52 protein-coding genes (1 of these 52 running past the window's edge) are annotated in these 57,671 nt (G+C 71.1%); 15 read left to right on the forward strand and 37 right to left on the reverse strand.

What is annotated here, in order from left to right:
- Window positions 1-215: 215 nt before the first annotated feature.
- From bdeA to hisD, 9 genes are all read right to left on the reverse strand, one after another.
- On the reverse strand, window positions 216-1,100 hold the full coding sequence (bdeA, locus tag ACZ592_RS35425; protein ID WP_471585828.1) for a bis(hydroxyethyl) terephthalate hydrolase: 885 nt from the start codon (window positions 1,098-1,100) through the stop codon (window positions 216-218).
- A gap of 164 nt (window positions 1,101-1,264) precedes the next feature.
- Window positions 1,265-2,020: an imidazole glycerol phosphate synthase subunit HisF gene (gene hisF, locus ACZ592_RS35430; protein WP_471585829.1), complete on the reverse strand. Its 756-nt coding sequence runs from the start codon at window positions 2,018-2,020 to the stop codon at window positions 1,265-1,267.
- Complete coding sequence (locus ACZ592_RS35435; protein ID WP_471585830.1) at window positions 2,017-2,412, reverse strand: Rid family hydrolase; 396 nt, start codon at window positions 2,410-2,412, stop codon at window positions 2,017-2,019. The genes hisF and ACZ592_RS35435 overlap by 4 nt, the downstream gene beginning before the upstream one ends.
- Complete coding sequence (gene priA, locus ACZ592_RS35440) at window positions 2,409-3,134, reverse strand: bifunctional 1-(5-phosphoribosyl)-5-((5-phosphoribosylamino)methylideneamino)imidazole-4-carboxamide isomerase/phosphoribosylanthranilate isomerase PriA (protein WP_471585831.1); 726 nt, start codon at window positions 3,132-3,134, stop codon at window positions 2,409-2,411. Before priA ends, ACZ592_RS35435 begins: the two co-directional genes overlap by 4 nt.
- Window positions 3,131-3,775, reverse strand: coding sequence for an imidazole glycerol phosphate synthase subunit HisH (hisH, locus tag ACZ592_RS35445; protein ID WP_471585832.1), 645 nt, complete (start codon window positions 3,773-3,775; stop codon window positions 3,131-3,133). Before hisH ends, priA begins: the two co-directional genes overlap by 4 nt.
- 17 nt (window positions 3,776-3,792) lie before the next feature.
- Complete coding sequence (locus ACZ592_RS35450) at window positions 3,793-3,957, reverse strand: hypothetical protein (RefSeq protein ID WP_055550328.1); 165 nt, start codon at window positions 3,955-3,957, stop codon at window positions 3,793-3,795.
- 3 nt (window positions 3,958-3,960) lie between these two features.
- Window positions 3,961-4,554, reverse strand: coding sequence for an imidazoleglycerol-phosphate dehydratase HisB (gene hisB, locus ACZ592_RS35455; RefSeq protein ID WP_471585833.1), 594 nt, complete (start codon window positions 4,552-4,554; stop codon window positions 3,961-3,963).
- Window positions 4,551-5,696 (reverse strand): histidinol-phosphate transaminase, encoded by a 1,146-nt coding sequence (locus ACZ592_RS35460; RefSeq protein ID WP_471585834.1) that lies wholly within the window; start codon window positions 5,694-5,696, stop codon window positions 4,551-4,553. Before ACZ592_RS35460 ends, hisB begins: the two co-directional genes overlap by 4 nt.
- On the reverse strand, window positions 5,672-7,015 hold the full coding sequence (hisD, locus tag ACZ592_RS35465) for a histidinol dehydrogenase (protein WP_471585835.1): 1,344 nt from the start codon (window positions 7,013-7,015) through the stop codon (window positions 5,672-5,674). The genes ACZ592_RS35460 and hisD overlap by 25 nt, the downstream gene beginning before the upstream one ends.
- A gap of 221 nt (window positions 7,016-7,236) precedes the next feature.
- Between hisD and ACZ592_RS35470 the strand changes: the two genes are divergently transcribed.
- From ACZ592_RS35470 to ybaK, 4 genes are all read left to right on the forward strand, one after another.
- Window positions 7,237-8,751 (forward strand): oxidoreductase, encoded by a 1,515-nt coding sequence (locus tag ACZ592_RS35470; RefSeq protein WP_471585929.1) that lies wholly within the window; start codon window positions 7,237-7,239, stop codon window positions 8,749-8,751.
- A 205-nt stretch (window positions 8,752-8,956) separates the two neighbouring features.
- Window positions 8,957-9,928, forward strand: coding sequence for a hypothetical protein (locus tag ACZ592_RS35475; protein WP_471585930.1), 972 nt, complete (start codon window positions 8,957-8,959; stop codon window positions 9,926-9,928).
- 2 nt (window positions 9,929-9,930) lie between these two features.
- Window positions 9,931-10,677 carry an LON peptidase substrate-binding domain-containing protein gene (locus ACZ592_RS35480; protein ID WP_471585836.1) on the forward strand — a complete coding sequence of 249 codons (747 nt, stop codon included), beginning with the start codon at window positions 9,931-9,933 and terminating at the stop codon, window positions 10,675-10,677.
- A gap of 15 nt (window positions 10,678-10,692) precedes the next feature.
- Window positions 10,693-11,196: a Cys-tRNA(Pro) deacylase gene (gene ybaK, locus ACZ592_RS35485; RefSeq protein WP_471585837.1), complete on the forward strand. Its 504-nt coding sequence runs from the start codon at window positions 10,693-10,695 to the stop codon at window positions 11,194-11,196.
- 189 nt (window positions 11,197-11,385) lie between these two features.
- On the opposite strand, the gene ACZ592_RS35490 is transcribed toward ybaK, so the two are convergent.
- From ACZ592_RS35490 to ACZ592_RS35505, 4 genes are all read right to left on the reverse strand, one after another.
- The gene (locus ACZ592_RS35490; protein ID WP_471585838.1) at window positions 11,386-12,096 is read right to left on the reverse strand and encodes a DUF2567 domain-containing protein; all 711 of its coding nucleotides are present in this window, start codon (window positions 12,094-12,096) and stop codon (window positions 11,386-11,388) included.
- Window positions 12,097-12,130: 34 nt separating this feature from the next.
- Complete coding sequence (locus tag ACZ592_RS35495; RefSeq protein ID WP_471585839.1) at window positions 12,131-12,955, reverse strand: ABC transporter permease; 825 nt, start codon at window positions 12,953-12,955, stop codon at window positions 12,131-12,133.
- A 163-nt stretch (window positions 12,956-13,118) separates the two neighbouring features.
- Complete coding sequence (locus ACZ592_RS35500; protein ID WP_471585840.1) at window positions 13,119-14,153, reverse strand: ABC transporter ATP-binding protein; 1,035 nt, start codon at window positions 14,151-14,153, stop codon at window positions 13,119-13,121.
- Window positions 14,154-14,216: 63 nt separating this feature from the next.
- A complete protein-coding gene (locus tag ACZ592_RS35505; protein ID WP_471585841.1) occupies window positions 14,217-15,461 on the reverse strand; it encodes an NYN domain-containing protein in 1,245 nt (414 codons plus the stop codon).
- Between the two features lie 329 nt (window positions 15,462-15,790).
- Here ACZ592_RS35505 and ACZ592_RS35510 point away from each other — a divergent pair, with 329 nt between their 5' ends.
- Window positions 15,791-15,970 (forward strand): hypothetical protein, encoded by a 180-nt coding sequence (locus tag ACZ592_RS35510; RefSeq protein WP_471585842.1) that lies wholly within the window; start codon window positions 15,791-15,793, stop codon window positions 15,968-15,970.
- Between the two features lie 91 nt (window positions 15,971-16,061).
- On the opposite strand, the gene ACZ592_RS35515 is transcribed toward ACZ592_RS35510, so the two are convergent.
- Together ACZ592_RS35515 and dnaE are read right to left on the reverse strand one after the other, a co-directional pair.
- Window positions 16,062-16,307: a hypothetical protein gene (locus tag ACZ592_RS35515; RefSeq protein ID WP_471585843.1), complete on the reverse strand. Its 246-nt coding sequence runs from the start codon at window positions 16,305-16,307 to the stop codon at window positions 16,062-16,064.
- A gap of 87 nt (window positions 16,308-16,394) precedes the next feature.
- Window positions 16,395-19,937, reverse strand: a complete 3,543-nt coding sequence (gene dnaE / locus ACZ592_RS35520) for a DNA polymerase III subunit alpha (RefSeq protein WP_471585844.1) — start codon at window positions 19,935-19,937, stop codon at window positions 16,395-16,397.
- Window positions 19,938-20,163: 226 nt separating this feature from the next.
- Here dnaE and ACZ592_RS35525 point away from each other — a divergent pair, with 226 nt between their 5' ends.
- From ACZ592_RS35525 to ACZ592_RS35540, 4 genes are all read left to right on the forward strand, one after another.
- Complete coding sequence (locus tag ACZ592_RS35525; RefSeq protein WP_471585845.1) at window positions 20,164-21,492, forward strand: DUF2252 domain-containing protein; 1,329 nt, start codon at window positions 20,164-20,166, stop codon at window positions 21,490-21,492.
- 98 nt (window positions 21,493-21,590) lie between these two features.
- A complete protein-coding gene (locus ACZ592_RS35530; RefSeq protein ID WP_471585846.1) occupies window positions 21,591-22,277 on the forward strand; it encodes a hypothetical protein in 687 nt (228 codons plus the stop codon).
- Window positions 22,278-22,318: 41 nt separating this feature from the next.
- The gene (locus ACZ592_RS35535) at window positions 22,319-23,137 is read left to right on the forward strand and encodes a thioredoxin domain-containing protein (RefSeq protein WP_471585847.1); all 819 of its coding nucleotides are present in this window, start codon (window positions 22,319-22,321) and stop codon (window positions 23,135-23,137) included.
- Window positions 23,138-23,242: 105 nt separating this feature from the next.
- Window positions 23,243-24,901: an alkaline phosphatase D family protein gene (locus tag ACZ592_RS35540; protein ID WP_471585848.1), complete on the forward strand. Its 1,659-nt coding sequence runs from the start codon at window positions 23,243-23,245 to the stop codon at window positions 24,899-24,901.
- Between the two features lie 66 nt (window positions 24,902-24,967).
- Here ACZ592_RS35540 and ACZ592_RS35545 read toward each other — a convergent pair whose 3' ends face one another.
- Window positions 24,968-25,537 (reverse strand): dienelactone hydrolase family protein, encoded by a 570-nt coding sequence (locus ACZ592_RS35545; RefSeq protein ID WP_471585849.1) that lies wholly within the window; start codon window positions 25,535-25,537, stop codon window positions 24,968-24,970.
- A 43-nt stretch (window positions 25,538-25,580) separates the two neighbouring features.
- Between ACZ592_RS35545 and ACZ592_RS35550 the strand changes: the two genes are divergently transcribed.
- On the forward strand, window positions 25,581-26,684 hold the full coding sequence (locus ACZ592_RS35550) for a mechanosensitive ion channel family protein (RefSeq protein ID WP_471585850.1): 1,104 nt from the start codon (window positions 25,581-25,583) through the stop codon (window positions 26,682-26,684).
- A gap of 36 nt (window positions 26,685-26,720) precedes the next feature.
- Here ACZ592_RS35550 and ACZ592_RS35555 read toward each other — a convergent pair whose 3' ends face one another.
- From ACZ592_RS35555 to ACZ592_RS35575, 5 genes are all read right to left on the reverse strand, one after another.
- A complete protein-coding gene (locus ACZ592_RS35555) occupies window positions 26,721-28,307 on the reverse strand; it encodes a Na+/H+ antiporter (protein WP_471585931.1) in 1,587 nt (528 codons plus the stop codon).
- Between the two features lie 162 nt (window positions 28,308-28,469).
- The gene (locus ACZ592_RS35560) at window positions 28,470-28,940 is read right to left on the reverse strand and encodes a GNAT family N-acetyltransferase (protein WP_471585851.1); all 471 of its coding nucleotides are present in this window, start codon (window positions 28,938-28,940) and stop codon (window positions 28,470-28,472) included.
- Window positions 28,937-29,878, reverse strand: a complete 942-nt coding sequence (locus ACZ592_RS35565; protein ID WP_471585852.1) for an RluA family pseudouridine synthase — start codon at window positions 29,876-29,878, stop codon at window positions 28,937-28,939. The genes ACZ592_RS35560 and ACZ592_RS35565 overlap by 4 nt, the downstream gene beginning before the upstream one ends.
- Window positions 29,879-29,958: 80 nt before the next feature.
- Window positions 29,959-30,666 carry a signal peptidase II gene (gene lspA / locus ACZ592_RS35570; protein ID WP_471585853.1) on the reverse strand — a complete coding sequence of 236 codons (708 nt, stop codon included), beginning with the start codon at window positions 30,664-30,666 and terminating at the stop codon, window positions 29,959-29,961.
- Between the two features lie 78 nt (window positions 30,667-30,744).
- Window positions 30,745-31,782, reverse strand: a complete 1,038-nt coding sequence (locus ACZ592_RS35575) for a TraR/DksA family transcriptional regulator (protein WP_471585854.1) — start codon at window positions 31,780-31,782, stop codon at window positions 30,745-30,747.
- A gap of 596 nt (window positions 31,783-32,378) precedes the next feature.
- On the opposite strand from ACZ592_RS35575, the gene ileS reads away from it, so the two are divergent.
- On the forward strand, window positions 32,379-35,525 hold the full coding sequence (gene ileS, locus ACZ592_RS35580; protein WP_471585855.1) for an isoleucine--tRNA ligase: 3,147 nt from the start codon (window positions 32,379-32,381) through the stop codon (window positions 35,523-35,525).
- A gap of 225 nt (window positions 35,526-35,750) precedes the next feature.
- Here the strand turns inward: ileS and ACZ592_RS35585 are convergent, their stop codons facing one another.
- From ACZ592_RS35585 to rsmH, 16 genes are all read right to left on the reverse strand, one after another.
- Window positions 35,751-36,863: a DivIVA domain-containing protein gene (locus ACZ592_RS35585; protein ID WP_471585856.1), complete on the reverse strand. Its 1,113-nt coding sequence runs from the start codon at window positions 36,861-36,863 to the stop codon at window positions 35,751-35,753.
- 46 nt (window positions 36,864-36,909) lie between these two features.
- Window positions 36,910-37,194, reverse strand: coding sequence for a YggT family protein (locus ACZ592_RS35590; protein WP_471585857.1), 285 nt, complete (start codon window positions 37,192-37,194; stop codon window positions 36,910-36,912).
- An 81-nt stretch (window positions 37,195-37,275) separates the two neighbouring features.
- On the reverse strand, window positions 37,276-37,911 hold the full coding sequence (locus ACZ592_RS35595; RefSeq protein ID WP_355813545.1) for a cell division protein SepF: 636 nt from the start codon (window positions 37,909-37,911) through the stop codon (window positions 37,276-37,278).
- 124 nt (window positions 37,912-38,035) lie between these two features.
- Window positions 38,036-38,755, reverse strand: coding sequence for a YggS family pyridoxal phosphate-dependent enzyme (locus tag ACZ592_RS35600; protein ID WP_471585858.1), 720 nt, complete (start codon window positions 38,753-38,755; stop codon window positions 38,036-38,038).
- 6 nt (window positions 38,756-38,761) lie between these two features.
- Window positions 38,762-39,493: a peptidoglycan editing factor PgeF gene (gene pgeF / locus ACZ592_RS35605; RefSeq protein ID WP_471585859.1), complete on the reverse strand. Its 732-nt coding sequence runs from the start codon at window positions 39,491-39,493 to the stop codon at window positions 38,762-38,764.
- Window positions 39,490-40,725: a cell division protein FtsZ gene (ftsZ, locus tag ACZ592_RS35610; protein WP_471585860.1), complete on the reverse strand. Its 1,236-nt coding sequence runs from the start codon at window positions 40,723-40,725 to the stop codon at window positions 39,490-39,492. Before ftsZ ends, pgeF begins: the two co-directional genes overlap by 4 nt.
- 275 nt (window positions 40,726-41,000) lie before the next feature.
- The gene (locus ACZ592_RS35615; RefSeq protein WP_471585861.1) at window positions 41,001-41,807 is read right to left on the reverse strand and encodes a cell division protein FtsQ/DivIB; all 807 of its coding nucleotides are present in this window, start codon (window positions 41,805-41,807) and stop codon (window positions 41,001-41,003) included.
- 14 nt (window positions 41,808-41,821) lie between these two features.
- Window positions 41,822-42,916, reverse strand: coding sequence for an undecaprenyldiphospho-muramoylpentapeptide beta-N-acetylglucosaminyltransferase (murG, locus tag ACZ592_RS35620; protein WP_471585862.1), 1,095 nt, complete (start codon window positions 42,914-42,916; stop codon window positions 41,822-41,824).
- Window positions 42,917-42,922: 6 nt separating this feature from the next.
- Window positions 42,923-44,233, reverse strand: coding sequence for a putative lipid II flippase FtsW (ftsW, locus tag ACZ592_RS35625; protein WP_471585863.1), 1,311 nt, complete (start codon window positions 44,231-44,233; stop codon window positions 42,923-42,925).
- 49 nt (window positions 44,234-44,282) lie between these two features.
- Window positions 44,283-45,713, reverse strand: coding sequence for a UDP-N-acetylmuramoyl-L-alanine--D-glutamate ligase (gene murD / locus ACZ592_RS35630; RefSeq protein WP_471585864.1), 1,431 nt, complete (start codon window positions 45,711-45,713; stop codon window positions 44,283-44,285).
- Entirely contained in the window at window positions 45,695-46,765 is a 1,071-nt protein-coding gene (gene mraY, locus ACZ592_RS35635; protein WP_471585865.1) for a phospho-N-acetylmuramoyl-pentapeptide-transferase, read from the reverse strand. The genes murD and mraY overlap by 19 nt, the downstream gene beginning before the upstream one ends.
- Window positions 46,762-48,177 carry a UDP-N-acetylmuramoyl-tripeptide--D-alanyl-D-alanine ligase gene (locus ACZ592_RS35640; RefSeq protein WP_471585866.1) on the reverse strand — a complete coding sequence of 472 codons (1,416 nt, stop codon included), beginning with the start codon at window positions 48,175-48,177 and terminating at the stop codon, window positions 46,762-46,764. Before ACZ592_RS35640 ends, mraY begins: the two co-directional genes overlap by 4 nt.
- A gap of 4 nt (window positions 48,178-48,181) precedes the next feature.
- Entirely contained in the window at window positions 48,182-49,843 is a 1,662-nt protein-coding gene (locus tag ACZ592_RS35645; RefSeq protein ID WP_471585867.1) for a UDP-N-acetylmuramoyl-L-alanyl-D-glutamate--2,6-diaminopimelate ligase, read from the reverse strand.
- Window positions 49,844-49,862: 19 nt separating this feature from the next.
- Entirely contained in the window at window positions 49,863-51,827 is a 1,965-nt protein-coding gene (locus ACZ592_RS35650; protein WP_471585868.1) for a peptidoglycan D,D-transpeptidase FtsI family protein, read from the reverse strand.
- Window positions 51,828-51,832: 5 nt separating this feature from the next.
- Window positions 51,833-52,393 (reverse strand): cell division protein FtsL, encoded by a 561-nt coding sequence (ftsL, locus tag ACZ592_RS35655; protein WP_471585869.1) that lies wholly within the window; start codon window positions 52,391-52,393, stop codon window positions 51,833-51,835.
- 69 nt (window positions 52,394-52,462) lie between these two features.
- Window positions 52,463-53,422 (reverse strand): 16S rRNA (cytosine(1402)-N(4))-methyltransferase RsmH, encoded by a 960-nt coding sequence (rsmH, locus tag ACZ592_RS35660; protein WP_471585870.1) that lies wholly within the window; start codon window positions 53,420-53,422, stop codon window positions 52,463-52,465.
- 358 nt (window positions 53,423-53,780) lie between these two features.
- Here rsmH and ACZ592_RS35665 point away from each other — a divergent pair, with 358 nt between their 5' ends.
- The 4 genes from ACZ592_RS35665 to ACZ592_RS35680 form a co-directional block, all read left to right on the forward strand.
- Window positions 53,781-54,401, forward strand: a complete 621-nt coding sequence (locus tag ACZ592_RS35665) for a beta-class carbonic anhydrase (RefSeq protein ID WP_471585871.1) — start codon at window positions 53,781-53,783, stop codon at window positions 54,399-54,401.
- Between the two features lie 222 nt (window positions 54,402-54,623).
- Complete coding sequence (locus ACZ592_RS35670) at window positions 54,624-55,646, forward strand: AAA family ATPase (protein WP_471585872.1); 1,023 nt, start codon at window positions 54,624-54,626, stop codon at window positions 55,644-55,646.
- The gene (locus ACZ592_RS35675; RefSeq protein WP_471585873.1) at window positions 55,646-57,013 is read left to right on the forward strand and encodes a DUF58 domain-containing protein; all 1,368 of its coding nucleotides are present in this window, start codon (window positions 55,646-55,648) and stop codon (window positions 57,011-57,013) included. The genes ACZ592_RS35670 and ACZ592_RS35675 overlap by 1 nt, the downstream gene beginning before the upstream one ends.
- On the forward strand, window positions 57,010-57,671 hold the 5' portion of the coding sequence (locus ACZ592_RS35680; RefSeq protein WP_471585874.1) for a transglutaminase TgpA family protein. It continues 1,783 nt past the right edge of the window; 662 of the gene's 2,445 nt are visible here — the first part of the coding sequence; it begins with the start codon at window positions 57,010-57,012; its stop codon lies beyond the right edge, outside the window. The genes ACZ592_RS35675 and ACZ592_RS35680 overlap by 4 nt, the downstream gene beginning before the upstream one ends.

Consider the following 57,671-nt stretch of genomic DNA (forward strand, 5'->3'; position numbering starts at 1 on the left):
CCTTGGGTTCTTTGTCAAAGGGGGAGGTGAGCAACCCAGAGGACTCCCCCCCTGTCCCCCCACTCCAGGGAAGGGACAAACCCCGCGGGGGGTGGTGCCGGTTGGGCAGGAACCCAACCGGCACCACGGGACACTGTGCGACCGCCCAGCGCCGCGGCATCACGGCGTCACGGCCTCACAACGTCACGGCCTCACGACGTCACGGCCTCACGACGTCACGACGTGTGGGGGCAGTTGCCCCGGTACTCCTCGATGGTGAGGCTCGGCCGCGGCAACGGGCACAGGAACTGCTCGTAGCGGGTGTCGTTGTCGATGAAGCGCTTCAGCCACGAGAGGCTGTACTTCGCGATCGTCGTGTTGGACGAGTTCGGCGTGAAGTGCGTGGCGCCGTTCAGCTCCAGGTACGCCTTGTCGAGCGAGCCCGGCAGGCTCTCGTAGAACGGCTCGGAGTGCGAGGCGACCGGCGCGACGGTGTCGCCGTCGGCGCCCACCACGAGGGTCGGCGTCTGCACCTCCGGCCAGCTCTTGTCGAGGTTCCAGCCGGTGAGGGGGATCGCGGCCTGGAGCGAGGGCCTGCTCTTGGCGGCTTCGAGGGTGCCGCCACCGCCCATGGAGTGACCCATGACGCCGAGCCGGCCGGCGTCGATGCGGCCGCGCACGGAGCTCCGCTGCGTCAAGTAGTCGAGTGCGGCCAGGAGTTGGCGGCCCCGGCTGTCGGGCTGGTCGAGCGTCGTGTTGGTGTCGATGGTGAAGACGACGAAGCCCTGGGAGGCGAGGCGCGGGCCGAGCCAGGCGATGGACGACTGGTAGGCCGTGTAGCCGGGGGATATCGCGACCGCGCCGAACGTGCCGTCGGCCGTCGACGTCGGGTAGTAGATGGTGCCGCCGCCGAACCCGCTCACGCCGAGGGCGGACACGGAGGTCTGGGAGACCGCGTACGAGCCGCGTGACGCCTCGATGCTCGACTCGGTGGGGGCGGGGCCGCGCTCGTAGGGGTTGTCGGCGGCCGCGTGGGCGGTGAGGCTCTGCGACGTGACGAGGCCACCGATGGCGAGGAGGGCGGCAAGTCCCGTGCGGATGAGGCGGGTTCGGGTTCGCATCCTGTGCACGATGCGGTTCCTCTCAACGGGGCGGGCGCCCGTCCCGGAGCGCCGCCGCTGTCATGGACAGCGACAACGTCCCGCACCGCCCGCCCCCACCGCATCGGCGAAATCACCGGCCACGACGGAACCCGCACCCGGCGACAGCCCCGCTCCCCGCGGCGTCACCGAACCGGATGCCCCGCGGAGCGCAACGCTCCCTTGACGTCCCCGATCCGCAGATCACCGAAGTGGAAGACGGACGCGGCGAGCACCGCGTCCGCGCCCGCCGCGACGGCCGGTGCGAAGTGCTCCGTCCGCCCCGCGCCACCGGACGCGATCACCGGCACGGACACGTGCTTGCGGACCGCCTCGATCATCTCGATGTCGTAGCCGTCCTTGGTCCCGTCCGCGTCCATCGAGTTGAGCAGGATCTCGCCCGCGCCCAGCTCGGCGGCCCGGTGGGCCCACTCGACGGCGTCGATCCCGGCGGACGTGCGGCCGCCGTGGGTCGTGACCTCGAACGAGCCCGTCCCGGTGCGCCGTGCGTCGACGGACAGCACGAGCACCTGGCGCCCGAAGCGCTCCGCGATCTCCCGGATCAGGTCCGGGCGGGCGATCGCCGCGGTGTTCACGCCGACCTTGTCCGCGCCCGCGCGCAGCAGCTTGTCGACGTCCTCGGCGGTGCGCACGCCGCCGCCCACCGTGAGCGGGATGAAGACCTGCTCGGCGGTGCGGCGGACCACGTCGTAGGTGGTCTCGCGGTTGCCGGACGAGGCGGTGATGTCCAGGAACGTCAGCTCGTCGGCGCCCTCGGCGTCGTACACCTTGGCCATCTCGACGGGGTCGCCCGCGTCGCGCAGGTTCTGGAAGTTGACGCCCTTGACGACGCGGCCGTTGTCCACGTCGAGGCAGGGGATGACCCGTACGGCGAGCGTCATGCCGTGTCTCCTCGGAAGGCTTCCAGTTCGACCTCGACCAGGATGCGCGGGTCGACGAAGCCGGAGACGACCGCGATGGTCGTCACCGGGCGCACGGAGCCGAAGACCTCCTTGTGCGCCCTGCCCACCTCGTCGACGTCCCGCGCGTGGGTCAGGAAGATCCGCGTGCGGATCACGGACTCGGCCCCGAGTCCGAGCTCGCCGATCGCCGCCAGCGCGTTGGCCATGGCGGCGCGCGCCTGTTCGTAGGGGTCGCCCTCGCCGTGCAGGACCGGGCCCTTGAAGGCGGTGGTCCCGCCGACCACGACCCGGTCGCCCGCCGCCACGGCGCGGGAGAAGCCGAAGGACTCCTCCCAGGGGCTGCCGCTCTGCACCCGTCGTACCTCTGTCATCGCGCCACGGCCTCCAGGGCTTCCTCCAGCGTGAACGCCTTGGCGTACAGCGCCTTGCCGACGATCGAGCCCTCGACGCCCTGCGGGACCAGTTCCGCGATGGCGCGCAGGTCGTCGAGGGAGGAGACGCCGCCGGAGGCGACGACGGGGCGGTCGGTGACCGCGCAGACGTTCTTCAGGAGCTCCAGGTTGGGGCCCTGCAGCGTGCCGTCCTTGGCGATGTCGGTGACGACGTAGCGTGCGCAGCCCTCGGCGTTCAGGCGCTCCAGGGTCTCGTAGAGGTCGCCGCCGTCGCGGGTCCAGCCGCGGCCGCGCAGCGTGGTGCCGCGGACGTCGAGGCCGACGGCGATCTGGTCGCCGTGCTCGGCGATGACCTTGGCGACCCACTCGGGGGTCTCCAGGGCCGCGGTGCCGAGGTTGACGCGGGTGCAGCCGGTGGCGAGGGCGGCGGCCAGCGAGGCGTCGTCGCGGATGCCGCCGGACAGCTCGACCTTGATGTCCATGGCCCTGGTGACCTCGGCGATGAGGTCGCGGTTGTCGCCGGTGCCGAACGCGGCGTCCAGGTCGACCAGGTGCAGCCACTCGGCGCCCGACCGCTGCCAGGCGAGGGCGGCCTCCAGCGGGGAGCCGTAGGAGGTCTCCGTGCCGGACTCGCCGTGGACGAGGCGTACGGCCTGGCCGTCGCGGACGTCGACGGCGGGAAGGAGTTCGAGGGTGCTCACAGGGTTCCGATCCAGTTGGTGAGGAGCTGGGCGCCGGCGTCGCCGGACTTCTCGGGGTGGAACTGCGTGGCGCTCAGGGCGCCGTTCTCCACGGCCGCCACGAAGGGCTCGCCGTGCGTGGTCCAGTGCACGTAGGGGGCGCGCATCACGGGGTTCACGACCTCGAGGGACCACGTGTGCACGGCGTAGGAGTGCACGAAGTAGAAGCGGGCGTCGTCGTCCAGGCCCTTGAAGAGCGGGGAGCCCGCGGAGGCCTGGACCGTGTTCCAGCCCATGTGCGGGACGATGTCGGCCTTCAACGGCTCGACCGTGCCGGGCCACTCGTCCAGGCCCTCGGTCTCGACGCCGTGCTCGATGCCGCGCGCGAAGAGGATCTGCATGCCGACGCAGATGCCGAGGACGGGGCGTCCGCCGGACAGCCTGCGCCCGACGACCCAGTCGCCGCGCGCCTCCTTGAGGCCCTGCATGCAGGCCTCGAAGGCGCCGACGCCGGGCACGAGCAGGCCGTCGGCGTTCATCGCCGTGTCGTAGTCGCGGGTGATCTCGACGTCGGCTCCCGCGCGCGCGAGGGCGCGCTCGGCGGAGCGGACGTTGCCGAAGCCGTAGTCGAAGACGACGACCTTCTTACGGGGGGTGCTCATGTCGCGTACGCCTCCCGTCAGTTCCAGTAGTCGAGCCGCAGGATGCCCGCGGCCAGGCACATCACGGCACCGATGGAGAGCAGGGTGATCAGGCTCTTCGGCATGCCCTGCTTGACGAAGGAGATGATGCCGCCGATCAGGAAGAGACCGACGACGATCAGGATGGTGTTGAGGCCGGTCATGGGTTACAGCGCACCCTTCGTGGAGGGAAGGATGCCGGCCGCGCGCGGGTCGTGCTCGCAGGCGTAGCGAAGGGCGCGGGCCAGGGCCTTGAACTGGCACTCCACGATGTGGTGCGCGTTGCGGCCGTAGGGCACGTGCACGTGCAGGGCGATCTGCGCCTGGGCGACGAAGGACTCCAGGATGTGCCGGGTCATCGTCGTGTCGTACGAGCCGATCATGGGCGCCATGTTCTCGGGCTCGGTGTGCACGAGGTACGGGCGGCCGCTGAGGTCGACGGTCACCTGGGCGAGGGACTCGTCCAGCGGGACCGTGCAGTTGCCGAAGCGGTAGATGCCCACCTTGTCGCCGAGCGCCTGCTTGAAGGCGGCGCCGATCGCGAGCGCGGTGTCCTCGATGGTGTGGTGGGAGTCGATGTGCAGGTCGCCCTCGGTCTTGACCGTGAGGTCGAAGAGGCCGTGGCGGCCGAGCTGGTCGAGCATGTGGTCGTAGAAGCCGACCCCGGTCGACACGTCGACCTTGCCGGTGCCGTCGAGGTCGATCTCGACGAGGACCGACGTCTCCTTGGTCGTTCTCTGCACCCGTCCTACGCGGCTCATGCGCTCTGCTCCTTCTTCAGTTCGCGTACCGCATCGAGGAACGCGTCGTTTTCGGCGGGGGTTCCGGTGGACACCCGGAGCCATCCCGGCACTCCGTTGTCCCGCACCAGGACGCCCCGGTCGAGGATCTTCCGCCACACCTCGTGCGCGGCGCCCTCGCCGTCGAACCGCCCGAACTGCACGAAGTTGGCGTCGGAGTCGGTCGCTTCGTAGCCCGCGGCGCGCAGCTCGGTGACCAGGCGGTCGCGCTCGGCCTTGAGCTGTTCGACGTACTTCAGGAGCGTGTCGGTGTGCTCCAGGGCGGCCAGCGCGGTGGCCTGCGTGACGGCGGACAGGTGGTACGGCAGGCGTACGAGCTGCACCGCGTCGACGACCGCGGGGTCGGCGGCGAGATAGCCGAGGCGCAGCCCGGCCGCGCCGAACGCCTTCGACATGGTGCGGGAGACGACGAGGTTCGGCCGCCCCTCGATCAGGGGCAGCAGCGAGTCGCCGTGGCTGAACTCGACGTACGCCTCGTCGATCACGACCAGCGCCCCGGCACCGGCCTTCGCGGCCTGCGCCGCCTCGTACAGGGCGAGGACCGTGTCGGCCGATACGGCGTTGCCCGTGGGGTTGTTGGGGGTGGTGATGAAGACGACGTCCGGCCGGTGCTCGGCGATGGCGCGGGTGGCCGCCGTCACGTCGATCGTGAAGTCGTCGTGGCGCGGGCCGGAGATCCAGCCGGTGCCGGTGCCCCGGGCGATGAGGCCGTGCATCGAGTACGACGGCTCGAAGCCGATGGCCGTGCGGCCGGGACCGCCGAAGGTCTGCAGGAGCTGCTGGATGACTTCGTTCGAGCCGTTGGCCGCCCAGACGTGGGCGCGGGTGACCTCGTGGCCGCCGGTGCGGGTGAGGTAGCGCGCGAGCTCCGTGCGCAGCTCGACGGCGTCCCGGTCGGGGTAGCGGTTGAGGTCGCGGGCGGCCTCGCGCACCCGCTCCGCGATGCGCTCGACGAGCGGCTCCGGCAGCGGGTAGGGGTTCTCGTTGGTGTTCAGGCGCACGGGGACGTCGAGCTGGGGCGCCCCGTAGGGGGACTTGCCGCGCAGTTCGTCGCGGACGGGAAGGTCGTCGATCCTGGTCACTTGCTCTCCGGCACCTTCCATCCGAACCGCGCCTTGACGGCCGCGCCGTGGGCGGGCAGGTCCTCCGCCTCGGCGAGCGTCACGACGTGGTGGGCGACGTCCGCGAGGGCCTGGCGGGAGTAGTCCACGATGTGGATGCCGCGCAGGAAGGACTGTACGGACAGGCCCGAGGAGTGGCAGGCGCAGCCGCCGGTGGGCAGCACGTGGTTGGAGCCCGCGCAGTAGTCGCCGAGGGAGACCGGCGCCCAGGGGCCGACGAAGATCGCGCCCGCGTTGCGCACGCGGCCGGCGACGGCGACGGCGTCCGCGGTCTGGATCTCCAGGTGCTCGGCGCCGTACGCGTCGACGACCCGCAGGCCCTCCTCCAGGCCGTCGACCAGGACGATCGCGGACTGGCGGCCCGCGAGCGCGGGGACGATCCGGTCCTCGACGTGCTTGGTGGCGGCGACCTGCGGCTCCAGCTCCTTCTCGACGGCGTCCGCGAGCGCCACGGAGTCCGTGACGAGGACGGCCGCCGCGAGCGGGTCGTGCTCGGCCTGGCTGATCAGGTCGGCGGCGACGTGCGCCGGGTCGGCGGTGTCGTCGGCGAGGACCGCGATCTCGGTCGGGCCCGCCTCGGTGTCGATGCCGATGCGCCCGGTGAAGTAGCGCTTGGCGGCGGCGACCCAGATGTTGCCGGGGCCCGTGACCATGTTGGCGGGGGCGCAGCTCTCGGTGCCGTACGCGAACATCGCGACGGCCTGGGCGCCGCCGACCGCGTAGACCTCGTCGATGCCGAGGAGCGCGCAGGCGGCGAGGATCGTCGGGTGCGGCAGTCCGCTGAAGGCGTCGGAGCCGGCCTGCGGGGGCGACGCGAGCGCCATGGACGCGACGCCGGCCTCCTGGGCCGGGACCGCGTTCATGATCACGGAGGACGGGTAGACGGACCGGCCGCCGGGTGCGTAGAGGCCGACGCGCTCGACGGGCACCCACTTCTCGGTGACCGTGCCGCCCGGCACGACCTGGGTGGTGTGCGGGGCGCGGCGCTGCTCGCGGTGGACGGTGCGGGCGCGGCGGATCGACTCCTCCAGGGCCTCGCGCACGGCCGGGTCGAGGCCGGCGAGGGCCTCGGTGAGCGCGGCCGCGGGGACGCGGACCTGCGCCAGGCGCACTCCGTCGAACTTCTCCGCGTAGTCGATCAGCGCCGCGTCGCCACGATGATGCACGTCCTCGCAGATGGGCCGCACCTTCTCCAGGGCGGCCGCGACGTCGAAGTCGGCACGGGGCAGCAGGGCGCGCAGGGCGGCACCGGACGGAAACTCCGTGAGTGCATCGCCGCGCAGATCGATTCGAGAGATCACATGGCCAATTCTCTCAGACCTTCTTTCGGCTCCGGTCGCCCGTATCACTGGCTGATATGAACCCCGGAAGACCGCGTTCACCACTAGCGTTCAGCCGGTCACGCAGCGGGCATGAAACAGGTGTACGAGAGACGCGCATCGCAGGACGGAGGGCATCGCCAGTGGTCGACGACGCCGGCACCGGGGATCCGCCGGACGGGCTGACCGCCGCGGAGATCGGCATGTGGCAGGCCTTCCGCAACGGCAGCGTCTACGACCTCAGGTCCGGCGATCCGGCGGCCGACGACCCGCACGGCGGGCACCCCTGGGGCCCCGAGCGCAGCGTGCGGGCGCGCATCGTGTGCTGGCTGCTGCTCGACGGACCGCCCGCGCTCGCGGGCCGGGTCTCCTCCCTGAAGCTGGCGGGCGTCCAGATCACCGACGTGCTCGACCTCGCGGGCGGCACGGTCGTCCCGTACACCGAGCTGAAGCACTGCCGCTTCGAGAAGGAAGTCCTGCTGCCCGAGGCGCGCTTCGCGACGCTGCGGCTCGTGGACTGCTCGATCCCGCGCGTCGAGGCGGCCCGGCTGCACACCGAGGGCGATCTGCACCTGCCGCGTTGCCGGATCCACAACGGCATCCGCCTCACCGACGCCCACATCGGCACCGACCTGCTCCTGAACCAGGCCGTGATCTACCGCGACCGGCGCAGCCACTCGATCACCGGCGACGGCCTCACCGTCGGCCAGGACCTGCAGGCCGAGATGATGGAGTCGCACGGCGAGCTGAGCCTGCGCGGCGCGAAGATCGGCGTCTCGCTCAGCCTGCGCGGCAGCAGGCTCATCAACCAGTACGGCAGGCACGCGCTCAACGCCCCGCAGATGACCGTCGAGCGCACCCTGTACCTGACCCCGGCGGCCGTCGGCAATCCGCCGCAGACCAGCGGCACCACACCGGCCCGCGGCACCCGGGTGCAGCGCTTCGAGTGCGAGGGCGGCATCCGCCTGGACGACGGGCGTTTCGGCGACGCCATCGACTTCGCGCAGGCCCGCTTCACGCTCCAGAGCGACCAGGAGATCTCGCTGCGCCGCGTCCAGACACCCGAGCTCCGCTTCCTGGGCGAGGCGCCGCAGCGCGGGAAGGTCGTCCTCTCCGGCGTCAAGGTCGTCAACCTCATCGACCGGGCGGCGAGCTGGCCGGGACCCGGCGGCCTGCAGATGGGCGGCTTCACGTACGAGAACCTCGTGCCGCAGGGCCCCTTCCCGCTCGCCCGGCGGCTGGCCTGGGTGGCGGCGGCGACCGCCGAGTACAACCCGGAGCCGTACGAGAAGCTCGCCGCCGTCCTGCGCAACGGCGGCGAGGACGCCGACGCCCGCGAGGTCCTGCTCGCCAAGCAGCGCCGCCGCCGCGAGACGCTGCCGCTGGCCGCGAAGCTGTGGGGGTACGCCCAGGACTGGACGGTCGCCTACGGCTACCGCCCCGGCCGGGCCGCGGTCTGGATGGCCGTGCTCTGGGCGGTCAGCGCGGTGGCGTTCTCGCGCGCGGAGCATCCGGCGATCAAGCCGGGCGAGCACCCGCACTGGAACCCCGCCCTGTTCTCCCTCGACCTGCTGCTGCCCGTGATCGACCTCGGCCAGGACACCTACTGGCAGCTGAACGGCGGCTGGCAGTGGTTCTCGACCGCGCTGATCCTGCTCGGCTGGGTACTGGCCACGACGGTGGCGGCGGGCGCGACCCGGCTCCTGCGGCGCAACTGAGCCCGCCCGCCGCGCCGCGGCCGAAACCGGCGCCTCACGGCCGAACCGTTACCCGGCGACAGGCAACCATCGCCGTCCCGCGACCGTCATTCCTGCGACCAACAAACGAGCAACCACGACGGTGACCGGTCGAGCCCGCGCGAGCGGCTCCGGTTCAGGCGCAAAGGAGGGCACGGTGTTGCGTGCCTTCATCCGCACGGCCCGCATGCTGCGGCACACCCCCCGGCTCGCCGTCGGGCTGCCGCCGGACGACGACGTACTCCTCGACGTGCCCGACGAGCGGCTCGCCCCCGCCCTGGTCGCCGCCGGGCGCGGGGACCACGGCCCGGCCGCCAAGCTCCTCGCCACCACCCGCGAGGCCGCCGAGTGGGAGAACCGCGACCGCTACGCCACGCGCCTCGCCGCCTTCGCCCGCTCCCGCCCCGAGTGGTTCGACGGCTGGCTCGGCGCCTCCCCGCACGACCCGGACGCCCTGCTCGTCAAGGCCGAGCTCGCCGTCGTCCGCGGCTGGGAGTCGCCGGCCCGCGCCGAGCTCCTGCGGGACGCGGGCCCGCTGCTCAGCGCCGCCGCCGAGGCCGACCCGCGCGACCCGGTGCCCTGGCGGATCGCCCTGGACCACGCCCGCGGTACGCACGCCCCGCACACCGTCTTCGAACAGCTGTGGGAGGAGGCGGTGCGCCGCTCCTCCTACCACTACGGCTGCCACGCCTCCGCGCTGCAGTACCTGTCCGCCGCCTGGTACGGCTCGCACCGCGAGTGCTTCGACTTCGCCGAGCGCGCCGCGGCCGACGCGCTGCCCGGCTCGCTGATACAGGTCCTCCCGGCCCGCGCCGCCTTCGCCTACCTGACCAGCCCGTCGGGGAAGGTGCCGCGCGAGCGCCTGGACGCGGCGGCCGACCTCGCGATCGCCCTCTCCGAGCAGTACGCCGCCGGGGACCCGTGGCCCGCCGAGGTCCGCAACCTCCTCACCTACGTCCTGGTCCGCCTGGAGCGCTGGGAGGACGCCCTGACACAGCTGCGCCTGATCGGGCCGTACGCCACCTCCTTCCCCTGGGACCGGATGGCCGACGATCCGCTCGGCCAGTTCCTGGAGCTGCGCGACGGCGTGCGCATCGAAGTGGCCTCGAAGACGCCGCTGCGCACTCCGCGCGACCGTGACCGCCCCCGCGAGCATTAGGCTTGCCGGTCGTGACCACCCGGCTTCCGCTCTTCCCGCTCAACTCGGTGCTGTTCCCCGGCCTCGTGCTGCCGCTGAACGTCTTCGAGGAGCGATATCGCGCCATGATGCGTGAACTGCTCAAGACCCCCGAGGAGGAGCAGCGCCAGTTCGCGGTCGTCGCCATCCGCGACGGCCTGGAGGTGGCGCCGAGCCTCCCCGGTCTCCCCGATCCGACGGCGGCGCCCGACCACGGCCCCGCCGCGGGCTTCGGCGACGACCCGGTCAAGGCCTTCCACACCATGGGCTGTGTGGCGGACGCGGCGACGATCAGGGAGCGCGCCGACGGCGGCTTCGAGGTCCTCGCGACGGGCACGACCCGGATCAGGATCCACTCCGTCGACGCCTCGGGGCCCTTCCTGACCGCCGAGGTCGAGGAGGTGCCCGAGGAGTCCGGCGACGGCGCGGGCACGCTGGCCGAAGGGGTGCTGCGCGCGTTCCGCTCCTACCAGAAGCGGCTGGCCGGGGCGCGGGAGCGCTCGCTGTCCACGGGCGCCGAGCTGCCCGACGACCCGTCCGTCGTGTCGTACCTGGTCGCCGCCGCGGCCGTCCTGGACACCGCGACCAAGCAGCGGCTCCTGGCCGCGCCGGACACCGCGGCACGGCTGCGCGACGAGCTGAAACTCCTTCGCTCCGAGACCGCGATCATCCGTAACCTGCCGTCCCTGCCCGCGACCGACCTGACCCGCGGGACGACCAGCCTCAACTGACGGAGCGCGAGCGCCTTGGCGAAGAAGCAGAAGAAGCAGCAGCCCGGGGGGACCCCCGCGACGGTCGCCCTCACCGCCGCGGGCGCCGCCTTCACGGTCCACTCCTACGAGCACGACCCGTCCCACCCCTCGTACGGCGAGGAGGCCGCCGAGGCCATGGGGGTCTCCCCCGACCGGGTCTTCAAGACGCTGGTCGCGGAGGTCGACGGCGAGCTCACCGTGGCCGTCGTGCCCGTGGCGGGCTCCCTGGACCTCAAGGCGCTGGCCGCCGCGGTCGCCGGCAAGCGTGCGGTGATGGCCGATCCGGCCGCCGCCGAGCGCACCACGGGGTACGTGCGCGGCGGCATCTCCCCGCTCGGCCAGCGCAAGAAGCTGCGCACGGTCCTCGACGACTCGGCGAAGGCGCACGCGACGATCTGTGTCTCCGCGGGCCGCCGCGGCCTGGAGGTCGAGCTGGCGCCGGGCGACCTGGCCGGCCTCACCGGTGCGGTCATCGCGCCGATCGGCCGCGCGGCCTGAACGGGAAAGACCGGACCGGACGACGTGAAAGCGCCCTCGACACATGCCCCGCACGGGACTAGTACCGAGGACATGTCGAAGAAGACGCGCATGCGGAAGTGGCGGGCGAAGAAGCGCAAGGCGAACCACGGCAAGCGCCCCGCCTAGGAATCACCCGGGAATCGCCGTCCGGAAGCGCCCGGGAATCCTCTACGAGCCCGTGCCCTCGGGGTAGCCGTCGCTCCGGGGGCCTTCGTACGGCTGACCGGACCGGCCGCCGTGGGCCTGTCCTTCGTAGGGCGCCGGATACGGCTCCGGGTCCCGCGGTCCGAACAGCGCGGTGAGGCCGAGGTGCACGGCCAGCGCGGCCACGGGCCAGGCGAGGAGCGTGCCCATGGCCTTCAGTTCGAGCGGCGCGTCGAAGACGACTCCCTTGCCGACGGACTTGGCGTGCGCGACGACGTCCGTGTCGGGTCCGAGGAAGATGCCCACCCGCCAGGCGAGCACCGCGCCCAGCAGGCTGCCGAGCGCGAGCCCGACGACCAGCGGGATGCCGCCGCGCCTGCGCAGCAGGAAGACGACGACGCCGCTGACGGCGCCGAAGGCGAGCGACAGGAGAGTGAACGTTCCGTCCACGCCCATCGCCTGTTCGCCCTCGGTGTCCTTGAGGTACACCACACTGCCGTCCGAGATGAGCGGCACCCGCGGCGAGAGCCACATCCAGAGCAGTCCGGCCAGGACGCCCGTGACGGCCACCACGACCATGATCACTGCGGACTGCCGCACTTCGGTCTTCATGCCGGGACCGTCCTCCTCGTGTCCGTGAGGAGACGTCGCTCCCGACGGCTGCGCGGCTGCCTGCCAGGGGTCGTGCGGGGGTTGGTGGTGCGGCGGTTGGGAGGGTGTCAGCGGTGCGGTCACCCCCACATCGTGCCAGGACTCCCTGTGGAGCGCGTCACCGGACGGCCGCCCGGCGGAACGCCCAGGTCGCCACGGCCAGCGAGACCACGCCGACGCCCGCGCAGACCGCCAGATCGAGCGCGACGACGGCCCAGTCCGGATCCGGTCCGAACGTACGGGCGAACGCCTCCACTCCGTACGTCGAGGGCAGCAGGTCACGCGCGTACTGCAGGACCGTCGGCATCCGGTCGGCCGGCAGCACCCCGAGCAGCAGCGCCGCCGACATGCCCATCTGACCGAGCAGCGTGGCGAGTTCGGGCCGCGGCGCGAGCAGGCCGAGGGCCGCGCCGAGCCCGGCGAGCGCGGCACCGGCCAGCGGGATCACCGCGACGAGCACCCACAGGTGGGTCAGCGGCAGGCCGAAGAGTCCGCACCCGACGATCGCCGTGACGAAGGTGCCGGGCACCGTGAAGGAGGCGTACGCGGCCGCCGCCCCCAGGACCACGGCGGCGGGCGGGACGGGCAGGGTGGCGTAGTGGTCGAGGCCGCCGTCGGAGCGGAGCTGCCCGAAGTACTGCGCGAGCAGGTTGAGCGCGACGAACGCGACGACGAGCACGGAGGACCCGGCGACGACGGCCCGCGCCTCACCGCCCCCGTCGACCACACCGCGCATCAGGATCATGATCCCGACGGACTGGAAGGTCGCCACGAAGAGCAGCGGTATCCGGGCGACCCGGGCACGTGAGAGCTGCGCCCGGTAGACGGCCGAGAGCGCAGGGAACAGGCGGGCCGGCGGCCCGAGCGGCGCGGGGCCGTCGTCCTGCCTGTCCGCCCGGGCGCTGTCGGCCCGCACGGCGGCTTCCAAGGGAACCGCACTCACCGGACGCCCCTCCTGCTCAGGTACTTGTCAGTTCGCACGCGGTCGGACCGCACACCGTCGCACCGCTTCCCGGCGGTTCGCTCGCCGCTCGGTGCGGGGCGGCCGGGGGGCGTCTGCCGCGCGGCTACGGCACGGCGGGCCCCCGTCGGGCCTTCGGCGGACCTCACGCCTTCACCAGCCCCCGTCCGTTGCCGCCCAGCGCGAGATAGACGTCCTCCAGGCTGGGCGTCGCCAGCGTGAAGTCGTCCAGGGCGGCGAACGCGGCCCCGCCGGTCACCGCCGCCACCGCGGCCCGTGCCTCGTCGGGCGCGAGCCGCAGGGACCAGCGCCGGCCCGACTCCACCGCGGAGGACCGCAGCGCGGCCACCTCGGGGACGTCCAGCGGCGCCCGCTCCCGCCACACCAGCTCCACCCGGACCTCGTCGGCGACCTTCTCCTTGAGTCCGGCCGGGCTGTCGCAGGCGATGACCTTGCCCTGGTCGAGCACGGCGACCCGGTCCAGGACGGTCTCGGCCTCGATGACGTTGTGGGTGACCAGCACGACCGTCGTGCCGCGCTCGGCGCGGCGCCGGTCGATGGCCGCCCAGACGGCGCGGCGCGCGACGGGGTCCATGCCGGTGGTCGGCTCGTCCAGGACGAGCAGCTGCCGCTCCCCCACCAGCGCGGTGGCGAAGCAGGCGAGCCGTCGCTGCCCGCCGGAAAGCTTCTTCAGGGGCCGCGAGGCCAGGGGTGTGAGCCCCAGTTCCTCCAGGACCGCGTCCCGCTCGGCGCGGGCCCGCGGCACGTCGAGCCCGCGCAGCCGTCCGGTCGTCTCGACGGCGAGCGACACGGTCAGCTCGTCGAGGGCGGTGGACTCCTGGCCCAGGTACGCGAGGATCCGCGCGGCCCGCTCGGGGTGGCGCACGATGTCGTGGCCGAGGATGTCGACGCTCCCGCTGTCGGGCCGCATCAGGCCGGTCAGCTGGCGTACGAGGGTGGACTTGCCGGCACCGTTGGGACCGAGCAGGCCGAAGATCTCACCGCGCCCGACCGTCAGACCGATCCCGTCGGTGGCGCGGACCTCGGGGGTCGCGGGCCTGCCGCGTCGGGCGCGGGCGGCGGGATAGGTCTTGACCAGGTCGCGCACCGCGCAGACGGCGTCGTTGCCGTGTTCCTGACGGAGTCCCTGTCGGACTGCCGGTGCCGGGCGCGTACTCACGAAGGACGAGCCTACGGGGTCCTCGGGCACGAACGACGCCCGGGGCGCCCCGTACGCCCCGTGTCAGTCACCGGCGCGGTCGCCCGCGGGCGCGTGTTCTGCGGCCGTCCGCACGTCGATCTCCCGCCAGAAGCCCGCCCGGATCGCATACCGGTCGTGCTCGTCGATCTGGTCGTCCTTGTGGGCGAGAAGGCCGAAACGTGCCGCGTAGCGGAGCAGTTCCCCGTCGACGCGGTGCGGAATGCGCGGGTACATCGTGGACAGCTTCTGCAGGTTGTGCTGTTCCGGGAGGCGCGCCATCCAGCGCCGCGCGAACACCTGTCCGACCTCGAAGGGGTCGCCGCCGACCGTGGTGATGTCCTCCTCGCGGTCGGCCCAGCGCTGCTCGGCCGTCGTCAGCTGGGCGAGGGTGGGCAGGGCGGCGGCCTCGGGGCCCTCGGCCGCGCCGCCGGGACGCTCGACCCAGCCCTTGTCGGACGACCAGCGCAGGGTCGCGTTGGTGGGGTGCTGGGCGGCCTGGGCGGTGCCGGGGGCGCGCAGGGCGGCCAGGTCCTTGGGGGTGGGCACGCCCTTGCCCGCGGGCATGCGGTGCTCGTCGGCCGCCGCCCGGCCGTTGGCGACCGGTTCGGGGTGCTGGTCGGGCGGCTCCTCCCCGGCGTGCTGGGCCGCGGCGGCGAGCGCGGACTCCGGCAGCGGCGCGGAGAGGATCGCGGCGATCTCGGGGCGCGGGACGGGCGGCGGCGCGCAGCTGCCGGTGAGCTCCTTGGGACGGACGGCCTTGGTGATCCAGATCCGGTCCAGGACGCGCCGTTCGTCGGCCTCGGCGACCAGGTCCTCGGACTGGTTGTAGTCGCCGTCGGCGGCCTGCACGGCCCACAGGTGGACGGCGACGCCGTGCTCCTTGGCGGCCATCATGCCGGGCAGCAGGTCGCCGTCGCCGGTGACGAGGACGACGTCGGAACAGGCGCGGTTGCGGGCCAGCTCGGTCAGCTCGGCGTGCATCGCGGCGTCGACGCCCTTCTGCGCCCACCGCCCGTCGCTGCGGGTCAGGGCGCCGAGCCGGACCGTGACGCGCGGCATGACGCGCAGCCGCCGGTGCTCGGGCTGCGGTACGCGGTCGGGGGCCCCGTCGAACCAGTAGATGCGCAGCAGGGGGCGCTCGGTGTCCGACTCCGCGCGCTCGCGCAGGCCCTGGATCAGGGCGGTGTGATCGACGGTGATCCGGGACCTGGACGGTTCGCCCGCGAGGAGACTCGCGGCGGCACCCAGCAGATACCCGGCGTCCACCAGGACGATGCAGCGATCCACGCGGTCCACCCTCTTTCCCTGGAGGTTCCCTGACGTGCCTGGGGGTCCCAGAACAGTGCCGGGGGTCTCTGGACGTTCCCTCGAAGGCCCACGAAGACACCCTGGAAGGACAACGAATCAGGGGTGCGGGTCCGCGTCGGGTCTCCTTCGAGTCTGCCCGACCCGGCGGAGGTTAACGGCCGGAACTCGATCTTCGGCGTGGCGTATCCGCGGATCCCTTCCCGACAGGCCTTATTACGCACGGTAATTCTCCGAAATGCACACTTTGAAGCCATATGTGAATCTGGTCGCATCCTGGCCCCCAGATCCCCCTCAGGAGGAAGATCACCATGGCCAAGAACAAGAACCGCAAGCAGGGCAGCCAACAGGACCGCGCCTCGCAGGCCGAGCAGGCGCAGGAGCAGGCCAAGTCGACCGCCGCGGAAGCCCAGTCGCCGATGCAGTCGCAGGTCCAGGGCAGCCCGGCGGATGTTGCGCGTAAGCACCAGCGTCGCTTCGGTCACAACTGACCCGTATCCAGGCACACATGAGGGGCGCACCCGATCCGGGTGCGCCCCTCGTGTCATGCGTCGGCCGCGTCGTGCGTCAGCCGGTGAAACGTCAGTCGGTGAAGCCGTGCCGCTCGTGGGCGACCATGAACGCACTCGGCTTCTGCAGTTCGGACTGCCGCGGCCGGACGACCCCGCGGCCGCCCTGGAGGACCGCGTACGCGGCACGCACGTGCCGCACCCGCTCGAAGAAGTCCATCCGCGGGAAATAGGCCTCCAACGCCCGACGCGCGTCCTCCGGGGACTGGTGCGTCTCTCGCATCAGAAATACGGCCTTGTCGACAGCGGCACCATTCACGGCACTCAACCCTCACACGCGAGAAGAACTAGATGCACTATGCATCTTACTCCTCGAGATGTCCGCTTTGGATAAGTAAGGGGCCGGTCAGCCCGCCAGGCAGGACGCGCCGAGCAGCACCTTCAGGTCGCCGAAGAGCGCCGGGTCGGGCTTCACACGGTGCCGGTCCAGGCGCAGCACGGTCGTCTTCTGCGCCCCCTGCAGCTTGATCCGCACCTCACTGTTGCCGCGGTGGTGGCTGAGGACCTCGCCGAGGCGGGTGATCATCGGCGGGCTCACCTTGACCGTCGGGATGGTGATCACCACGGGCGCGTTGGTGCCCGCGTTCGACAGGTCGGGCACCTGCATCTCCATGGCGACGAGCCGGGGCACGTCCTCACGCTTGTCGAGGCGGCCCTTGACGAACACCACGGCGTCCTCGACGAGTTGGGTCGACACCAGCTGGTAGGTCGCCGGGAAGAACATGCACTCGATGGACCCGGCGAGGTCCTCGACGGTCGCGATGGCCCAGGCGTTCCCCTGCTTGGTCATCTTCCTCTGCAGGCCCGAGATGATGCCGCCGATGGTCACGACGGACCCGTCGGAGAAGTCACCGCCGGTCAGCTGCCCGATCCCGGCATCCGCCTTGTCCGACAGGACGTGCTCCAGACCGAAGAGCGGATGGTCGGAGACGTACAGGCCGAGCATCTCCCGCTCCTGGGCCAGCAGGTACGTCTTCTCCCACTCGTCCTCGGAGAACTCCACGTCGAGCCCGAAGCCCGGCTCGTCACCGCCCGACTCGTCACCCATCCCTCCGAAGAGGTCGAACTGCCCCTCGGCCTCCTTGCGCTTGACCGCCACGACGTTGTCGATCATCGGCTCGTACTGGGCGGTGAGGCCCTTGCGGGTGTGCCCCATGGTGTCGAAGGCGCCCGCCTTGATCAGCGACTCCGTGGTGCGCTTGTTGCACGCGGTCGCCTCGACCTTGTCCAGGTAGTCGGGGAAGGAGGTGAACTTCCCCTTCGCCTTGCGCGAGCGGACGATCGACTCCACCACGTTCGTACCGACGTTGCGGACGGCCTCCAGGCCGAAGAGGATCACGTCGTCGCCCTGGGCGGCGAAGTTGTGCACGGACTCGTTCACGTTCGGCGGGAGCACCTTGATGCCCATGCGCCGGCACTCGTTGAGGTAGACGGCCGACTTGTCCTTGTCGTCCTTGACCGAGGTGAGCAGCGCGGCCATGTACTCGGCCGGGTAGTTCGCCTTCAGGTAGGCGGTCCAGTAGGTGACCAGGCCGTACGCGGAGGAGTGCGCCTTGTTGAACGCGTACCCGGCGAAGGGGACCAGGACGTCCCACAGGGCCTGGATCGCCGCGTCCGAATAGCCGTTCTTCTTCGCGCCCTCCTGGAACAGGACGAAGTTCTTCGCCAGTTCCTCGGGCTTCTTCTTGCCCATCACGCGGCGCAGGATGTCGGCCTCGCCGAGCGAGTAGCCCGCGATGATCTGCGCGGCCTTCTGCACCTGCTCCTGGTACACGATGAGGCCGTAGGTCAGGCCCAGCGTCTCCTTCAGGGGCTCTTCGAGCTCCGGGTGGATCGGCGTGATCTCCTGGCGGCCGTTCTTGCGCTCGGCGTAGTTCGTGTGCGAGTTCATGCCCATCGGGCCCGGCCGGTACAGGGCCGAGACGGCGGAAATGTCCTCGAAGTTGTCGGGCTGCATCTGGCGCAGCAGCGAGCGCATCGGGCCGCCGTCGAACTGGAAGACGCCGAGCGTGTCACCGCGGCAGAGCAGTTCGAAGGTCTTCGGGTCGTCCAGTTCGAGGGAGAGCATCTCCAGGTCGATGCCCTTGCCGGCCCGCACCATCTTGACGGCGTCGTCCATGATGGTGAGGTTGCGCAGGCCCAGGAAGTCCATCTTGAGCAGGCCGAGCGACTCGCACTGGGGGTAGTCCCACTGCGTGATGGTCACGCCGTCGGTGTGCCGCGTCCAGAGCGGGGCGTGGTCGACGATCGGCTCGCTGGACATGATCACGCCGGCCGCGTGCACGCCCATCTGACGGACCAGGCCCTCCACACCCTTCGCGGTGTCGATGACCTTCTTCACGTCCGGCTCGTTCTCGTACATCCCCCGGATCTCGCCCGCCTCGCTGTAGCGCGGGTGCTTGGGGTCGGTGATGCCGGAGAGGTCGATGCCCTTGCCCAGGACGTCGGCGGGCATGGCCTTGGTGAGACGGTCCCCCATCGCGTACGGATAGCCGAGCACGCGCGCGGAGTCCTTGATGGCGTTCTTCGCCTTGATCTTTCCGTACGTGCCGATCATGGCGACCTTGTCGGCCCCGTACTTCTCCGTCACGTACCGGATCACCTCGACGCGCCTGCGCTCGTCGAAGTCGATGTCGACATCGGGCATGGAGACGCGCTCGGGGTTGAGGAACCGCTCGAAGATCAGTCCGTGCGTGATCGGGTCGAGGTCGGTGATTCCCATGGCGTACGCGACGATCGATCCTGCCGCGGAGCCTCGCCCGGGGCCGACGGCGATGCCGTTGTTCTTGGCCCACATGATGAAGTCGGCGACGACGAGGAAGTACCCCGGGAACCCCATCTGGATGATGATGTCCATCTCGTACTCGGCCTGCTTCTGCCGGTCGTCGGGGACACCGCCCGGGTAGCGGCGTTCCATGCCGACCCGGACCTCCTCCTGGAACCAGGTGACTTCGGTGAAGCCCTCCGGGATGTCGAACTTCGGCATCAGGTCGCGCTTCTCGAACATCCCCGTGGTGTCGATCTGCTCCGCCACCAGCAGCGTGTTCCGACAGCCCTCCTGCCACGCGTCGGAGGAGTCGATGGCATACATCTCGTCCGTCGACTTCAGGTAATAACCCGTCCCGTCGAAACGGAAACGGTCCGGGTCCGAGAGGTTCTTGCCCGTCTGGATGCACAGCAGCGCATCATGCGCGACCGACTCGTGGGAGTACGTGTAATGCGAGTCGTTCGTCACCAGCGGCGGAATACCCAGCTTCTTGCCCACCCGCAGCAGATCGTCACGGACCCGGCGCTCGATGTCGATCCCGTGATCCATCAGCTCCAGGAAATACCGGTCCTTGCCGAAAATGTCCTGGTACTCCGCGGCCGCCTTCACCGCCTCGTCGAACTGGCCGAGCCGCAGCCGGGTCTGGAGCTCACCCGACGGACACCCCGTGGAGGCGATCAACCCCTCCGACCACTGGGAGATCGTCTCCTTGTCCATCCGCGGCCACTTCTGCAGCCACCCCTCCGCGTACGCGTCCGAGGACAACCGGAACAGGTTGTGCAGACCCGTGCTGTTCGCCGCCCAGATCGTCTTGTGCGTGTAACCACCCGAACCCGACACGTCGTCGCGCTTCTGATGCGGCTGGCCCCACTTGATCTTCCGCTTGTTGCGCCGCGACTCCGGCGCCACATACGCCTCGATCCCGATGATCGGCGTCACGCCCGCCTTCTTCGCCGAATGGAAGAAGTCGTACGCCCCGTGCAGGTTGCCGTGGTCGGACATGGCGACATGCGTCATGCCCATCTCATTGCACGCGTCGAACATGTCCTTGAGCCGCGCGGCACCGTCGAGCAGCGAGTACTGAGTGTGCACGTGCAGGTGCGTGAAGGGCGGCTTGGTCACGGCGGAAGGCCTCCGGAGAACGCTGGGCGACAGGCTGCGGACAGTCTGGGGGGACAGCGTGGAAGTCTAATCCGGAGCACTGACAGTCGGCGGGCACTCGGGGGTACGGTCGAGCGTTGGAAGGGACGGAACATCTGTCCCCGAGGGACGGAGCCCCCGTCCACATGCAGGGACGGAGCCCCCGTCCACATGTCACGCATCACCCTGCACCAGGAGGCACCCAGCGATGTCGGTCAAGCAGCCCACTGCTGAGCAGCGCGGCGAGCAGATCCTCGCCGTCTTCGACACCGCGTTCGGCGAGCTGCTCGCCGCGGACCCCGCCGCGTTCCGGGTGAAGTTCCGGAAGATGGCCGCCTCCGCCTTCGCGTTCTACCGCGGCACGGCCTGCCTGTTCTACGACGACCTGGAGCGCGAGCAGCACGGCGGCCCCTACCTGGACGACCGTACGGGCAGGGTGTGGATCCACGGCGACCTGCACGCGGAGAACTTCGGCACGTACATGGACGCCCAGGGCCGGCTGATCTTCAATGTGAACGACTTCGACGAGGCGTACGTCGGCCCCTTCACCTGGGACCTGAAGCGCTTCGCCGCCTCCGTCGCCCTGATCGGCTACACGAAGGCGCTCGGCGACGACCAGATCACCGAGCTCGTGCGGACCTACGCGACGGCGTACCGCGACCGGATCCACGACCTGGCGACGGGCGCCAAGAGCGACGAGGTGCCGCCCTTCACCCTGGACACCGCCCAGGGCCCCCTCCTGGACGCGCTGCGCGACGCCCGCTCCCTGACCCGCTTCGGGCTGCTCGACTCGATGACGGAGATCCGGGACTTCGAGCGCCGCTTCGCGCCGGGCGGCGGCTCCATCGAGCTCGACGCCGCCACGCGCTACAAGGTGCTCGCCGCCTTCGACGGCTACCTGGAGACCCTGCCGGAGTCCTCCCTCACCCGCCCCGACTCCTACCGCGTGAAGGACGTCGTCGGCCGCCGCGGCATCGGCATCGGCTCCGCGGGCCTGCCCTCGTACAACATTCTCCTGGAGGGCAACAGCGACGCCCTGGAGAACGACGTCGTGATCTACCTCAAGCAGGCGCAGACCCCCGCGGTCTCGCGGCACATCACGGACCCGGCCGTCCGTGGCTACTTCCAGCACGAGGGCCACCGCACGGTGATCTCGCAGCGCGCGCTGCAGGCGCACGCCGACCCGTGGCTGGGCTGGACCGAGCTGGACGGCGCCGGCCAGCTGGTCGCCGAGGTCTCGCCGTACGCGGTCGACCTGGACTGGTCCGACATCGACGACCTGGACGAGATCTCCTCGGTCGTCGCCGACCTGGGCCGTGCCACGGCCACGATGCACGCCGCGGCGGACGACGAGAGCGGGCACTCGGACCTGGTGCCGTTCTCCACGGAGCGCGCCATCGACGCGGCGATCGCGGGCGACGAGGAGGGCTTCGCGGACCTGCTCGTCGACTTCGCGCACAGCTACGGAGCCCGCGCCCGCGCCGACCACCAGATCTTCGTCGACCTGTTCCGCAACGGCCGGATTCCGGGGCTTTAGGCTCCCGCGGGTGCCCGTACCCCCGGCGGAAGCCATGGGGGAACTCACAGGGACCCTTGAGGAACCTCCCACAGGAACACATGGCACACTCCTCGGCGATGGACATATCCGGGACCCAGCTCAGAGCCGTGCGCGCGGCGCTGTTCACGGCGCTCGTCGTGACGCTCTCCACCGCGTCGCACGTGCTGCTGTCCCGCGTCCCCCTGCCGCCGACCACCGTCGCGGCCATCGCCGCCGCCGTCTTCGCCCTCGCCTACGCGATGGCGGGGCGCGAGCGGGGCTACGGGCGGATCGCCGCGCTGCTGATCCCCCTGGAGCTGGCCGCCGACACCGTGTTCACCGCGGGCCAGCACGTCTGTTACGGCGAGGCGGGCGGTCCCGTCGCGGGGCCGCTGCGCTCCTTCGGCTTCGACGTGCTGTGCGGCGGGGCGCCCGTCGGCACGCCCCTGGCCCGCATGGCGGCCGAGGGCCATCACGGCGCCGCCGTGCTCCTCGCGGACGTCGAGCCGGGCGCCGCCTGGCTGCTGCTCGGCGCGCACGTCGGCGTGGGCCTCCTGGCCGCCGCCTGGCTCCGGCGCGGCGAGCAGGCGCTGGCCCAGCTGCTGCGCGCGGTCGCCGCCGCCACGTTCCGGCCGCTGCTGATCGCGGTCGCCGCGCTCACCACCTGCCCCCGGCCCGTCCGCCGCCCGCCGCGCCCCGAGCGCCGGGTCAGGGCGGCCCGTACGAGGCTGCTCGTGCACTTCGTGGGGCGGCGTGGACCGCCGTGCTCGGCCGTTCACGCCTGAGCACCGCACCCCCACGCAGTCATTCACACGGAGAAAAGATCATGAGCAAGCGCAACAGCCAGGCCGCCAAGTCCGCCGCCCGCGAGCGCATCCGCGCCCAGCAGGAGGCCGAGCGCAAGCGCGAGAAGCGCAAGCGCGGCATCATCGTCGGCGTCTCGATCGTCGGCGTCCTCGCGATAGCGGGCGGCGTCGGCTACGCCGTCATGCAGTCCAACAAGCCCGGCTACTGGGAAGAGGCCAAGGACGCCAAGCTGGTCAAGCCGGCGAACACCGAGGGCAAGGACGGCACGACCGTCGTCCTCGGCAAGGACTCCGCGAAGAAGACCCTCAAGGTCTACGAGGACCCGCGCTGCCCGGTCTGCGCCGCGTTCGAGCAGACGGTCGGCCCGACGGTCGAGAAGGACCTGAAGGACGGCAAGTACAAGATCCAGTTCATCGGCGCCACCTTCCTCGACCGCAACATCCCCGGCGAGGGCTCCAGGAACGCCCTGAGCGCGCTCGGCGCCGCTCTGAACGTCAGCGACGACGCCTTCCTCGAGTACAAGAAGGTGCTCTTCTCCGCGAAGAACCACCCCTCGGAGCAGGACGACAAGTTCAAGGACGACTCGGTCCTCCTCAAGGCCGCCGACGAGGTTCCCGCGCTCAAGAAGAGCGCGGCCTTCACGAAGGACGTCAAGAACGGGACGTTCGACCGGTGGGCTCTGGAGATGTCGAAGAAGTTCGACGAGAACAAGGACGGCGTCCAGGGCACCCCCTCCTTCGTCATGGACGGCAAGCAGCTGACCGGCCCCGGCTCCAAGAACGCGCCCAGCACGGTCGAGGACTACAAGAACGCGATCGACAAGGCCCTCAAGGGCTGACCTGACGCACAACACCGCGCGCCGACAGGGCCGGTGGGCAAAGAGCGGGCGAACTCGTGGAGTTCGCCCGCTCTTTGCGATTACCGATCAGTAAGGTGATCGGCTGTGACCAGTCGATTCCCCGCGGAAACACCCGCCTCTTCCCTGACGCCGCGCCGCCGTACCGTCGTCAAGGCCGCCGCCGCGACCGCCGTGCTCGGCGCGCCGCTCGCCGCCATACCGGCGCACGCCGCCGACAGACCCGCGTTCCTCCACGGAGTCGCCTCGGGAGACCCGCTGCCCGACGGCGTCCTGCTGTGGACGCGCGTGACGCCCACCCCCGATGCCGTGCCGGGTTCCGGCAAGGGGCCCGACACCGAGGTGCGTTGGGAGGTCGCCGAGGACAAGGGCTTCACCCGGGTCGTCGGGCACGGCAGCACCACCGCGCGTGCGGCGTCCGACCACACGGTCAAGGCCGACGTAAGGGGCTTGCGCCAGGCAGCCACGTATTACTTCCGCTTCTCCGTAGGCGACGTCCACTCCCCCGTGGGACGTACCCGCACCACCCCCGCGCTCGACGCGTCGGCGCCCGGCGTCCGCTTCGGTGTGGTGTCCTGCGCCAACTGGGAGGCGGGCCACTTCTCCCCCTACCGCCACCTCGCGGCCCGCACCGAGCTCGACGCGGTCCTCCACCTCGGCGACTACATCTACGAGTACCGCAGCGGCGAGTACCCCTCCGCCGAGTACGTCGTCCGTCCGCACGAGCCGCGCCACGAGATCACCACGCTCGCCGACTACCGCGTCCGGCACGGCCTCCACAAGACCGACCCGGACGCGCAGGCGATGCACGCGGTGCACCCGGTCATCGCGATCTGGGACGACCACGAGTTCGCCGACAACGCCTGGTCGGGTGGCGCGGTCAACCACAGCCCCGAGACCGAGGGCGGCTGGGCGGGGCGCATGGCGGCGGCCAAGCAGGCCTACTTCGAGTGGATGCCGGTGCGCCCCTCCACGGAAGGCACCGTCTACCGCCGCGTGCGCTTCGGCAGGCTGGCCGATCTGCACCTGCTCGACCTGCGGTCCTTCCGCTCCGAGCAGGCGGGGTTCGGCAGCGGCGACGTCGACGACCCGGACCGCACGATCACGGGCCGGGCCCAGCTCGACTGGCTCAAGGCCGGTCTGGCCGGCTCGGACGCGGCCTGGAAGCTGGTCGGCACCTCGGTGATGATCTCGCCGGTCGCCTTCGGCTCCCTGCCGGCCCATCTGCTCGAACCCCTCGCGGAGTTGCTCGGCCTGCCCAAGGAGGGCCTCGCCATCAACGCCGACCAGTGGGACGGCTACACGGACGACCGCAAGGAACTCATCGCCCACCTGCGCGACAACAGGATCCGCAACACCGTCTTCCTGACCGGCGACATCCACATGGCCTGGGCGAACGACGTGCCGGTGAAGGCCGCCACGTACCCGTTCTCGGCCTCGGCCGCCACGGAGTTCGTGGTCACCTCGGTCAGCTCGGACAACGTCGACGACATGCTGCACGTCGCCCCGCACACGGTCTCGCTCGTGGCCGCGGGCGCCCTCAAGGCCGCCAACCGCCATGTGAAGTGGCTCGACATGGACTCGCACGGCTACGGAGTCCTCGACGTCACGGCCGAGCGCTCGCAGATGGACTACTACGTGGTCTCCGACCGGACCGACCCCAAGGCCACCTCGTCCTGGGCCCGCTCGTACCGCACGCTCAACGGCACGCAGAAGGTGGAGCGGGTGCACGCACCCGTGCGCTGACCGCCCGCACGTCCTGATCCCCGGGTCCGAAAGCGGCCTCCGGGGATCAGGGCGCGTCCCCAGGGATCAGAGGGTGTCCAGGAAGCCGAGCGCCGTGCGCCACGTAGCCTCCGCGGCCTCGGCGTCGTAGTCGTCGAGGTCCGGGTCGGTGTAGAGGTGCCCGGCGCCCGCGTAGCGGTAGATCTCCACGTCGGCGCCGGCCCGCCCCATCCGCAGGTACCAGGCGCTCAGCCAGTCGTCCGACTCGAAGGGGTCGGGCTCGGCGACGTGCAGCTGCACGGGCAGCTCGTCCACCGACGCGTTCTGCGCGAGATCGGAGGTGCCGTGCAGGAGCAGCAGGCCGCGGGCCTTCTCGTCGCCGAGGGCGAGGGTCTGCGCGGTCGCGGCGCCGAGCGCGAAGCCGGCGTACACCAGGCCGCGCTCCGAGTAGGGCGCGGCGGCGAGGATGGCCCGCTTCAGGATCTCGTCCTTGCCGAGCTCGTTCTGGTAGGTCCTGCCTTCCTCGACGTCGTCGAAGACGCGGCCCTCGAAGAGGTCGGGGGTCCACACCTCGTGCCCGGCGGCACGCAGCCGGTCGGCCGCCGCGTGCACCGCGGGCCGCAGGCCGTACGTCGAATGGAAAAGCACGATGTTCATGGGGCCATCGTGCCATCCGGCCCCGCCCCCTACCCTCGGAGGCATGGAGAACGTACTGCGTCCGTTGATCGTGGTCGGCGGCTCGGTCGTGCTCACGGTGATCGTCGGCTGGCTGGCCGACGTGTTGTTGCGCCGGGCCGACGAACGGCACCACGAGACCCCCCTGTGGGGCCTGCTGCGCCGCTGCCGCGTGCCCCTTCAAGTTGTCCTGTGCACCGGCCTCCTCAGAGGCTCCTACCAGCAGACCAAGATCGCCGCGGATTACTCGCCGGTCATCGGCCGCGTGCTCACCCTCGTCCTCATCGGCTCCACCGCCTGGCTGCTCGTGCGGATCGCGCTGGCGATAGTCGAGTCCTCGTACGCGCGTTACGCCGCCGTCCACCGCGATCCGGCCCGGGTCCGCCGCGTCCGTACGCAGGTGACCCTCATCCAGCGGGTGGTCACCGCGATCGTCGGGGTCGTGGCCGCCGCCGCGATGCTCCTGACGTTTCCCGCGATGCAGGCCGCGGGGGCCTCGCTGCTGGCCTCCGCGGGCATCCTCGGCATCGTCGCGGGTGTCGCCGCCCAGTCCACCCTCGGCAACCTCTTCGCGGGGCTGCAGATCGCCTTCGGCGACATGGTGCGGCTCGGGGACACGGTCGTGGTGGACGGCGAGTGGGGCACGGTCGACGAGATCACGCTGACCTTCCTGACCGTCCGGACCTGGGACGAGCGCCGGATCACCATGCCCGTGTCGTACTTCACGTCGAAGCCCTTCGAGAACTGGTCCCGGGGCGGCGCCGAGATGACCGGCACGGTCTTCTTCCACCTGGACCACTCGGCGCCCGTCGTGCGGATGCGCGAGCAGCTCCACGACATCCTGCGCGACTGCGCGGCCTGGGACGGCAGGGACTGGGGCCTCGCGGTGACCGACACCACACCGACCACCCTTCAGATCCGTGCCCTGGTCACCGCCAAGGACGCGGACGACATCTGGACGGTGCGGGTCACGGTGCGCGAGCAGCTGGTCCGCTGGCTCACCGAGCACCACCCCTACGCGCTGCCGAAGGTCACCACGGCCACGGCCGAGCCGCCGCCCAACGGTCACAAGCCGCGCCCCTTCCACAAGACGTTCTCGCCGGACGTGCCGCGCACGGGACGCGGCTGAGGCCGGCCGCCCGCGGTCGAGCCGGGCTCCGGACGCTCACCGCAGGCTGCGCATGTCGAGGTGGTGCAGGACCCGGTCGACGACCTCGGGGTCCGCGCCGACCTCGCTGCGCGCGGCGAGCACCTCGTGGCGGGCGGCCGACATCATCTCGCGCTGGATGCGCTGGAAGGCCTTGAGACGGTCCACGCGCTTGGCGTACCGCTCGCGGCGCTCGTCGTCGAGGAGGTCGGGGCTGATCCTGGTCCCGATGTCGAACGCGCCGCGCTGCAACCGCTCGGAGACGTCGTCGGGGAGCTCCTCGACCTCCTCGATCTCCTTGAGACGGCGCTTGGCCGCCTTGGCGGCGCGCAGCGCGAGCTCACGCTCCAGTTCCCTCTCCGCGTCCGCGTCCGCGCGTACGCCGAGCCGCTTCACCAGCCAGGGCAGGGTGAGTCCCTGGGCGACGAGCGTCGCCATGATGACGCAGAACGCGATGAAGATGATCTCGTCACGGGCCGGGAACGGAGTCCCGTCGTCCGTCTTGAGCGGAATGGCGAGCGCCAGCGCGACCGACGCCACGCCGCGCATCCCCGACCACCACATGACGACGGTCTCGCGCCAGGTGGTCGGGATCTCCTCGTCGACGTCCCGCCGCTTGTGCAGCCGCTTGGCAAGCCAGGTCGCGGGCAGCAGCCAGAGCAGGCGCACGCCGACGACGACGCCGACGATCGCCGCGCCCCAGCCGAACATCTGCCACTGGTGGCCGCGCGCGATGCCGAAGACGTTGTGCAGCTCCAGGCCGATGAGCCCGAACGCGATGCCGGTGACCAGGGTGTCGACGATCTGCCAGAAGGTCTGGCCGGTGATCCGCCCGAGCACGTCGTCGGCGTCGACGGCGTTCTCCGCGAGGTAGAGCGCCGTGGTGAGGACGGCGAGCACCCCGGAGCCGAGCAGTTCCTCGGCGAGCACGTAGCTGACGAACGGCACGAGGAGGGTCAGGCCGGTCTGCAGGGTGGCGTCGCCGAGCAGCCCCATGAGCTTGTTGGTGAGCCAGCCGAGCACGAGACCGACGAGGACGGCGACCACGCCCGACAGCACCAGCAGACCCACGGCGGAGGGCAGGGAGAACGTTCCGCTCATCGCCGCGGCGATCGCCACGTGGTAGAGCACGATCGCCGTGACGTCGTTGAAGAGCCCCTCGCCCTCCAGGATCGACACGAGCCTGCGCGGCAGTCCGAGCGATCCGGCGACCGCGGTCGCGGCGACGGGGTCGGGCGGCGCGACGAGCGCCCCGAGGGCCACGGCGGCGGCGATCGGCAACCCCGGCACGACGGCGTTGGCCACCGCGGCGACGGCCGCCGTCGTCACGAAGACCAGAGCCACGGCGAGCAGGAAGATGGGGCGCACGTTGGCCGTGAACTGCCGCCACGAGGTGCGCTGCACGGAGGCGTAGAGCAGCGGCGGCAGGACCAGCGGAAGGATGTAGTCCGGTGGGATCTCGACGTTGGGCACGAACGGCAGCAGGGCCATGCCGATCCCGACCAGCGTCATCAGGACCGGCGCGGGCAGCCCGAGCCGGTCTCCCAGGGGCACGGTGAGCACAGCACCGAGCAGCAGGATGAGCACCAGCGCCAGTTGATCCACGGTCTGCACTCCGGCGGTCGAGACTTGGACGATCAAGACCTCAACCCTGCCACGCATTCCGCGCCAACCGGACCAATGCGGCATATTCCCCGCTCGCGGCGAGGACTCGGCCGGGCGCTACCGGCCACCGGCAGAATCCGGCTACCGGCTACCGGCTACCGGCTACCGGCCGAGCGACTTCCGCATCGCGCGGTGCGGAATCCCCGCGTCGGGGAACTCCGGCCCGTACGCCTCGTACCCGAGACGCTCGTAGAACCCCAGGGCGTGCGTCTGCGCGTGCAGGTCCACCGCGGTCAGGCCACGCGCGCGTGCCGCGTCCTCGATGGCCCGGACCAGGGAGGCCCCCACGCCGAGCCCGCGCGCCGCCCGCGTCACCGCCAGCCGCCCGAGGGCGCCCACCCCGGCGTCGCCGCCGTTCTTCGCAGCCGCGGCGGAACCGGTCAGGAGCCGGCCCGTGCCCAGCGGCACACCGTCCTCGCGCACCGCGAGGACGTGCACCGCCCCGGCGTCGTACGCGTCGTACTCCAGGTCTTCCGGCACCTGCTGCTCGGCCACGAAGACGTCCTTGCGGACCGTGAAGCAGGCCTCGAGGTCATCCGTGCCCTGCGCGACCCGGATGGTCACGGCGCTCACGAGCTCTCCGCCCGCACCCGGTCCAGCGCCAGCTGCAGGTCCTCGGGGTACTGGCTCTCGAACTCCGCCCACTGCCCGTCGCCCGGGTGCTCGAAGCCGAGCCGGACGGCGTGCAGCCACTGGCGCGTGAGGCCGAGGCGCTTGGCGAGCGTCGGGTCCGCGCCGTACGTCAGGTCGCCCACGCAGGGGTGCCGGTGGGCCGCCATGTGCACGCGGATCTGGTGGGTGCGGCCCGTCTCCAGCTTGATGTCGAGCAGGGAGGCCGCGCGGAACGCCTCGATGAGGTCGTAGTGCGTCACGGAGGGCTTGCCCTCGGCCGTGACCGCCCACTTGTAGTCGTGGTTCGGGTGGCGCCCGATCGGGGCGTCGATGGTGCCGCTCATCGGGTCGGGGTGGCCCTGCACCAGCGCGTTGTAGCGCTTGTCGACCGTGCGCTCCTTGAACTGGCGCTTCAGGGAGGTGTACGCACGCTCGGACTTGGCGACCACCATCAGGCCGGAGGTGCCGACGTCCAGGCGGTGCACGATGCCCTGGCGCTCGGCGGCACCGGAGGTCGAGATGCGGTAGCCGGCCGCCGCGAGGCCGCCGATCACGGTCGTCCCGGTCCAGCCGGGGCTCGGGTGCGCGGCCACGCCGACCGGCTTGACGATCACGACGATGTCGTCGTCGTCATGGACGATCTCCATGCCTTCGACGGGCTCGGCGACGATCTGCACCGGAGCGGGTGCCTGCGGCATCTCCACTTCCAGCCAGGCGCCGCCGTGCACCCGCTCGGACTTGCCGACCACCGAGCCGTCGACCGCGACCTTCCCCGCCGCGGCGAGCTCGGCGGCCTTCGTACGGGAGAACCCGAACATGCGCGAGATGGCGGCGTCGACGCGCTCGCCCTCCAGGCCGTCCGGCACGGGCAGGGTACGGATCTCGGGAATCGTGCTCACCCATTGAGTATGCAGGAGTGCACCGACACTCCCGCACCACAGGCTCCCGCCGAGGGCCCCGCTCCCGGCGAGGAGGGGCCTCAGTCCTTGTGGACGGTGCCGTCCGGGTCCAGGCCGCGGAAGGAGAGCAGCACGATCAGGATGCCGCCGCAGACGATCGCCGAGTCCGCGAGGTTGAAGACCGCGAAGCCCTTCGGGGCGATGAAGTCGACCACCGCGCCCTCGAAGACGCCCGGCGAGCGGAACAGCCGGTCGGTGAGGTTGCCGAGCGCACCGCCGAGCAGCAGGCCGAGCGCGATCGCCCACGGCAGGCTGTAGAGCTTGCGGGCGAGGCGGGCGATCACCACGATCACCGCGGCCGCGATGCAGGTGAAGATGATCGTGAAGGCCTCGCCGAAGCCGAAGGCGGCGCCCGCGTTGCGGATGGCCGAGAGGCGGAGCCAGTCCCCGACGAGCTCGATCGGCTCGTGGTGCTCCAGCTTCGCCACCACGATCATCTTGCTGATCAGGTCGAGGGCGTACGCGACGACGGCCACCGCGAACAGCACGGCGATCCTGCGCCTGCCCTTGGCCCGCGGCTCGTCCGGGCCGTCGGCGGCACCGGACCCGCCGGACGTCACCGCCGCCTCATCGGATGTCTCCGCCGCCGCCCCGCCGGGCTTCTTCGCCGCGGTCGCGCCGGACGAGCCCGCCGCGGTCTCCTTCGAGGCGGAACCGGACTGCTCCGGCTCGGCCCCGGCCGCCTCAGGGATGTCCGGCGTACCGATGATGCGCTCCGCCTCTGCCACGTGAGTCCCTCAACCTAGGTACCTGACTGGGGACGAGGGTACGGCACACACGTACGGGGCCCGGCGCCCAGGCCGCGCTCAGTAGCGGCGTTCCTCCTTCTGTTTGCACTCCACGCACAGCGTCGCGCGCGGGAAGGCCTGCATGCGCGCCTTGCCGATCGGGTTGCCGCAGTTCTCGCAGAGGCCGTACGTCCCCGCGTCGAGCCGCTCCAGGGCGCGCTCGGTCTGCTCCAGCATCTCGCGGGCGTTGGCGGCCAGCGCCATCTCGTGCTCCCGCGTGATGTTCTTCGTGCCGGTGTCCGCGTCGTCGTCGCCCGCCCCGTCACCGGAGTCCCGCATCAGCCCCGCCAGGGCCTCCTCGGACGAGCTGATCTCGCTGCTCAGCCGGAGCGCCTCGCTCTGGAGCTCGGCACGGGCCTCGGAGACCTCTTCCGGGGTCCAGGGGTCCTCGCCCGGCCGGACCGCGAGCTCGCCGGGCTCCGCGGCGCCGCCCCGCGCCTTGGGCACCGCCGTCGGCTTCTTGGCCGCTGTCGCCGTGCCCGGAGTCTTCTTCGCAACCACCGTCGTGGCTCCCGTCGTCTCCGCGGCCTCAGCCGCATCCTCGGCCGCGGACGCGGCCGTCTTCTTGGCCGTGCTCTTCTTGGCCGTGCTCGCATGCGCCGTGCTCTTCTTGGCGGCCGTCTTCTTCGCGGTCGTCTTCTTCGCGGGGACGGCCTTCTTGGCAGCGCTCTCAGGGGCCTCGTCGGCCCCGGCGTCCTGAGCGACCGCCTCCTGGTCCGCCGCGCCCTTGTCCGCCGCCTCGGCAGCACTCTTCTTGGCGGCGGTCTTCTCGGTCACAGCCTTCTTGACCGCCTTCTTCGCCGCGCCCTTCTTCGCCGTCTTCTTGGCCGCCTGCTTGGCCGCCGTCTTGGCCACGGTCTTCTTCGCCGCGGCCCGGGGCGCCGCCGGCTCCGCCTCCTCGCCGGAGGAGGGCTCGCCGGCCGTGCCCGCGGCGCCGGCCGTCCGCACCGCCCCGTGCGTGCTCTTCTTTCCGCTCACATCCTTGGCCGTCGCAGCGGCCGCGCCTGTGGATCTGCCGGACGCCGACTGCTGTACGGCGGTCTTCTTCGCCACCATGGCCGCGGCCCCTTCACATATTGTGATCTTGCTCGCGAATCGTGCTGGGACGATAAATCGACTCCAGACCCGCGGCAACGGGGCACGCCGCCCGATTCCCCCGCCCCGCGGGTCCCGCGCGGCGAGTCTGCAAGCGTTGTGCCCAACTCCCTGCCGGGTAATCCGCCGCCCGGAGCGCGCCGGGAACCGCCCGGCCCGCGGGGCGCCGTTCGGGTCACACCCCGCCCGCGCGCCGCCCGCCGCCGGACTCCCGCAAAACCGGTCGGCCGCCCCGCCCCGTGCGCCGTACACTGGGCGGCAGCGAGAAGCGTGGATGGGGACGAGTAGCGGCGTGAGCGGCCAGGAGCGACCCGGGGACGGTGTGAGCCCGGGGGCCAGCGCGACGTGAAGATCACCCCGGAGCCGCCGGAAGAACGCCGAGGCCGCCGTGCCGAGGCCAGTAGAGCCGGTTTCGCGACCCCAATGAGGGGGCTCACCGGCGCGAACGTCGTTCCGGAGGGCCAAGGAGGGTGGTACCGCGGGAGCGCGCCGCACCAGGCGCACACGGCTCTCGTCCCTCCGACGGAAGGCAGCACATCCGTTGGAGGAGTTCGTTGATGACGCCGCCGCAGTACCGCCAGGTGCCCGCCCAGGTCGACCTGCCCGCCCTCGAGCACGCCGTGCTCGACTTCTGGGACGAGCAGAAGATCTTCGCCAAGAGCCTCGAGCAGTCCGAGGGTCGCCCCGAGTGGGTGTTCTACGAGGGCCCGCCCACGGCCAACGGCATGCCGGGCGCCCATCACATCGAGGCCCGCGTCTTCAAGGACGTCTTCCCGCGCTTTCGCACCATGCGGGGCTACCACGTGGCCCGCAAGGCCGGCTGGGACTGCCACGGCCTGCCCGTGGAGCTCGCCGTCGAGAAGGAGCTCGGGTTCAGCGGCAAGAAGGACATCGAGGCGTACGGCATCGCCGCGTTCAACGCCAAGTGCCGTGAGTCCGTGACCCGGCACACCGACGCCTTCGCCGACCTCACGACCCGCATGGGGTACTGGGTCGACCTCGACGACGCGTACCGGACGATGAACCCGGAGTACGTGGACTCGGTCTGGTGGTCCCTGAAGGAGATCTTCAACAAGGACCTGCTCGTCCAGGACCACCGCGTCGCCCCCTGGTGCCCCCGCTGCGGCACGGGCCTGTCCGACCACGAGCTGGCCCAGGGCTACGAGACGGTCGTCGACCCCTCGGTCTACGTCCGTTTCCCCCTCACCTCCGGTCCCCTCGCGGGCCGGGCCGCCCTCCTGGTCTGGACGACGACTCCCTGGACCCTGGTCTCCAACACCGCCGTGGCCGCGCACCCCGACGTCACGTACGTCGTCGTGACGGACGGCGAGGAGAAGCTCGTCGTCGCCCAGCCGCTCGTCGAGAAGGCACTCGGCGAAGGATGGGAGACGACCGGCGAGAGCTTCACCGGCACCGAGATGGAGCGTTGGACCTACCAACGTCCCTTCGACCTGGTGGAGTTCCCGGCTCCGGCCCACTTCGTCGTCAACGCCGACTACGTGACGACCGAGGACGGCACCGGTCTGGTCCACCAGTCCCCCGCCTTCGGTGAGGACGACCTCAAGGTCTGCCGCTCCTACGGCCTGCCGGTGGTGAACCCGGTCCGCCCCGACGGCACCTTCGAGGAGGACGTCCCGCTCGTGGGCGGTGTCTTCTTCAAGAAGGCGGACGAAACCCTCACCAAGGACCTCGACGAGCGCGGCCTGCTCTTCCGGCACATCGCGTACGAGCACAGCTACCCGCACTGCTGGCGCTGCCACACGGCGCTCCTCTACTACGCGCAGCCCTCCTGGTACATCCGCACCACGGCCATCAAGGACCGTCTCCTCCAGGAGAACGAGAAGACCAACTGGTTCCCCGACTCGGTCAAGCACGGCCGCTTCGGCGACTGGCTGACCAACAACGTCGACTGGGCGCTCTCCCGCAACCGCTACTGGGGCACCCCGCTGCCCATCTGGCGCTGTGAGGAGAACCACCTCACCTGCGTCGGCTCGCGCGCGGAGCTCTCCGACCTGACCGGCACCGACCAGTCGGAGCTCGACCCGCACCGCCCGTTCATCGACGAGGTCACGTTCCCGTGCCCCCAGTGCGAGAACACGGCCACGCGCGTGCCGGAGGTCATCGACGCCTGGTACGACTCGGGCTCGATGCCGTTCGCGCAGTGGGGCTACCCGTACAAGAACAAGGAGCTCTTCGAGAGCCGCTACCCGGCACAGTTCATCTCGGAGGCCATCGACCAGACGCGCGGGTGGTTCTACACGCTGATGGCCGTCGGCACCCTGGTCTTCGACAAGTCCTCCTACGAGAACGTGGTGTGCCTCGGCCACATCCTCGCCGAGGACGGCCGCAAGATGTCCAAGCACCTGGGCAACACCCTGGACCCGATCCCGCTCATGGACCAGCACGGCGCCGACGCCGTGCGCTGGTTCATGGCGGCCGGCGGCTCCCCGTGGGCAGCCCGCCGCGTGGGCCACGGCACGATCCAGGAGGTCGTCCGCAAGACCCTCCTCACGTACTGGAACACGGTCGCCTTCCAGGCGCTGTACGCCCGTACGTCGAAGTGGGCCCCCAGCGACGCCGACCCGGCGCCCGCGGAGCGCCCCCTCCTGGACCGCTGGCTGCTCAGCGAGCTGCACGCGCTCACCGACCAGGTCACCCAGGCCCTGGACAGCTACGACACCCAGCGCGCGGGCAAGCTCCTGTCCGTCTTCGTGGACAACCTCTCCAACTGGTACGTCCGCCGCTCCCGCCGCCGCTTCTGGCAGGGCGACAAGGCGGCGCTGCGGACCCTGCACGAGGTCGTGGAGACGATCACGCGCCTGCTGGCCCCGCTGACGCCGTTCATCGCGGAGCGGGTCTGGCAGGACCTGGTCGTGCCGGTCACCCCGGACGCCCCGGAGTCGGTGCACCTGTCCTCCTGGCCCGAGGCGGACCTCTCCGCCATCGACCCGGAGCTCTCCCAGCAGATGGTGCTCGTACGCCGTCTCGTCGAGCTCGGCCGCGCCACGCGCGCGGAGTCGGGCGTCAAGACCCGTCAGCCCCTGTCCCGCGCGCTGATCGCGGCCACGGGCTTCGATTCGCTCAACCCGGAGTTGCACGCCCAGATCACCGAGGAGCTCAACGTCTCCTCGCTGGCGTCACTCTCCGAGGTCGGCGGTTCCCTGGTCGACACGACCGCCAAGGCGAACTTCCGCGCGCTCGGCAAGCGGTTCGGCAAGGGCGTCCAGGCGGTCGCCAAGGCCGTCGCCGAGGCCGACGCCGCCGCGCTCTCCCTGGCCCTGCGCGAGGGCACGGCCTCGGTCGAGGTCGACGGCGAGACGGTGTCGCTGGCCCCGGACGAGGTGATCATCACGGAGACCCCGCGCGAGGGCTGGTCGGTGGCGTCCGAGTCCGGTGCCACGGTCGCCCTTGACCTGGAGATCACGGACGAGCTGCGCCGCGCGGGCCTGGCCCGTGACGCGATCCGCATGATCCAGGAGGCCCGCAAGAACAGCGGCCTGGACGTGGCGGACCGGATCGCCCTGCACTGGAGCTCCACGGACCCGGCGGTCGCCACGGCCCTCTCCGAGCACGCCGGGCTCATCGCGGACGAGGTCCTCGCCACGGAGTTCGTGACCGGGGACAGCGACCAGGCCGACGACTCCTTCGGACAGCCGTTCACGGACGACTCCCTGCAGCTGACGTTCCGCCTGCGCAAGGCGTAGGCACCCGCACGACGACCGAGGGCCCGGCCCCGCCGAAGATCTTGGCGGGGCCGGGCCCTCGGCGTTGCGTACCCACGTACAGATGAACGTTTCTGCGCCCTCCCTGCGACCGGCGCGCTCCCCGCGACCGGCACGCAGCACGGCACAGCAAAGGGCCGGGCCCCCGGAGATTCTCCGGGGGCCCGGCCCTGAACGCTGCCGACGCCTATGGCGTGGGAACGCCCGTCAGTTGTCGTCCTCGTCGATGAGGAAGCCACGCATCGGCGACGGAGCCTGCTGCATCGGAGCGGGGCCCTGCGGCCGCACCGGCGCCATCGGCTGGGTCATCGCCGGGGACATCTGCTGCTGGCCGCCGTAGGACGGACCGCCGGCGGGCTGGTTGGTGCCGCCCATCGACTGGTTGCCGCCGTAGGACGGGGCACCCGCACCGGCCGGAGCCATCGACGGCGCCGGGGACGGCGGCAGCGAGGCGGTGGCCGGAGTGCGCGGCGGAGCGAGCGAGTCGTCCGCCTGCGTCTCCAGCTGGCGCAGCTGCGACTCCAGGTAGGACTTCAGACGCGTGCGGTACTCGCGCTCGAAGCCGCGCAGGTCCTCGACCTTGCGCTCCAGCGTGGCGCGGGCGGACTCCAGGGAGCCCATCGCGACGCGGTGCTTCTCCTGCGCGTCCCGCTCCAGGGCGTCGGCCTTGGCACGGGCGTCACGCTCGAGGCCCTCGGCGCGCGAACGGGCCTCGCCGACGATCTTGTTGGCCTCGGAACGGGCCTCCGCGATCGCCTGGTCGGCGGTCTGCTGCGCGAGCGAGAGCACACGGGCGGCGCTGTCGCCACCGGGGCCCTGGCCGGGCTGCGGCATCTGCGGGCCGCCCATGGGACCGCCGCCCATGGGACCACCCATGGGGCCGCCCATCGGACCCTGGCCCATCGGGCCGGGACCACCCTGCGGACCGCCCTGGGGGCCGTGTCCACTGGGGCCTGCGGGCAGCTGCGGCGCACCGCCGGGCAGCTGCGGCGGGCCGCCCATGGGGCCACCCATCTGCTGCTGCGGCTGGACCGGCTGCGGGCCCGATATTGCGGCAGGCACGGGGGCACCGGGACCGCGCTGGTCCTGGGGGCCGGGCCCGTCGGGGCCCTTGCGCATGCCGCCCTGCTGCTGGTTCTGCGCGGCGGCACGGGTGGCCGCGGCCAGCTTGGCGCGCAGGTCCTCGTTCTCGCGGAGCAGGCGGGTCAGTTCGGCTTCGACCTCATCGAGGAAGGCATCGACCTCGTCCTCGTCATAGCCTTCTCGGAGGCGGACGGTCGTGAACTGCTTGTTCCGCACGTCCTCGGGGGTCAACGGCATCTCTTCACCTCAACGTAGTCGTCGGCATTCGGCAAGACCGTATCGTTCACAAGCCGCTCACGACGGTGATCAGGATGTAGACGATGATCATCAGTACGAAGAAGGACAGGTCGAGCGCCACGCCCCCGAGACGCAGCGGCGGAATGAACCGCCGCAGAAGCTTGAGCGGTGGATCAGTGACAGTGTAGGTGGCCTCCAGAACGACCACCATTGCCTTGCCGGGTTGCCATGAGCGGGCGAACTGGAAGACGTAGTCCATGACCAACCGGAAGATCAGCACGATGAGGAAGCACATCAGCGCGATGTAGAGCACTTGCACGACCACGCCCATGTTCGCGGTTCCCTCTCCCCTGTTACTCGTACTTCGTCGTTCCGGTACTGCGTCTAAGGCAACTACTGCATCTACTGCGTCTCAGCTCTGGTTGAAGAACCCGCCCTCTGCGATGCGAGCCTTGTCCTCCGCCGTTACATCGACGTTAGCAGGCGACAACAGGAACACCTTCTGCGTCACTCGCTCAATGCTGCCATGCAGACCGAAGACCAGACCGGCGGCAAAGTCGACAAGTCGCTTCGCATCCGTGTCGTCCATCTCGGTCAGATTCATGATCACCGGAGTGCCCTCACGGAAGTGTTCCCCGATGGTACGGGCCTCGTTGTAGGTCCGGGGGTGCAATGTGGTGATGCGGTAGGGCTCCCGCTCGGACACGACCTTGGGCATGATCACCGGTGCGTTCTTCTCCAGGCTCTGGCGTTCAGGTGTGATGGATGCCACGGGGGCGATTCGTGCCGGACGTCCGGATTCCGCGGCTAGCGAAGCGGAATGGGGCGCCGGCTCGCGCTGGGCGGGCGGCTGCACCACTCGTACCGATTCGTCCCTTTGTGACTGGTGGGACTGGTGCGACTGATGCGGCGGTTCGTGCCTCCTGCGGTCGCGCTCGGGCTCCGGCTCGGGTTCGAACTCGTCATCGGGGTCGAACCCCGGACCGTCGTACCCATCGTCCTCCACGAGGCCGAGGTAGACCGCCATCTTGCGCATCGCGCCGGCCATGCTCTGAGTCCTCCGCTCTGTGGTGGATCGGCTGTCGTCACCAACTGCCCGCGATCCACGTGGTATCCCCGCCCAACAGCGAGAATGACCATATTTTCTGCTGTGGTCCGACTTCTTGGCGACGTTACCCGAGCCCGGGTCGGACTCCGAGTACCGCCGTACCGACGCGCACATGTGTCGCCCCGGCCGCGACGGCCTCCTCGAGGTCCGCACTCATCCCTGCCGACACCATGTTCGCAGCAGGATGAGCCGCGCGCATGAGGGTTGAGAATTCCATCAACCGCTCGAACGCCGCCTGTTGCCGACCCGCGTACGGCCCGGTGAGCGGCGCGACGGTCATCAGACCGTCGAGCCGCAGTCCCGGCGCACCGGCCACGAGGTCGGCCAACTCTTCGATTCCGCCGGGTCCTGCGCCGCCGCGCTCGCCCCGGCCGTTCTCCTCCGCGTCGAGCGCGACCTGGATCAGGCAGCCGAGCTCGCGCTCCGTGCGCACCGCGGCCGCCGAGAGAGCCGTGACGAGCTTGGGACGATCCACGGACTGCACCATTCCGGCATAACCGACCACGGAACGGACCTTGTTGGTCTGCAGCTGGCCGACGAAGTGCCAGGTGAGGGGCAGATCCGCGCACTCGGCGGCCTTCGGTGCCGCGTCCTGGTCGCGGTTCTCCGCGACGTGCCGCACACCGAGTTCCGACAGGATCCGCACGTCGCTCGCGGGATAGGTCTTCGTGACCACGATCAGGGTCACTTCTTCCCGCTTGCGCCCGGCCGCGACGCAGGCGGCGGCGATGCGCTCCTCGACGGCGGCGAGGTTCGCCGCGAGTTGGGACTTACGTTCCGTCATGCCCTATCAGTCCAGCCAGACATAGCCCGCGAGACGACCGGTGGTCCGGTCGCGGCGGTAGGAGAAGTGGTCACCGGACTCCAGCGTGCACACCGGCGACTGCTCCCGGTCGCGCACCCCGAGCCGTTCCAGTTGGGCGTGCACCCCCGCGCTCACGTCGACCGCCGGGGTGCCCCAGCTCGTCTCGGCGTACGCCGCGGGCTCGACGGCGGCGGCATCGGCGCGCATCGCCTCGGGCACTTCGTAGCATTTTCCGCAGACCGCGGGACCGGTGCGGGCGACGATGCGGCCGGGGTCCGCCCCCAGCTCCACCATCGCCCCGACGGCGGCGGGCACGACGCCCGCCAGCATTCCGGGCCGGCCCGCGTGCGCCGCGGCCACGACCCCGGCGACCGGATCGGCGAGCAGGACGGGCGTGCAGTCGGCGGTCAGAACGGCGAGGGCGAGGCCCGCGCGGGCGGTCACCACCGCGTCGACCGCCGGGATCTCGGCGTCGGGACCCCAGGGTCCTTCGACCACCGCGACGTCGCGGCCGTGCACCTGGTTCATCCAGACGACCCGGTCCGGGTCGACGCCGAGCGAGGTGGCGGCCAGCGTGCGGTTGGTCCGCACGGCCTCGGGGTCGTCGCCGACCGCGCCGCCGAGGTTGAGCTCTTCGTACGGAACGGCGCTCACTCCGCCCCACCTGTCGGTGAAGGCGAAGTGCGCGCCGCTCACGGTGCTGTGCTTGCCTATCACTTCAAGAAGTCCGGCACGTCCAGCTCTTCGGCCTGGCTGTCCTGGTAGGGACGGGCCGGCGGGACCTGCGGCGGGGCCGTCGGCGCGGAGGGTGCCTCGCTCACCGGGGCCGCCTCGGCGGGCTCCGGGGTCGAGGGCTCCTCGCGCGGGGTGACCGTGCCGAGGCCGCCGAAGGCCGGGCGGGAGGATTCCGCGGGCCTTGCGGGCCTTGCGGGCGTCGCGGGCTCCTCGCGCTTGGCCGAGCCGGATGCCGAGCCAAGGACGTTGTCCCGCTTGGACGGTGGCTGCCCGCCGTCGAAGCCCGCCGCGATGACGGTGACCCTGACCTCGTCGCCCAGGGCGTCGTCGATGACGGCGCCGAAGATGATGTTGGCCTCGGGGTGTGCGGCCTCGCTGACCAGCTGCGCCGCCTCGTTGATCTCGAAGAGACCGAGGTCGGAGCCGCCGGAGATGGAGAGCAGCACGCCACGGGCACCGTCGATGGACGCCTCCAGGAGCGGCGAGGAGATCGCCATCTCCGCGGCGGCCACCGCGCGGTCGTCGCCGCGGGCCGAGCCGATGCCCATGAGCGCCGAACCGGCCTCGGACATGACCGACTTGACGTCGGCGAAGTCGAGGTTGATCAGGCCGGGCGTGGTGATGAGGTCGGTGATGCCCTGCACACCGGAGAGCAGGACCTGGTCCGCCGACTTGAAGGCGTCGAGGACGGAGACCTGCCGGTCCGAGATGGACAGGAGCCGGTCGTTGGGGATGACGATGAGGGTGTCGACCTCTTCGCGCAGCTCCGCGATGCCGTCCTCGGCCTGGTTGGCGCGACGACGGCCCTCGAAGGTGAACGGCCGGGTGACCACACCGATGGTGAGGGCGCCGAGCGAGCGCGCGATGTTGGCGACGACGGGTGCGCCGCCCGTGCCGGTGCCGCCGCCTTCGCCGGCGGTGACGAAGACCATGTCGGCCCCCTTGAGGACCTCCTCGATCTCCTCGCGGTGGTCCTCTGCGGCCTTGCGGCCGACGGCCGGATTGGCGCCGGCGCCGAGTCCGCGGGTGAGTTCACGGCCGACGTCGAGCTTGACGTCGGCGTCGCTCATCAACAGGGCTTGCGCGTCGGTGTTGATGGCGATGAACTCGACGCCCTTGAGACCGACCTCGATCATCCGGTTGATGGCATTGACACCACCGCCGCCGACACCGATGACTTTGATGACTGCGAGGTAGTTCTGCGGTGCTGCCACGTCGAAGGCCTCTCGCCTCGAGTTACGTGTCGCCGTTTCGCTCTGCGGCGACACGACGACTGATGCCGAATGGGACGGTCCGAACGCCGACCCGAACCCTAACGTTGAAGTTTAGGGTTACCAGTGTGTCTGTTCCCTGGACTCTTCCGAACAGGACACTAAGTCGACAAGTGGCGCACGTTCAACGAACACGCCGAACCTCCCGTTTTTCTTTTCACCCTATGTGATCAGCCGTAGCGCTGCCGAACCAGGGTGCTGGCCTGCGACGATATGCGTCAACTCCCCGATGACGCGGGGGCGGTGGGGACACTCACATCGAAGTGCCGTGCCTTGGGAGCCGCTTTCATCAGTGCGATGAGGGTGCGGGCTTTCGTACGCCCCTTCTCGCCACTGCCCCAGTCGACGGTGCGTCCGCCGCGCAACTCCAGCGAGATGGAGTCATACGAACGGACCTTGACGTTCCGAGTATCGCGGGCGACGGCTTCGGGCAGGTCACCGGCGACCCGGACGGCCTCCCGGAGGAGCCGGTCGGTGCCGAACCTGCGCAGGCTCGCGGCCCCGCTCTCGTGATCCGGCGTCAATTCGAGCTTCGGCACGCCCTTGGGCGCGTGCTCGACCGTGGCGAATCGCACTCCCTCGGCGTCCACTTCGACGAACTTTCCGCCCTTTTCGATGAGGAGAACGGGCTCGCGCTCCGTCACTTTGAGTCCGATTCCGTGCGGCCACGACCGGACGACGTCAACCGAGTCAATTCGGGGCAATTTTGAGCGCAGCCGGTCTTCGACGGCGTCCGTGTCGACCGAAATCAGTGGGGCCCCGACGGGGGCGTCGGCCGCCTCGATGACTTCTTGGGGGGTCAGGACTCGGGTTCCCGACGCCTTCACGCGCTCCAGGCGCAGCCACTGCGAGCCGTAGAGGACCCACAGGCCGCCGGCGCCGAGCAGCACGGCGAGGACCACCACCACGATGAGGGTGCGCGACCGCGGCACCCGGATGCGGGGCACCCGGATGCGGCGCTCGCGCGGCGGGCGGGGCGGGCCGGACTTCTTCTGCTGCCGTTCGGCGGTGGTCGGTCCGGCCATGGTCCCCTGCCTTCTCACGCGTTGCGGCGTGACGCAATCGCCTCGTACACCATGCCGACGAGCAGCTCGTCGGCGTCCCGGCGGCCGAACTCCGAGGCGGCGCGGGACATCTCGTACAGCCGGTGCGGATCCGCGAGCACGGGCAGAACGTTGCCCTGGACCCACTCGGGCGTCAGTTCCGCGTCGTCGACCAGCAGTCCGCCGCCGGCCTTGACCACCGGCTGGGCGTTGAGCCGCTGTTCGCCGTTGCCGATCGGCAGCGGGACGTAGGCGGCCGGGAGCCCGACGGCGGAGAGTTCGGCGACGGTCATCGCGCCCGCGCGGCAGAGCATCATGTCGGCCGCGGCGTACGCGAGGTCCATCCGGTCCACGTACGGTACCGGGATGTACGGGGGCATCCCCGGCATCTGCTGCACCTGCGGCAATTCGTTCTTCGGTCCGACCGCGTGCAGGATCTGGATCCCCGCGCGCTGCAGCGCCGGCGCGGCCTGCTGGACGACCTCGTTCAGCCGCCGGGCGCCCTGCGAGCCGCCGGAGACCAGCAGGGTCGGCAGGTTGGGGTCGAGGCCGAAGGCGGCGCGCGCCTCCGGGCGGACCCGGGCCCGGTCGAGCGTGGCGATGGTGTGCCGCAACGGGATGCCGATGTAGCGGGAGTTGCGCAGCTTGCTGTCGGGGGTGGCGACGGCCACCCCGGCGGCGTACCGCGAACCGATCTTGTTGGCGAGCCCGGGGCGCGCGTTGGCCTCGTGCACGACGATCGGCGTCCCGGTCCGCTTGGCCGCGAGGTAGCCGGGCAGGGCCACGTAGCCGCCGAAGCCGACGACGCAGTCCGCCTTGGTCCGCTCCAGGATCTGCTCGGCCGCCTTGATGGTGCCGCGCAGCCTGCCCGGGACGGTGATCAGCTCAGGGGTGGGCTTGCGCGGCAGTGGGACGGCCGGGATCAGCGCGAGTTCGTAGCCCCGCTCGGGTACGAGCCGGGTCTCGAGTCCACGCTCCGTGCCCAGGGCCGTGATGCCCACGGTCGGGTCCTGCCTCCGCAGGGCGTCCGCGAGGGCGAGCGCGGGCTCGATGTGGCCGGCGGTCCCCCCACCGGCGAGTACGACATGCACCGAAATTCACCGCTCTCCGGACGAACGCGCCTTGGCGCGCCGTCGCATCGTGTTCCATCTCACCCGAGGTTGCCGCATGGCAAGGGCCGCCTTCGCCGCGGGGTCCGATCGCGCGAAGGCGATGAGGAGTCCGATGGCGAACATGGTCGGCAGCAGGGCCGACCCCCCGTACGAGAACAGCGGGAGCGGGACACCGGCGATCGGCAGCAGACCGAGCACCGCACCGACATTGATCACGGCCTGCGCCGTGATCCAGGTGGTCACGCCTCCCGCGGCATACCTCACGAAGGGGTCCTCCGTGCGTCCGGCCACGCGGATACCCGCATAGCCTAGAGCCGCGAACAGGGCGAGCACCGACAGCGTCCCTGCCAGGCCGAGTTCCTCCCCCGTGATGGCGAAGATGAAGTCGGTGTGCGGTTCAGGCAGTTGACCCCATTTTTCCACACTCGCGCCGAGGCCGGAACCGAAGAATCCACCGGAGGCGAGGGCGTAGATGCCGTGCACGGCCTGCCAGCACTGGTCTCCGGGGCCGGGATCCGTGGCGCCGATGCAGCCGAGCCGGGCCATGCGGTTGGGGCTGGTCTTGATGAGAATCACACCGAGCAGGGCCGCGATGCTGAGCACGCCGGCGAAGAGCCGGGTGGGGGCCCCGGCCAGCCAGAGCAGTCCGAAGAGGATCGCGGTGAGGATGATCGCCGTACCCATGTCGCCGCCGAGCATGATGAGTCCGAGCAGCATGAAGGCGACCGGGACGAGCGGCACCAGCATGTGTTTCCACTGGGTCAAAAGCCGCTTGTCGTGTTTACGTGCGAGCAGGTCGGCGCCCCACAGGACGAGGGCGAGCTTGCCGAACTCACTGGGCTGGAGCTGGAACGGGCCGCCCAGGTAGATCCAGTTCTGGTTGCCGTTGACGCTGCGCCCTATCCCGGGGATCTGCACGAGGACCATCAGGAACACGGTCACCGCGAGCATCGGATAGGCGAGCGCCCGGTGCAGCTTGATGGGCATCCGCATGGCGATCAGCAGCAGGATCGCGCCGAGCACGGCCGCCACGAACTGCTTGCGGAAGAAGTACGAGGCGGGCAGGTTCAGCTGCAGCGCCTGGATCATCGAGGCCGAGTAGACCATCACCAGGCCGAGCACGGTGATGAGCAGACTGCTGCCGAAGATCAGGTAGTACGCCGTGAGCGGCCGGTCCCACGCCTTGCGGACCCTGGAGTAGAGCCGCCGGGGCCCGCTCTCGCCCGGAGGGTGGGAGGCACCTCTGGCGCGTACCGGAGCCGGTCGTTTGGCGACCCGCACGGAAGACCTGGCCACGTTCCCCTCCCAAGGGTGTGCCCGGCGCCCCGCCGGGCGGTGAACCCGGTCAGGCGCGCGTGGCGCCGAGCTCGCGGACGGCGTCCGCGAACGCTTCACCACGCTTGTTGTAGTTGGTGAACATGTCCATCGACGCACAGGCCGGAGCCATCAGCACGGTGTCCCCCGGCTGAGCCAGCTCCGCCGCCCGCCGTACCGCCTCGGACATCGCCCCAGTGTCGGTCCGGTCGAGGTCGACGACCGGGACCTCGGGCGCGTGTCGCGCGAGGGCTTCGCGGATCAGCTCGCGGTCGGCACCGATCAGGACGGCGCCGCGCAGCCGCTTCGCCGCGCCCTCGACGAGTTCGTCGAAGGTGGCGCCCTTGGCGAGGCCGCCCGCGATCCAGACGATCGACTCATACGCGGCCAACGACGCCTGGGCGGCGTGGGTGTTGGTCGCCTTGGAGTCGTCGACGTAGGCGACGCCCTCGACGTCGCTGACGTGTTCGATGCGGTGCGCGTCCGGCCTGAAGGCGCGCAGACCGTCCCGTACGGCCGTCGCCTGTACGCCAAACGCGCGCGCGAGGGCCGCCGCGGCCAGCGCGTTGGCGATGTTGTGCGGCGCGGGCGGCTGGACGTCGGAGATCTCGGCGAGCTCCTGGGCCTGCTTCTGGCGGTCCGGCACGAAGGCACGGTCGATCAGGATGCCGTCCACGACGCCCAGTTGCGAGGGCGCGGGCGCGTTCAGCGTGAAACCGATGGCGCGGCAGCCCTCTTCGACGTCCGCCTCGCGGACCAGATTCTCGGTCGCCGTGTCCACGACGTTGTAGACGCAGGCGACCTGGTTGCCTTCGTAGATGCGGCCCTTGTCGGCGGCGTACGCCGCCATGGAGCCGTGCCAGTCGAGGTGGTCGGGCGCGAGGTTCAGGACGGCCGCGGAGTGGGCGCGCAGCGAGGGCGCCCAGTGCAGCTGGTAGGAGGACAGTTCGACGGCCAGCACGTCGTACGCGTCGTCGCCCTCCAGGACGACGTCCACGATCGGGGTGCCGATGTTGCCGACGGCCGCCGTGCGCAGGCCCGCCGCCCGGAGGATCGAGGCGAGCATCTGGGTGGTCGTCGTCTTGCCGTTGGTGCCCGTGACGGCGAGCCAGGGGGCCGCGTCGGGGCCGCGCAGGCGCCAGGCGATCTCGACGTCGCCGACGACGTCCACGCCCGCCGCCGCGGCCGCCGCGAAGAGCGGCGACGACGGCTTCCAGCCGGGCGAGGTGACCACCAGGTCGGTGCCGTCGGGAAGCGTCTCGGCGTCTCCCAGGCGTACGAGGACGCCCTCCGCCTCCAGGGCGGCGGCCCGCTCGCGGTGCGCCTGGCCCGAGCCGCCGTCCACGACGGTCACCGACGCGCCGAAGCCGGCCAGGGCGCGGGCGGCACTGACGCCGCTCACGCCGAGACCGGCGACGGTGATGTTCTTGCCCTGCCAGTCGGTCACTTTTCGGCTGCCCATCCCGCGTAGAAGAGACCGAGGCCGACGATCACGCACATGCCCTGGATGATCCAGAAGCGGACCACGACAAGGACCTCGGACCACCCCTTGAGTTCGAAGTGGTGCTGCAGTGGCGCCATCCGGAAGACCCGCTTGCCGGTCATGCGGAACGAGCCGACCTGGATGACGACCGACATGGTGATGAGGACGAAGAGGCCGCCGAGGAGCGCGAGGAGCAGCTCCGTGCGGGAGCAGATCGCGAGGCCCGCGAGCGCGCCGCCGAGGGCGAGCGAACCGGTGTCGCCCATGAAGATCTTGGCGGGCGAGGTGTTCCACCACAGGAAGCCGAAGCAGGCGCCCATCAGCGCGGAGGCCACCACGGCCAGGTCGAGCGGGTCTCTGACCTCGAAGCACGCCTGCGGGTTGGTGAGCGTGACGGCGTTGGCGCAGGACTCCTGGTACTGCCAGACACCGATGAAGGTGTACGCACCGAAGACCATCACCGAGGCGCCGGTGGCGAGGCCGTCCAGACCGTCGGTGAGGTTCACGCCGTTCGACATCGCGAGGATCATGAACAGCGCCCAGACCACGAACAGGACCGGGCCGATCGACCAGCCGAAGTCCGTGACGAACGACAGCTTGGTTGAGGCCGGGGTCTGGTTGCGGTTGTCGGGCCAGTTCAGCGCGAGCACGGCGAAGCCGATGCCGACGATCAGCTGGCCCGCCATCTTCGCCTTGGCGCGCAGACCGAGCGAACGCTGCTTGACGATCTTGATGTAGTCGTCGAGGAAGCCGACGAGGCCCATGCCCGCCATCAGGAAGAGCACCAGCAGGCCGGAGAGCGTGGTCTCCGTGCCGGTGATGACCTTCGTGAGGAAGTACGCGATCAGCGTGGCCAGGATGAAGGCGATACCGCCCATGGTCGGCGTACCGCGCTTGCTGTGGTGCTCGCGCGGGCCGTCGTCCCGGATGAACTGGCCATAGCCCTTGCGGGCCAGGAGCTTGATCAGCAGCGGGGTGCCGACCAGGGTCAGGAAGAGCCCGATCACACCCGCGAAGAGGATCTGCCTCATCGGCCGGAGACCTGCCCCTCGGAAGACACCGCGGCGTCGTCGAGCAGCGCCGTGGCGACCCGCTCGAGACCGACCGATCTGGACGCCTTCACCAGTACGACGTCTCCCGCGCGCAGCTCGCTGCGCAGCAGGTCGATCGCCGCCTGTGCGTCGGACACGTGCACCGACTCCTCACCCCACGAACCCTCGTTGTATGCGCCCAGTTGGAGCCAGGACGCTTCCCTGCCCCCGACTGCCACGAGCTTGCTCACGTTGAGCCGGACGGCAAGGCGTCCGACCGCGTCGTGCTCGGCGAGCCCCTCGTCCCCGAGCTCGGCCATGTGGCCGAGCACCGCCCACGTACGGCGCCCCTTGCCCATGGCCACGAGCGCGCGCAGGGCCGCTCGCATGGACTCGGGGTTCGCGTTGTAGGCGTCGTTGACGACCGTCACGCCGTCGGGGCGCTCGGTGACCTCCATCCGCCAGCGGGACAGCGTGCCCGCCTCGGAGAGCGCGAGGGCGATCTCGTCCACGGACATGCCCAGCTCATGGGCGACGGCGGCCGCGGCAAGCGCGTTCGACACGTGGTGCTCACCGTACAGCCGCAAGGTCACGTCGCTGCACCCGGAGGGTGTGTGCAGCGTAAAAGCGGGCTGTCCGTTCTCTGTGAGCCGGACATTCTCCGCGCGTACGTCGGCGTCGGCGGCCTCTCCGAAGAGCAGGACGCGTGCCTTCGTCCGCGAAGCCATGGCACGGACGAGCGGGTCGTCGGCGTTGAGGACCGCGGCTCCGTCCGCGGGCAGCGACTCCACCAGCTCACCCTTCGCTACCGCGATCTGCTCGCGGCCGCCGAACTCGCCGATGTGGGCGGTGCCGACGTTCAGGACGAGGCCGATCCTCGGCGGGGTGAGGCCGGTGAGGTACCGGATGTGGCCGATTCCGCGCGCCCCCATCTCCAGGACGAGGAACTTCGTCTCGTCCGTGGCGCTGAGCGCGGTGAGCGGCAGACCGATCTCGTTGTTGAGCGAGCCCGGTGTGAAGACCGTGGGCGCCTTGCGCCGCAGCACCTGGGCGAGGAGGTCCTTGGAGCTGGTCTTGCCGACCGATCCGGTCAGCGCGACCAGCGTCGCCCCGAGCCGCTCCACGACGTGGCGCGCAAGGGCGCCGAGCGCCGCCTGCACGTCGTCCACGACGACGGCGGGCACGCCGACCGGCCGCGAGGCCAGGACGGCGACCGCGCCCGCGGCGACCACGTCGGCCGCGTAGTCGTGGCCGTCGACGCGTTCGCCCGCGAAGGCGACGAAGAGGCTGCCGGGCTCCACCTCACGGGAGTCCCGGACGACGGGGCCGGTGACCTGGACGGCCGGATCCGGTATGTCGTACGTCTGCCCGCCGACGACGGTGGCGATCTCGGCGAGGGAGAGGGCGATCACAACTTCATCCCTGGGTTTGCTGGATAGCTTCGCGAAGCACCTGGCGGTCGTCGAAGGGACGCACCACCCCGGCGATGTCCTGTCCCTGCTCGTGCCCCTTGCCCGCGACGATGACGGTGTCGCCCGGTTCGGCCCGGACGACGGCCGCGCGGATGGCGGCGGCCCGGTCCTCGAAGACGGCGACGTCGCCGCGCTCGTGGGCCGGCACGTCGGCGGCGCCGGCGAGCATCGTGGCGAGGATCGCGAGGGGGTCCTCGCCACGGGGGTTGTCGGACGTGAGGACGGCGGTGTCGGCGAGGCGGGCCGCGGCCGCGCCCATCGGCATCCGCTTGGTCTTGTCACGGTCGCCGCCGCAGCCGAGCACGATGTGCAGCTTGCCCTCGGTGACCTTGCGCAGGGCGCGCAGGACCGATTCGACGGCGTCCGTCTTGTGGGCGTAGTCGACGACGGCGAGGTAGGGCTGGCCCTCGTCGATGCGCTCCAGGCGGCCCGGCACACCCGGCACCGCACCGACGCCGTCGGCGGCCTGCTGCGGGTCGATCCCGGCGACGGCCAGCGCGACGATCGCGGCGAGGGTGTTGGCGACGTTGAAGGGGCCTGCCAGCGGCGACTTGGCGGTGATCCGCTCGCCCTTGGGGCCCACGGCGACGAATGTCGAGTCGAGCGGCCCGACCTCGACGTCCTCGGCGCGCCAGTCGGCGTCGGGGTGGCCCTCGGCGGAGAAGGTGGTGACGGGCACCTCCGACTCGGTGATGAGCCGGCGTCCGTACTCGTCGTCGAAGTTGACCACGCCGAGCCGGGAGCGGTGTTTCGTGAACAGCTGCGCCTTGGCCTGGAAGTAGTCCTCCATGCCGGAGTGGAACTCCATGTGCTCCGGGCTCAGGTTGTTGAAGACGGCGACGTCGAAGACGCAGCCGTCCACCCGACCGAGCACCAGGGCGTGGCTGGAGACCTCCATGGCGACCGCTTCGACGCCGCGCTCGCGCATGACCGCGAACAGCGCCTGCAGATCGGTGGCTTCGGGGGTGGTGCGCTCCGACTTGATGCGCTCGTCGCCGATGCGCATCTCGACCGTGCCGATCAGACCGGTCGACCGGACGCCCTTGAGCCCGCCCTCGATGAGGTAGGCCGTGGTCGTCTTGCCGGAGGTGCCGGTGATGCCGATCTGGAGGAGGTCGCGGCCGGGGTGACCGTAGACCGTGGCCGCGAGCTCGCCCATCGCGCCGCGCGGGTCGTCGACGACCAGGACCGGCAGGCCGGTCACGGCCGCGCGCTCGGCGCCGGTCGGGTCGGTGAGCACGGTGGCGGCGCCGAGGTCGGCGGCCTGCGCGACGAAGTCGGCGCCGTGCAGGCGGGCACCGGGGAGCGCGGCGTAGATGTCGCCGGGCCGCACCGCGCGCGAGTCGTGCGTGATGCCCGTGATCTCCGCGCTGCCCGCGTGGTCCGGTTCGGCGACGCCCAGCTGGCCTGCGAGCTCCGTCAGCGAGGTCGGGGAGACCTGGGCCGGCCGCGGCGGTCCCGGATAGGTCACGGGAACGCCCTTCTGGGTGGTTTGGGACTGATCAGCGTGTGGCACGGCGGTGAGCGTACCGGGCGCACCCCTCTCGGAGCGAAGTGAGGGGCGTGGCGAGGGGTGGTTCCCCGAGCCGGGCGTGATGGTTGTCACGGGCTGTTCCTGGTGGGTCTCAGGGCTTGTAGGTCACCGGGAGGCGGGCCGGGCCGCTTCCGGTGGGGGGTACTTGGAGCGTCTTGAGGGCGAACTCCATGACTTCCTTGTAGATGGGGCCGCAGATCTGGCCGCCGAAGTAGTTGCCCTTGGTGGCGTTCTGGATGGCGCAGTAGACGGTGACGCGCGGCTTGTCGGCGGGCGCGAAGCCGGCGAAGGACGAGGTGTAGCCCTTGTAGCGGCCGGTCGCCGGGTCGACCCGGTTGGCCGTACCCGTCTTGCCCGCGACCCGGTAGCCCGGGATGCGGGCCTTGGTGCCGGTGCCCTCCTCGTCGTCGACGACGGACTCCAGCATCCGCGCGACCGTCCGCGCGGTCTTGTCGCTGACGACCCGGGTCTGCTTCGGCTTGGCCGCGGGGGCGAAGCGGCCGTCGGGGCCCTTCGTGCCGCGCACCAGCGTGGGCTCGGTGCGGACGCCGCCGTTGGCGATGGTCGAGTAGACCGAGGTCGCCTGCATGGCGTTGATCGAGAACCCCTGGCCGAACGGGATCGTGAACTGCTGCGAGGTGGACCACTTGTCCGCGGGCGCGAAGATGCCCGGGGTCTCGCCGGGGAAGCCGAGCCCGGTCTCCCTGCCGATGCCGAACTTGCGCAGGTAGGAGTAGAGGGACTCGTTGGCCGCCTTCTGTGTCTTGCCCAGCTCTCCGGTGGCGAGGATCGTGCCGATGTTGGAGGACTTGGCGAGGACGCCGTTGAGCGTCAGGTGCCAGGTCGGGTGGTCGATGTCGTCCTGGAAGAGGCGGTCGCCGCGGTGCAGCCGGTTGGGCACCGTGACGTGCGTGCCGGGCGTGGCCGCGTTCTCCTCGAGGACGGCGGCCATCGACATGACCTTGGCGGTGGAGCCGGGCTCGAAGGCGTCCTGGAGGGCCGCGTTGCCCAGCGAGGTGCCGTCGGCCTGGGCGAGGTCGTTGGGGTCGAAGCCGGGGGCGTTGGCCATCGCGAGGATCTCGCCGGTCTGCGTGTCCTGCACTATCACGTAGCCCCGGTCGGCCTTGGACTTCTCGACCTGCTCGGTGATCGCGTTCTGCGCGGCCCACTGGATGTCGCGGTCGATGGTGAGCTCCACGTCGGAGCCGGGCACGGCCGGCGTCTCCGTGGAGCCCGCGGTCGGCACGCGCCGGCCGCCGGACTGGGCGTAGCGGATCTTGCCGTCCTCGCCCGCCAGCTTCTTGTCGAGCTGCTGCTCCAGGCCGCCGGCCCCCTTGCCGTCGGAGTTGACCCAGCCCAGTATCCCGGCGGCCAGGTCGTCGTTCGGGTAGACGCGCTTGCTGCTCGGGTCGGCGAGGACGCCGGCCAGCACGTTCGGGGAGTCCGGGTCGGTGCCCGCCTTCTCGGCGAGCGCGCCGCGCAGGTCCTTGATCTGCTTCCACACCTGGGGGCTCTGGCGGCGGGCCAGCAGGACGTAGCGCGTCTTGGGCGTCTTGAGCTTCTCGGCGAGCTCGGTGGCGTCCTTGTCGAGGATCGGGGCCAGGAGGGCCGCGGCCTGTTCGGGCGCGTCCTTGGTCTTCATCTCCTTCGGCGTGAACAGCGTCGGGTCCGCCGTGATGTCGTACGCGTCCACGCTGGCGGCGAGTTCGACGCCGCCCCGGTCGGTGATGCGGCCGCGCTCGGCGGCCAGGGTGTGCGTGAAGTAGCGGTTCTTCTCGGCCTTGGCGGCGTACGCGTTCGCGTCGACGGCCTGCACCTGCAGCAGCCGTACGACGAAGGCGAGCATGACCAGCGTCAGACCGAGGCTGACCATGCGCAGGCGCGGCCGTGGGCTGCCCAGGCGGATGGTGCGGGTCTTGTTCCTGCCCTTGGCCGCGGGGCGGCGGGTGGCGGGGCGGCCGCCGGGCGCCGGGCGGCGGGGCGCGCCGGGCCGTGCGGGGCGGCTGGGCCTCGCGGGTCCTGGTACCCGGCGCCGCGGGGGTTCCCTGTCGGACACTTGCGTCACCTGCCGGAGGTCGTCGTGGGGACGGGCTGCGTGGGCGCCGGGGCGGCGGGGGTCGGGGTGGGGGGCTGCTGGGCGGGCGCCGGGCCGGCCGGGGCCGGGGAGGGCGCCGGGGGCGCGGCCGGGACGGAGACGGTGGCCGCGGGAGAGGCGACCTCCTGCGGGCGCGGCACGGGGTTCTCGTAGCCGGAGGGGCGGGCCGCGGTGCCCGGCACGCCGCGCACGGTCCCCTCGGGGTCGAGGAAGGCCGGGTCGCCGCCGGGGACCATGCCGAGCTCGTCGGCGCGGTCCTGGAGCGCGTCGGGCGCGGCATAGCCGTCCACGTCGCGCTGGAGCTCCTGCTTCTCCTCGGTGAGCTCCGTCGTCTCCTTCCTGAGCTCGCTCAGCTGGAACGAGCCCTCGTTGAGGGAGGAGTTCAGGATGAGCAGCGTGATCAGGCCGCCGCCCAGGAGCAGCACGACGAGCAGGACGAAGGGGGTGCGGGCGGCCTGGCTCGGGCCCTGGGGCAGCAGCCGCGCGAGGCGGGCGGCTCTCCCCCGCAGCTCGGGCTTCTTGCTCATGGAGCTCCTCCTCGCGGACTGCTGATCAGCGGGCACTGCTCGGCCGTCGGTCCCGGGGCCGGGCCGGGGCTACCCGACGTCTTCGCGGACGCGCTGAGCACCGCGCAGCCGCGCCGGGGCGGCCCTGCGGTTCTCGGCGACCTCTTCCTCGGTGGGGAGTTCGGCACCGCGGGTCAGAAGCTTGAGCCGCGGCTGGTAACGCTCGGGGACGATGGGCAGGCCGGGCGGTGCCGTCGTCGTGGCGCCGGCCGAGAGCACCTGCTTGACCAGGCGGTCCTCCAGCGACTGGTACGACAGGACGGCGATCCGGCCGCCGACGGCGAGCGCCTTGACCGCTGCGGGGACGGCCCGCTCCAGGACGCTCAGCTCGCCGTTGACCTCGATGCGCAGGGCCTGGAAGGTGCGCTTGGCGGGGTTGCCGCCGGTGCGCTTGGCGGCCTGCGGCAGGGAGTCGCGGATGAGTTCGACGAGCCGCGCGCTGTTGCTGAACGGCTCCTTCTCGCGCTCGCGGACCACGGCGCCGACGATGCGCTTGGCCTGCTTCTCCTCGCCGTACTGGCGCAGGATCCGCACCAGTTCGCCGGGGGCGTAGGTGTTGAGGACCTCGGCCGCACTGATGCCGGTCGTCTGGTCCATGCGCATGTCCAGGGGGGCGTCCTGGGCGTACGCGAATCCCCGGTCGGCCTCGTCGAGTTGCATGGAGGAGACGCCGAGGTCGAACAGGACGCCCTGGACGCGCGGGACGTCGAGGCGGTCGAGCACCTCGGGGAGTTCGTCGTAGACCGCGTGCACCAGGGTGGCGCGGTCGCCGTAGGGCGCGAGGCGCTCGCCGGACAGGCGCAGCGCCTCCTTGTCGCGGTCCAGGGCGATGAGGCGGGCCGAAGGGAAGGTGGCGAGGAGTGCCTCGCTGTGGCCGCCGAGGCCGAGGGTGCAGTCGACGACCACGGCGCCCGGCTCGGCGAGCGCGGGGGCCAACATGTCCAGGCACCGCTGGAGCATCACCGGGACGTGTCGGCTGTTGTCGCTCAAGGGGCCCTCTCAGGTCCGGCGCGGCGTGCGTACGCACCGCCGGGTCCCCGCCCGCTCCGTGAAGGGGAATGGACTGCTGGCGCCGGGGAAGTGGCGTCAGCCGACCGGGAGCGGGAGGAGGCCGAGCCGTACGTACGCGCCGCGCACGTGGGGGGATTCAGGGAATCTCCGGGATGTGCGGTCCAGCAGGGAGCAGGTCACCTCTCCCGCTTCGCGTCACTTTAGTCCACGGTGTCTCCCGGTCAATCAACCGGCCTGCGCGTCGCGGACGGGTCCCCGCCGGGGCCACGAATCCGGGCGGCATCACCCGTTCGGCCGCAGCCCGGCACCCCTGTGGGTTAGCTCACAACAAGAGTCTTTGACGTTCTTTGTCCCTTCTCACAGCGGGCCCGGGCGATCAGCGCGCATTAACGTCGTGCCTATGTCGACTTCCGCAGCCTCATCGGACAGCAGCCCCGCAGAGCCGATCGGTGACATAGCCGTCGGCACCGTCACCGACCGCCTGGTCGAAGCGAACGAGGAGTACGCCGCCGGGTTCACCGACCCCGGCATGGACGCCCGCCCCGTCCTGCGCGTCGCCGTCGTCGCCTGCATGGACGCCCGCCTCGACCTGCACGAAGCGCTCGGCCTTGAGCTGGGCGACTGCCACACCATCCGCAACGCGGGCGGCGTGGTCACCGACGACGTCATCCGCTCCCTGACCATCAGCCAGCGCGCGCTCGGCACCCGCAGCGTCGTCCTGATCCACCACACGACCTGCGGCCTGGAGTCCCTGACCGAGGAGTTCCGGCACGACCTGGAGATGGAGGTCGGCCAGCGCCCCTCGTGGGCCGTGGAGGCCTTCCGGGACGTCGACCAGGACGTGCGACAGTCCATGGAGCGCGTGCGGACCTCCCCGTTCCTGCTGCACACCGGTGACGTCCGCGGCTTTGTGTTCGACGTGAAGACCGGTCTGCTGCGGGAGATCGACCCTGCGTGACTGACAAAGGGTCGTAAGACCCGACAAATCGGCGCCAGTTATCCACAGGCGAGTGACACGACCCGGTATGCCCAACAACAATGCGGGGGTGGCATCACGCACAGCATGCGCGCGTGATGCCCGTGTATTCGGGGTGCACCGGGTCGCTCGCTTGCGCGGCGGCCCGGATTTTGCGGAATTCCCTGCTCCTCAGGAGCCGGGGGAAGGGCCGAGGAGGGCCGGGTGACGACCTATGACGATCGAGCGAGCCTCACGGATCTGACGACCACAGCGGAGCGTGTCCGCAGGTCGGTGGAGGGTGTGATCGAGGGCAAGCCAGAGGTCGTACGGCTTTCGCTGACGGTGCTCCTCGCGGAGGGGCACCTGCTCATCGAGGATGTCCCGGGCGTGGGCAAGACCATGCTCGCCAAGGCACTGGCACGGTCCATCGACTGCTCCGTGCGACGGATCCAGTTCACGCCGGACCTGCTGCCCTCGGACATCACCGGTGTGTCCATCTTCGACCAGCAGCGCAGGGACTTCGAGTTCAAGCCGGGCGCGATCTTCGCGCAGATCGTGATCGGCGACGAGATCAACCGCGCCTCTCCCAAGACGCAGTCCGCGCTGCTGGAGTCCATGGAGGAGCGCCAGGTCACCATCGACGGGCAGACCTACGAACTGCCCAGTCCCTTCATGGTGGTGGCCACCCAGAATCCCGTCGAGATGGAGGGGACCTACCCCCTGCCCGAGGCGCAGCGCGACCGCTTCATGGCGCGCGTCTCGATCGGCTATCCGGGTCCGGAGGCCGAGCTGCAGATGCTCGACACCCACGGCGGCGTCTCACCCCTGGACGACCTCCAGCCGGTGGCCCACGCGCACGAGATCGTCAAGCTCATCGACGCCGTGCGCACCGTCCACGTGGCCGACCCCGTGCGGCGGTACGCGGTGGACCTGGTCGGCGCCACCCGCAACCACCCCGACCTCAGACTCGGCGCGTCCCCGCGCGCGACGCTGCACCTGCTGCGCGCCGCCAAGGCCTCCGCCGCGCTCAGCGGCCGCGAGTTCGCCCTGCCGGACGACGTGCAGGCGCTGGCCGTCGCCGTCCTCGCACACCGCCTGCTGCCCACGGCGCAGGCCCAGTTGAACCGCCGTACGGCCGAGGCCGTCGTCCTGGAGATCCTGCAGCGCACCCCGGTGCCCGCCGCCACCCCGCCGGGCACCGGCGCCTACTTCAACCAGCAGCCGCCCGGCACCCGGAGGCTGTGATGACGGCCGGGGGGAGTCCGGCGGGCCCCGCCGAGGACGACAAGGGCGGGCTGCGCACGGCTCTCGCGGGCCTGACCACACGCGGACGTTCCTTCCTGGCGGCCGGCATCGCCGCCGCCATCTGCGCCTATGTCCTGGGCCAGAGCGACCTGCTGCGCGTCGGGCTGCTGCTCGCCGTGCTGCCGCTGGTGTGCGCCACCGTCCTGTTCCGCACCCGCTACCGCGTGGCGGGCAGCCGCAGGCTCTCCCCCTCGCGCGTGCCGGCCGGTTCGGAGGCCCGCGTCCACCTGCGGATGGACAACGTCTCGCGGCTGCCCACCGGGCTGCTGATGCTCCAGGACCGGGTGCCCTACGTCCTCGGGCCGCGGCCCCGGTTCGTGCTGGACCGCGTCGAGGCGGGCGGCCGGCGCGAGGTGTCCTACCGCGTCCGCTCCGACCTGCGCGGCCGCTATCCGCTGGGACCGCTGCAGCTGCGCCTGACGGACCCGTTCGGGATGTGCGAACTGACCCGCTCCTTCTCGACGTACGACACCCTGACGGTCATCCCGCGCGTGGAGGCCCTGCCCCCGGTGCGGCTCACGGGTGAGGCCAAGGGGTACGGCGACGGGCGCAACCGCTCGCTGGCGCTGGCCGGCGAGGACGACGTCATCCCGCGCGGTTACCGCCACGGCGACGACCTGCGCCGGGTGCACTGGCGCTCCACCGCCCGCTACGGCGAGCTGATGGTGCGCCGCGAGGAACAGCCGCAGCGGGCCCGCTGCACGGTGCTCCTGGACACCCGGGGCGTCGGCTTCCGGGGCGCGGGGCCCGACTCGGCCTTCGAGTGGGCGGTCTCCGGCACGGCGTCCGCGCTGGTGCACATGCTCGAACGGGGCTTCTCGGTCCGCCTGTTGACCGACACGGGCACCTCCGTGCCGGGCGAGGGGTCGGACGGCTTCGCGGGCGCCAGCCAGGAGTCGGCGGACGCGGCGGGACTGATGATGGACACCCTCGCGGTGATCGACCACTCGGACGGGCCCGGACTCTCCCGGGCCTACGACGTGCTGCGCGGCGGGAACGAGGGCCTCCTCGTCGCCTTCCTCGGCGACATGGAGGAGGAGCAGGCCACGGTGGTCGCCAAGATGCGCCAGCGCAGCGGCTCCGCGGTCGCCTTCGTGCTGGACGGCGCGGCCTGGGCGCAGGGTCCGGGAGCCGTTCCCTCCGACACCGGTGACGCGCGCGTGCGGATGCTCCGCGAGGCGGGCTGGACGGCCCTCGCGGTGCCGCCGGGGGCGGACCTCGCGGACCTGTGGCGCCAGGCGGACCACGCCCGCACGAGCGCGGGCCCGGCGCCCGCCACGGGCACGACGACCGGGGGTTGGGCATGAGCGGACGCGCACGGCTCGCGGTGTGTGCCACCGCCGCCACATTGATGGCGTCGGGCGCGCTGCTGCCGCTCGTCGAACCGGCCACCTGGTTCCTGCAGGCGGTGATCCTGCTCGTGCTGCAGAGCGGGGCGGGCGCGCTGACCCGGCGGGTGCCGCTGGCCCGGCCGCTCACCGTGGCGGTGCAGGCGCTGGTGTCGCTGCTGCTCCTGACGCTGGTGTTCGCCCGCGAGCAGGCTCTCGCGGGGATCGTGCCGGGACCCGACGTCTTCCGCCGGTTCGGGCTGCTCCTGGAGGCGGGCGGCAACGACGTCAGCCAGTACATGATCCCGGCGCCGCTCAGCGACGGCATCCGGCTGATGCTGGTCGGCGGCGTCCTGGTGATCGGCCTCGCGGTGGACGCGCTCGCGGTGACGTTCCGTACGGCGGCCCCCGCGGGACTCCCGCTGCTCGCCCTGTACTCGGTCGCGGCGGGACTCTCCGAGGGCGGCGCGGGATGGCTGTGGTTCCTGCTGGCCGCCGCCGGCTATCTGCTGCTGCTCCTGGCCGAGGGCAGGGACCGACTCTCGCAGTGGGGCCGGGTGTTCGGCGGCGCGGCGCGCGCGCCGGGCCGGGTCTCCGGGGGCCTGGACAGCGGCGGCGGCGCGCTCGCCCCGGTCCG

This window comes from Streptomyces sp. NPDC040622 (genome assembly GCF_055593965.1).

Excerpts from the sequence above, each read along its gene's own strand:
- bdeA (WP_471585828.1), bottom strand. The coding sequence starts at position 1,100 with ATGCGAACCCGAACCCGCCTCATCCGCACGGGACTTGCCGCCCTCCTC.
- hisF (WP_471585829.1), bottom strand. The coding sequence starts at position 2,020 with ATGACGCTCGCCGTACGGGTCATCCCCTGCCTCGACGTGGACAACGGC.
- ACZ592_RS35435 (WP_471585830.1), bottom strand. The coding sequence starts at position 2,412 with ATGACAGAGGTACGACGGGTGCAGAGCGGCAGCCCCTGGGAGGAGTCC.
- hisH (WP_471585832.1), bottom strand. The coding sequence starts at position 3,775 with ATGAGCACCCCCCGTAAGAAGGTCGTCGTCTTCGACTACGGCTTCGGC.
- ACZ592_RS35450 (WP_055550328.1), bottom strand. The coding sequence starts at position 3,957 with ATGACCGGCCTCAACACCATCCTGATCGTCGTCGGTCTCTTCCTGATC.
- hisB (WP_471585833.1), bottom strand. The coding sequence starts at position 4,554 with ATGAGCCGCGTAGGACGGGTGCAGAGAACGACCAAGGAGACGTCGGTC.
- ACZ592_RS35460 (WP_471585834.1), bottom strand. The coding sequence starts at position 5,696 with ATGGAAGGTGCCGGAGAGCAAGTGACCAGGATCGACGACCTTCCCGTC.
- ACZ592_RS35470 (WP_471585929.1), top strand. The coding sequence starts at position 7,237 with ATGTGGCAGGCCTTCCGCAACGGCAGCGTCTACGACCTCAGGTCCGGC.
- ACZ592_RS35475 (WP_471585930.1), top strand. The coding sequence starts at position 8,957 with ATGCTGCGGCACACCCCCCGGCTCGCCGTCGGGCTGCCGCCGGACGAC.
- ACZ592_RS35510 (WP_471585842.1), top strand. The coding sequence starts at position 15,791 with ATGGCCAAGAACAAGAACCGCAAGCAGGGCAGCCAACAGGACCGCGCC.
- ACZ592_RS35525 (WP_471585845.1), top strand. The coding sequence starts at position 20,164 with ATGTCGGTCAAGCAGCCCACTGCTGAGCAGCGCGGCGAGCAGATCCTC.
- ACZ592_RS35530 (WP_471585846.1), top strand. The coding sequence starts at position 21,591 with ATGGACATATCCGGGACCCAGCTCAGAGCCGTGCGCGCGGCGCTGTTC.
- ACZ592_RS35535 (WP_471585847.1), top strand. The coding sequence starts at position 22,319 with ATGAGCAAGCGCAACAGCCAGGCCGCCAAGTCCGCCGCCCGCGAGCGC.
- ACZ592_RS35545 (WP_471585849.1), bottom strand. The coding sequence starts at position 25,537 with ATGAACATCGTGCTTTTCCATTCGACGTACGGCCTGCGGCCCGCGGTG.
- ACZ592_RS35550 (WP_471585850.1), top strand. The coding sequence starts at position 25,581 with ATGGAGAACGTACTGCGTCCGTTGATCGTGGTCGGCGGCTCGGTCGTG.
- ACZ592_RS35575 (WP_471585854.1), bottom strand. The coding sequence starts at position 31,782 with ATGGTGGCGAAGAAGACCGCCGTACAGCAGTCGGCGTCCGGCAGATCC.
- ileS (WP_471585855.1), top strand. The coding sequence starts at position 32,379 with ATGACGCCGCCGCAGTACCGCCAGGTGCCCGCCCAGGTCGACCTGCCC.
- ACZ592_RS35585 (WP_471585856.1), bottom strand. The coding sequence starts at position 36,863 with ATGCCGTTGACCCCCGAGGACGTGCGGAACAAGCAGTTCACGACCGTC.
- ACZ592_RS35590 (WP_471585857.1), bottom strand. The coding sequence starts at position 37,194 with ATGGGCGTGGTCGTGCAAGTGCTCTACATCGCGCTGATGTGCTTCCTC.
- ACZ592_RS35595 (WP_355813545.1), bottom strand. The coding sequence starts at position 37,911 with ATGGCCGGCGCGATGCGCAAGATGGCGGTCTACCTCGGCCTCGTGGAG.
- ACZ592_RS35600 (WP_471585858.1), bottom strand. The coding sequence starts at position 38,755 with ATGACGGAACGTAAGTCCCAACTCGCGGCGAACCTCGCCGCCGTCGAG.
- ACZ592_RS35615 (WP_471585861.1), bottom strand. The coding sequence starts at position 41,807 with ATGGCCGGACCGACCACCGCCGAACGGCAGCAGAAGAAGTCCGGCCCG.
- murD (WP_471585864.1), bottom strand. The coding sequence starts at position 45,713 with ATGGGCAGCCGAAAAGTGACCGACTGGCAGGGCAAGAACATCACCGTC.
- mraY (WP_471585865.1), bottom strand. The coding sequence starts at position 46,765 with ATGAGGCAGATCCTCTTCGCGGGTGTGATCGGGCTCTTCCTGACCCTG.
- ftsL (WP_471585869.1), bottom strand. The coding sequence starts at position 52,393 with ATGAGCAAGAAGCCCGAGCTGCGGGGGAGAGCCGCCCGCCTCGCGCGG.
- ACZ592_RS35675 (WP_471585873.1), top strand. The coding sequence starts at position 55,646 with ATGACGGCCGGGGGGAGTCCGGCGGGCCCCGCCGAGGACGACAAGGGC.